Origin of the sequence: Nocardioides sp., assembly GCF_044226305.1 — a bacterium.
Lineage (GTDB): Bacteria > Actinomycetota > Actinomycetes > Propionibacteriales > Nocardioidaceae > Nocardioides.
Map to the genome: position 1 here is coordinate 55,845 of NZ_JBGAHF010000015.1, position 53,018 is coordinate 108,862.

A 53,018-nucleotide genomic window follows, 5' to 3' on the forward strand; every position below is an offset into this window, starting at 1 on the left:
ACCGAGAGCCTGGTGCTGGCCCTGGTGCGCGCCTGCCGCTGACGCCGGCCTCCGCCCTAGAACAGCAGCGCCGAGGCCGGGTCGTTGAGGATGCCGGCGACGTCGGCGAGGAAGCGCGAGCCCTTCTCGCCGTCGATGTGCCGGTGGTCGAAGGAGAGCGCGAGCGTGGTGACGTCGCGCGCCACGATCTCGCCGGTCTCCTCGTCGACCCACGGCTGCTTGCGGATGGCGCCGAAGCAGAGGATCGCCGACTCGCCCGGGTTGATGATCGGCGTGCCGGAGTCGACGCCGAAGACGCCGACGTTGGTGATCGTGAAGGTGCCGCCGCTCATCTCCGCCGGCTGGGTCTTCCCGTCCCGCGCCGTCGCGGTCAGGGCCGTGAGCGCCCGGGCCAGGTCGGGGAGCGACAGGTCCTGCGCGTCCTTGACGTTCGGCACGACCAGGCCTCGCGGGGTGGCCGCGGCGATGCCGAGGTTGACGTAGCCCTTGTAGACGACCTCCTGGGCGGCGTCGTCCCACCAGGAGTTGATCTCCGGCGTGCGCCGCATCGCGAGGATGACCGCGCGGGAGAGCACCAGCAGCGGCGAGACCCGGACGTCGCGGAGCTCGCGCCGGGCCTTGAGCCGCTCGACGAGCTCCATCGTGCGGGTGACGTCGACGGTGACCCACTCGGTGACGTGCGGGGCGGTGAAGGCGCTGGCGACCATCGCCGAGGCCATCATCTTGCGCACGCCCTTGACCGGCTCGCGCGTCTCGGCGCCGTGGTAGCCGATGACGTTCGTGCTCGGCGGCGGGGCGCTGCCCGCTCCGCTCGCGGCCGACTGGACGTCCTCGCGGGACACCGTGCCGTCGGGGCCGGTCGGGGTGAGCGCGGTGATGTCGACGCCGAGGTCCTTGGCCAGCTTGCGCACCGGCGGCTTGGCGAGGACGCGGACCGCCGCGGCGGGGGCAGCGGCGGCAGGCGCCGGGGCCGCGACCGCGGGCACCGCGGGCTCGGCCTCCTCGTCGGCCTCCACCATCGGGGCCGCGCCGGACTCGAAGGCGGCCTGCGCCTGCATGTGCGCGGCGGCCGCGCCGGAGGAGACCTTGCGGGCCCGCCGGACCGGACCGCGGTCGGCCTTGTTGCGGCCCACCAGCGACTCGCCCTCGCCGCCGCCGGAGGCGGCCGGGTTGGACAGGTCGATCTCGCCCATCGGGGCGGCCGGCGCCGCGGGCGCCGGCCGGCGCCGCGGGGGCCGACGGGGCCGCGTCCGCGCCGATCGCGATGATCGGCGTGCCGACGGCGACGGTCTCGCCCACCTCGACGAGCAGGCCGGTCACCTCGCCGGCGTACGGCGAGGGGAGCTCGACGATCGACTTGGCGGTCTCGATCTCGACGACGATGTCGTTGATCGCGACCACGTCGCCGACCTTGACGTGCCAGGCGACGATCTCGGCCTCGGTGAGGCCCTCGCCCACGTCGGGCAGCTTGTACTCAGGCATGTGCGGAAACCCCTAGAACTCGAGCGAACGGTCGACGGCGTCCAGCACCCGGTCGAGGTCGGGGAGGTAGTCCTCCTCGATCCGCGACGGCGGGTAGGGCGTGTCGAACGCGCCCACGCGCAGCACCGGCGCCTCGAGCGAGTAGAAGCAGTGCTCGGTGATCCGCGCCGACAGCTCGGCGCCCATGCCGAGGTTGACGTGGGCCTCGTGCGCGACGACGGCACGACCGGTGCGGCGCACCGACTCGTAGACCGGGGTGAGGTCCAGCGGCGAGAGCGTGCGCAGGTCGATGACCTCCAGCGACTTGCCCTCGGTCGCCGCTGCCTCGGCGGCGGCCATCGCGGTCTTCACCGTCGGGCCGTAGGCCAGCACGGTCGCGTCGGTGCCGCGCCGCACGACCCGCGAGGAGAACAGCGGGTCGGGCGTGGCGGTCTCGTCGAGCTCGGCCTTGTCGGCGTGGTACTGCCGCTTCGGCTCGAGGAAGATCACCGGGTCGTCGCACGCGATCGCCTGCTGGATCATCCAGTAGCCGTCGACCGGGTTGGAGCAGGCCACGACCTTGAGGCCGGGGGTGTGCGCGAACTGCGCCTCCGGGCTCTCGCTGTGGTGCTCGACCGCGCCGATGCCGCCGCCGAACGGGATCCGGATGACCATCGGCATCTTCGTGCGGCCCTGGCTGCGGAAGGTCATCTTCGCGACCTGGCAGACGATCTGGTCGTAGGCCGGGTAGACGAACCCGTCGAACTGGATCTCGACGACCGGGCGGTAGCCGCGGAGCGCGAGGCCGACCGCGGTACCGACGATGCCGGACTCGGCCAGCGGGGAGTCGATGACGCGGTCCTCGCCGAAGTCCTTCTGCAGGCCGTCGGTGATGCGGAAGACGCCGCCGAGCTTGCCGACGTCCTCGCCCATGAGCAGGACCTTCGGGTCGTCCTCCATCGCCTTGCGCAGCCCCATGTTGAGGCCCTTGGCGAGCGTGATCTTCGTGGTCTCAGCCATCAGTGCGCCCCCTCGAAGCTCTCGAGGTACGCCGCGAAGCCGTCGCGCTGCTGCTCGAGCTCCTCGGTGATCTCGGTGTAGACGTGGTCGAAGATGCTCAGCGGCTTCGGGTCGGGCAGCGCCTTGCAGCCCTCGCGCAGCCGGTGCCCGAGGTCGTCGGCCTCCTGCTGGAGCCCGGCGAAGAAGTCGTCGTCGGCGACGCCGTTGCGGCGCAGGTAGGCCTCCACCCGCGCGATCGGGTCCTTGAGCTTCCAGCGCTCGAGGTCGTCGGAGAGCCGGTAGCGGGTCGGGTCGTCGGTCGTCGTGTGCGCACCCATCCGGTAGGTGTAGGCCTCGACGAGCGTGGGGCCCTGCCCGTCACGGGCGCGCTGGAGCGCGGCCTGCGTGACGGCGTACGTCGCCAGCACGTCGTTGCCGTCGACGCGGACGCCCGGGAAGCCGAAGCCGAGGGCCCGCTGGTAGAGCGGGATCCGGGTCTGCCGCTCGATCGGCTCCGAGATCGCCCACTGGTTGTTCTGGCAGAAGAAGACAACGGGCGCGTTGTAGGACGCCGCGAAGATGAACGACTCGTTGACGTCGCCCTGCGAGGACGCGCCGTCACCGAAGTGCGCGATGACCGCCGTGTCGCGGTCAGGGTCACCGGTGCCGACCATGCCGTCGCGCTGCACCCCCATCGCGTAGCCGGTCGCGTGCAGGGTCTGGGCGCCGATGACGATCGTGTAGAGGCCGAAGTTGTTGTCGGCGGGGTCCCAGGAGCCCTGGTCGACGCCGCGGAACAGGCCGAGCAGGTCCAGGGGGTCGACGCCCTTGCACCAGGCAACGCCGTGCTCGCGGTAGGTCGGGAAGACGTGGTCCTGCGGGCGGAGCGCGCGGCCGGCGCCGATCTGCGCGGCCTCCTGGCCGAGCAGCTGCGCCCAGATGCCGAGCTCGCCGTGCCGCTGGAGGGCGGTGGCCTCGGTGTCGATGCGCCGGGTCAGCACCATGTCGCGGTAGAAGCCGAGGATGGCGTCGTCGCCGAGGTCGAAGGAGAACTCCGGGTGCTCGACGCGCTCGCCCTCCGGCGTCAGCAGCTGGACGAGCTCGGGGCCGCCGTCGAGCTGCGAGGGGCCGAAGACCTCGACGAGGTCCGGGCCGAACTGGCCCGACTCAGGGGGAGGTGTCTCACCCGTGGGCTGCGTGGTCACGTGCGCTCCTTCGATGTCGTCGGCCGTCCGGGGTCTCCGCGTGCCGATGGCTGTCGCTCCGGACGCGGGACGCGGGGGTGGTGCGCCCTGTGACCCGGAACACAATCGTGCACCGCCAACGTACTAAACCGTTCGTCGCCCCCGCCAATCGCCCGGGGCGTCGGTGGTCGCGCGGTATGAACCAGGCGCCGTCCGCCTCCGCACCCCGCGACCCCGCAGCGCGCCGGCCCGACGCGCCTGCCTAGGTTGGGGACATGTCCTCCAGCAAGTCGGCGCGCACCACGATCGCCGCACCGCCCGCCACCGTCTTCGCGATCCTCGCCGACCCGCGCCAGCACCCGCGCATCGACGGGTCGGGCACCGTGCGCGGCTCGCTGACCGGCCCGGAGCGGCTGGAGCTGGGCTCGGAGTTCGGCATGGAGATGAAGATGGGCGCGCCGTACCGGATCCGGAACCGCGTCGTCGAGCTCGAGGAGGACCGGCTCATCGCCTGGCGCCACCAGGGCCTGCACCGCTGGCGCTACGAGCTGACGCCGACCGCAGACGGCGGCACCGAGGTCGTCGAGACCTGGGACCTCTCGCGCTACCCCGGCCCGGTCGCCAAGGCCTTCGACCTGGCCCTCGGCCGCAAGACCCAGGCGGCCATCGAGGCGACCCTCGTCAAGCTCAAGGCCGCCGCCGAGGCCGACGCCGCCGTGACCTCCTGACGCCGCGGACCTACCCTGGGCCGGTGCAGCTGGAGTTCAGCGGCGACGTCTGGGAGTGGCGCGACGTCTGAGGAGCTAGACCCGCTCGCGCCCGTGCGGCGTCAGCCAGCCCGCGACGTCCGGGCCCTTCGGGACCACCTGCGAGGGGTTGATGTCCTTCTGGACGACGTAGTAGTGCCGCTTGATCTGCTCGAAGTCGGTGTTGTCGCCGAAACCGGGGGTCTGGAACAGGTCGCGGGCGTAGCCCCACAGCGCCGGCATCTCGACGAGCTGGTTGCGGTTGCACTTGAAGTGCCCGTGGTAGACCGCGTCGACGCGGGCCAAGGTGGTGAACAGCCGGACGTCGGCCTCGGTGATCGTGTCGCCCATCAGGTAGCGGCGGTCGGTGAGCCGCTCCTCGAGCCAGTCCAGCGCGGTGAACAGCCGGTCGTACGCCGTCTCGTAGGCCTCCTGCGAACCGGCGAAGCCCGCGCGGTAGACGCCGTTGTTGACCTCGGTGAAGACCCGCTCCATCACGTCGTCCATCTCCTCGCGGACGGCGTCGGGCCACAGGTCCGGGGCGTCCGGGCGGTGGTGGTCGCGCCACTCGAAGTAGAGGTCGTGGGTGATCCACGGGAAGTCGTTGGTGACGACCTCGCCCGACGGCACGTCGACGACCGCGGGCACCGTGATGCCGCGCGGGTAGTCGGGGACCCGCGCGAAGTAGGCCTCCTGGAGGCGCTCGATCCCGAGGACCGGGTCCCGGCCACCTGGGTCGAGGTCGAAGGTCCAGCTCCGCTCGTCGTGCACCGGGCCGCAGAGCCCCAGCGAGATGACGTCCTCGAGGCCGAGCAGCTGGCGCACGATGATCGACCGGGTCGCCCACGGGCAGGCCTTCGCGGCGACCAGGCGGTAGCGCCCCGGCTCGACCGGCCACAGGTCGCCCTCGACCGGCCCGTGCTCGGGCTTGCGCCCGCCGCGGGTGATCCGGTCGGGGAGGTAGTCCATGTCGCGGTCGTACTCGCCGTCGGTGAGGTAGCTGCCGTGGTCGTCCCCGGTGTGACCCATGGCCCCACTGTAGGAACCACGTGGTCAGCCCCCCGCGGCGCTACGGGCCGTGCGGGAGCAGCCCCTGCCGGTCCTTGGCCTCGAGGACCCGGAGCACAGCGGCATCGACCTTCGCCCGGAACGCCGCACTCCGCCGCGCCCGCTCGAGCAGGGCGTGGTACATCGCCGGCACCGGCGCCGGGTCGACGCTGAGCACCAGGTCACCGCCGGCGCCGACGAACCGCAGCGCGCGGCCGCCCGGCGACCACGACGCCACCTGGCGCGCTCGCGCCAGGTCGTCGGACACCACCACGCCGTCGAAGCCGAGGTCGCCGCGCAGCATCGTCTCGATCACGAACGGCGAGAAGGCCGCCGGACGGTGCGGGTCGAGCCGGGCGTAGTACGCCGTCGACATCATCACCAGCGGCACCCCGGCGTCGACCGCGGCAGCGAACGGCCGCAGGTACGGGTCGTGCCGCCGGGTCACCCGGTCGGTCACACCGGCGTCCGTGTCGGTGTTCGCGTGCACCCGGCCCAGGCCCGGGAAGTGCTTCGCGACGGGGACGACACCGCCGTCGTCCATCCCGCGCAGGAAGGCCACCCCGTGGCGGGCCACCCGGGTCGTCGTGTAGCCGAACTCCCGGTCGTAGCGCCCGATCGGTGGGTTGTGCCGGGCCGCCCGGAGCCCGGGGACGGTGTCCACCACCGGCGCCAGGTCCATGTTGACGCCGGCTGCGCGCAGCTCGCGCGCCCAGGACGCCGCGGCGCCGCGGAGCCGGGCCGGCGCCCAGGTCCCCTGCACCAGCGCCGTCGGGATGTCGGAGAAGCCGGGGCCCTGGAGCACCCGCACCTGGCCGCCCTCCTGGTCGGTCGAGACGAGCAGACCGACCCCGCCGGTCGCCGCCGGCGACACCTGGGCCCGCATCGCGCGGGAGACGCGGGCCGGTGCAGCCCGGCCGCCGTAGCTGCGACCGGTCAGCATCACGCTGCCGACGTGCAGCCGGCGGACCTGCGCCCAGGTCCGGCGGTCCACGTGGTCGGCCGGCGTGCCGACCATGAGCAGCTGGCCGACCCGCTGCGGCAGGGTCAGGTCGGCGAGCACGGAGGCCGGGGTGGGCCGGACGACCACGGTGCGCGGGCGCAGCTCCGTGGCGTGGTGGACGGCCTGGGCCGGGAGCAGGGCGGTGGCGGCGGCGACGAGGAGGGCGAGGGGGGAGCTGGGGGACATCGCCGGCGACCGTACCCGACCCCGATTGCAAAGAAATGTTTGCAAATGTTCCTGTGCAGTTCTACGGTGGCGCCATGGACGTCACCTCCATCACCCCCAGCCCGGACGCGCTGAAGGCCCTCACCCACCCGCTGCGCCTGCGGATGCTCGGCACCCTGCGCATCGACGGGCCGGCGACGGCGACCACCCTGGCGACCAAGCTCGGCCTCAACACCGGCGCGACGTCGTACCACCTGCGCCAGCTAGAGCGGCACGGCTTCGTCGTGGAGGACACCGAGCGCGGCAACGCCCGGGACCGCTGGTGGCGCGCGGCCCACCAGGCCACGATGACCGACACCGTCCGTCCGGCGGACCCGGGCGAGAAGGAGACCCTGGAGGCGTACCTCCAGTCGGTGGTCGTCGTGATGACCCAGACCCTGCAGCGCTCGGTCGAGGAGCTCGGGCTGCTGACGCCGGAGTGGTCGGACGCCGTCACCTACAGCGACTGGGTCACCCGGCTGAGCCCGGCGCGCGCCAAGGACCTGATCCAGCGGGTCGCCGAAATGCTGAGCGCCGAGCCGGAGGAGGAGGGCGAGGACGCCGTCCAGTACGTCGTCCAGCTCAACGGGTTCCCCTACCCCGGACGTGTCGGTGGGAGCGAGGAGTGATGGCCGCCGCGACGCACCTGCGGCGGCCGCTCTACGGCTGGCTGACCGCCGACGCGATCTCGCTGGTCGGCACCCGGGTGTCGATGATCGCCCTGCCCTGGTTCGTCCTGGTGACGACCGGCAGCCCCACCCGCACCGGCCTGGTCGCGCTGGCCGAGATGCTGCCGATGGTCGTCCTCAAGGTGCTGGGCGGCCCGATCATCGACCGGCTCGGTGCGCGCCGGGTCACGGTCGCCTGCGACCTCGGCTCGACCGTGGTCGTCGGCGCGATCCCGCTCCTGCACCACACCGGCCACCTGACGTTCGGGCTCTTCCTCGGGCTGGTCGCGCTCGCCGGCGCACTGCGCGGACCGGGGGACGCGGCCAAGAACGCGCTGATCCCCGCGATCGCGGCCCACGCGGCCGTGCCGATGGAGCGGGCGACCGGGCTCAGCGGCGCCGTCGAGCGCTCGTCCTCGATGCTCGGCGCGGCCGGGGCGGGCCTGCTGATCGCCGCGGTCGGGCCGACCAGCGCGCTGGTCATCGACGCCGGCAGCTTCCTGGTCTCGGCGCTCGTCATGCTGTGGGCGACCGCGGGACTCCCCCGCACCCGGCCGTCGGCGCGGACCGAGACGGAGCCCGAGACCGACGAGCCCTACCGCAAGCAGCTCCGTGAGGGCTGGGACTTCCTGCGTCACGACCCCGTGCTGCTCGGCATCGCGGTGATGGTCGCGCTGACCAATCTGCTCGACCTGGCCTGGGCCTCGGTGCTGGTCCCGGTGTGGGCCCGCGACACCGGCGGCGGGGCCGCGGCGATCGGCCTGGTCTTCGCCTTCTGGGCGGGCGCGTCGGCGGTCGGCGCGCTGTGCGCCGCGGCGTGGGCGGACAAGATGTCGCGCTACCGCACCTACCTGGTCGCGTTCCTCGTCACCGGGCTCCCCCGGTTCGTGCTCTTCGCCCTCGGGGTCCCGCTGTGGGTGATCCTCGGCTTCTGCCTGATCGGCGGCTTCGCCTCGGGGTTCCTCAACCCCGTGCTCGGCGCGGTCATCTTCGAGCGGATCCCCGAACCCCTCGTCGGCCGGGTCACCTCCCTCACCACCGCGATGTGCTTCGCGCTGATGCCGCTCGGCGGCCTGCTCGGCGGCGTCCTCGTGACCGGTCTCGGGCTGTCCTGGGCGATGCTCGCCGTCGGCCTCGCCTACTTCGCGGTGACGATGCTGCCGGCCGTCGACCCGCGCTGGCGCGAGATGGACCGCCGGCGGGCACCGGCGGAGGTCGCCGGGGTCAGCGCCTGAACGCGGCGGCGACCGCGACCAGCCGGTCGTTCGCCTCGGTCTCGCCGATCGACGCCCGACAGCCCTCGCCGGCGAACGGGCGCACCACGATCCCGGCCTCGTCGGCGGCGGCCGCGAACTCCAGCATCCGCTCGCCGAGGTCGAACCACACGAAGTTGCCCTGCGCCTCCGGGACGTCCCACCCGACCTCGCGCAGGCCCGAGACGACCCGGGACCGCTCGGCCACCAGCGCCTCGACCCGCTCGAAGAGCTCCGCCTCCCGCTCGAGCGAGGCGATCGCGGCCGCCTGCGCCACGGTCGAGACGCCGAACGGCAGCGACACCGCCCGCAGGGCTGCGGCGATCGGGGCCGGCGCGACGGCGTACCCGACCCGGAACCCGGCCAGCCCGTAGGCCTTGGAGAAGGTGCGGGTCAGCACGACGTTCTGGTGGGCGCGGTAGGTCGCGAGGCCGTCGACCGGGTCGGCCATCCGCACGAACTCGAGGTAGGCCTCGTCGACGACCACCAGGACGTGCGACGGGACGCGCGCGAGGAACGCGTCCAGCTCCGCCTGCGAGACGGCCGGGCCGGTGGGGTTGTTGGGCGTGCAGACCAGGACCACCTTGGTGCGGTCGGTGATCGCTGCGGCCATCGCGTCGAGGTCGTGGCGGCCGTCGGCCCCGACCGGGACCTTCACCGCTGTGGCGGCCGCGGCCGTGACCGCGATCGGGTAGGCCTCGAAGGAGCGCCAGGCGAAGACGACCTCGTCCCCGGGGTCGCAGAAGGCCTGGACCAGCTGGTAGATCAGGCCGACCGACCCGGTCGCGACCGAGAGGTGGTCGACCGGCACGTCGAGCTTCTGCGCGAGCGCCTCGTAGAGCGCGACGCTGCCCATGTCCGGGTAGCGGTTCATCGCGGCGACACCGGCCTGCACGGCCTCGACGACGCCGGGCAGCGGCGGGTAGGGGTTCTCGTTCGACGACAGCTTGTAGGAGGTCATCCCGGGGCGCGCCGTCGGCGGCTTGCCGGCGACGTACGGCGGGATCTCCGCGACGTTCGGCCGGGGCTGGGGCGTGGTCATGCGGCTCACCCTAGGCGCTGCGGGGAGCGGTGCCGCCAGGGCCGCAGCAAGAGCGCGAGCAGCACGCCGACCCCGATCCCGACCACCGCACCGGTGACGTTGTCGACGACGTCGGTGACGTCGCAGGCGCGGTCGATGCGGGCCAGCGCGAGCTGGGTCGCCTCGATCCCGACCGAGTACGCCGCCAGCAGCGCCAGCCCCAGCGGCAGCCCCAGCCACATCGCCCGTGGCCATCGCGCCAGGGCGAGCACCAGCAGGGCACCGGCGGGGACGAACACGACGGCGTTGAGCGCCCGCTGGGTGCCGGAGAAGATCCAGAACCCCTCCGGTGCCGGCCCGCCGATGTCCCACGAGCACGTGGTCAGCCTGCCCTCCGCGGGGACGATCCCGGGGGCGCCGTTCGCCGGGATCAGCGTGATGGAGCCGATGACGGCCAGCCACCACAGGAACCCGGCGATCGCACCGGCGGTGACCCAGCCGAGCCGACGCCGCAGGGCCAGCGCCAGCAGCGCGCACACGGCCGCCGCTGCCAGGATCAGGAGCAGCATCACCCGTACGCCACCGACCGGGAACACGGTCCAGACCGTAGCGGGCGACGGGGAGCGCCGACCGGCGTGGTGGCCGTATCGTCGCGAGATGAACCGCTACCTGCTCGACGGCTTCGCGCCGGTGCACGAGGAGCTCACCGTGTTCGACCTCCCGGTCACCGGGTCCGTCCCGGAGCACCTCGACGGCCGCTACCTCCGGATCGGGCCCAACCCGGCCACCGACCCCGGCGAGGGCTACCACTGGTTCCTCGGCGAGGGCATGGTGCACGGCGTCCGGCTCGAGGGCGGCCGCGCCCAGTGGTACCGCAACCGCTACGTGCGCCCACGGGGCGACGACTTCGCCCCCAACACCCACGTCTTCGAGCACGCCGGCCGCACGCTGGCCGTCGTCGAGGCCGGCGCGACGCCCTACGAGCTGACCGACGAGCTCGACACGGTCGGACCGTGCGACCTCGGGACCGTCACCGGCGGCTACACCGCACACCCGCACGAGGACCCGGCCACCGGTGAGCTGCACGCGATCTCCTACAGCTGGACCCGCGGCAACCTCGTCGACTACTCCGTGGTCGGCACCGACGGCCGGGTGCGCCACCAGGTCGAGATCGAGGTGACCGGCAGCCCGATGATCCACGACTGCGCGCTCACCGAGAACTACGTCGTCGTCTACGACCTGCCCGTCACCTTCGACCTCGGCATGGCCGCCGGCGAGGTACCCCGTCCCCTGCAGGCCACCGACCGGCTGATCGACCAGACCCTGCGGACCGGGGCGCCCAGCCGGCTGCCGTACTCCTGGGACGCCGACTACCCCGCGCGCATCGGCCTGCTCCCCCGCGACGGGGGCAACGCCGACGTGCGCTGGTTCGAGATCGACCAGTGCTACGTCTTCCACACGCTCAACGCCTACGAGCAGGGCACCGAGGTGATCGTCGACGTGGTCCGTCACGACCGGATGTTCGCCACCGACTTCACCGGCCCCAACGAGGGCCCGGCCTACCTCACCCGGTTCACGATCGACACCGCCGCCGGCAAGGTCCACGAGCACCGCTTCGACGAGCACAGCCAGGAGTTCCCCCGCTTCGACGAGCGCCTCACGGGCCGCCGGCACCGCTACGGGTACGCCGCCGGGGTGGTCGCGGCCGGCGTGCGGACCGGTGACGCCGTCCTCAAGCACGACCTCGTCGCGGGCACCAGCACCGAGCGCCACCTCGGCCCCGGGCGGGAGGTCAGCGAGTTCTGCTTCGTCCCGTCGTCGGCGGACGCGCCCGAGGACTCCGGGGTGCTGATGGGCTACGTGTTCGACCCGGCGGCGGGGACCAGCGACCTGGTGCTGCTCGACGCCGAGACCCTCGAGGACGTCGCGGCCGTCCACCTGCCCGGCCGGGTGCCGGCCGGGTTCCACGGCAGCTGGGCACCGCGGCCGTAGGACCTCCGGACCCGGGAGTGTGGCCGGTCGGGTGAGACCTTTGGCCCGGGACCAGCGGCCCCCGTCGGGACCTTCGCACCTAGCGGGACCGGGACACCGTTGCTGGGATGGCGGGGACACCACCTCCCCGGACGGAAGTCGACCCGATGCGCAAGATCCTCGCCCCAGTCCTGATCGGTCTCGGTTGCTTCCTGGTCACCATCGGAGCGGTCGCCTGGTTCTGGGCGCCCGCCCAGGTCGAGCGGACCCCGCTGGACACCGACAACACGACCCACCTCTCGGGCGAGGCTCAGGTCGCCGGCGGCGCCGACCTGAGCCTGCAGGCGACCCCGGTGCTCGCGTGGAGCGTGAACCAGGTCGACAGCGACGCCTCCACCGACGACGTGGCCGTGTGGGACACCTCCCTCTGCGTGGTGCGTGACAAGGGTGGGATCGACGGCTGTGTCGACGCCGACGACCCGGAGGGCCGGCTGATCAGCGCGGAGACCGACGTCTTCGCGACCGACCGACACACCGCCCTGACGGTCCCGAACGGCGACTACGTGCCGGCCGGGACGCCGCAGCAGGAGGGCCTGCAGAACAAGTGGCCCTTCGGCGCGGAGCAGAAGACCTACCCGGTCTGGGACGGCATGATCGGCGGCGCGGTCGACGCGACCTACCAGCGCACCGAGGACATCGACGGGCTGGAGACCTACGTCTACCGCGCGGACGCCAGCGCAACCGGCGTGAACGTGATCGGCGACGTCCCGGGCGACTACCAGCAGACGGCCGAGTACTACATCGAGCCGCGGACCGGCGCGATCATCAAGCAGGTGGTGCACCAGGAGCGCACCGCCGACGGCATCGGCAAGATCCTCGTGATGGACCTCGCCTTCACCGACGACCAGGTGCAGACCAACGTCGACGACGCCCGCACGAACATCCAGACCCTGCGGCTGATCGAGGACATCGTGCCGCTCGTCGGGTTCGTCGGCGGCGGGCTCGTGCTGCTGGCCGGCGTCATCCTCCTCCTGACGGGCCGGCGCCGCACGCCGACGCCGGCCGAGGAGCCGACCGAGGCGGTGCCGGTGGCCTGACGGCGGGCCGGCGCCGCACGACCCCGCGGGACCTGGCCCTAGGCTGGAGCCGTGGGTTTCCTCAAGTTCCTGGGGTGGCTGGCGACCAACGCGGTCGCCCTGGCCGCAGCGGTGCTGATCTTCGACGGCATCGGGTTCGGCGACTCGACCGGGTGGGACCAGGTGTCCGACAACGTCGGGGCGCTGCTCTTCGTCGCGCTGATCCTCGGCATCGTGAACTCGTTCGTCAGCCCGATCATCAAGGTCCTGTCGATCCCGTTCATCATCATCACCCTCGGGCTGTTCCTGCTGCTGATCAACGCGCTCATGCTGCTGTTCACGGAGTGGTTGGTGAACCTGTTCGACATCGACTTCTACGTCGACGGGTTCTGGAACGCCGTCGGTGGTTCGATCGTGATCACGATCGTGACGTGGGTGGTCGGCCTGCTCTTCGGCGACGCCCAGGAGGTCTGACCCCCGCGTGCCGCCCGCCCTGCCGTCTGCTCTGCCGCCCGCCCGCACCCCCGGCGAGTACCGGGTGACGATGGTCTGCCTCGGCAACATCTGCCGCTCGCCGATGGCGCACGTCGTGCTGGCCGAGCGGCTCGTCGACGCCGGGCTCGACGACGTGGTCGAGGTGACCAGCTCCGGCACCGGCGGCTGGCACGTCGGCGACCCGATGGACCGGCGCGCGGCCGCGACCCTCACCGCGTCGGGGTACGACGCCACCCGGCACCGCGCCCGCCAGTGGGACGGCGACCGCGAGGGCGACCACGGCGACGACCGGGCCGACCTGGTGCTCGCGATGGACCGCCAGAACCTCGCCGACGTCGGCGGACCGTCCGACCGGGTGCGGCTGTTCCGGGACTTCGACCCGCGGGATCCGGGGAGCGAGGTGCCCGACCCGTACTACGGTGGGGACTCCGGTTTCGAGGAGGTCCTCGCCATGGTCGAGCGGACGGCGGCAGCGCTGGTCTCGGCACTGGAGCGCGACCGTCCCTGGGCGGGGCCGGCCGGCCGGCGCCGGGAGGGACCGGCGTCGTGACCCGCCAGCCGCTGGTCGCCCGCCGGGCCGAGGAGCTCCTCGGCTCCTCCGTCGTCGCCACGGCCCCGGTCGCCGGCGGCGACATCTCGACCGCGACGAGGTTGCGGCTCAGCGACGGCACGACCGCGCTCATGAAGACCCTGCCGCACGCCCCGGCCGGCTTCTTCGGGGCCGAGGCGGCCGGGCTGCGGTGGCTCGGCGAGGCCACGTCCGCCGGCGGAGCGGCCGTGCCCGAGGTCCTCGGCGCCGACGAGGAGTGCGTCATCATCCGGTGGGTCGAGCCCGGCAAGAGCTCGGTCGACGTCGCCGCGACGCTGGGCCGCGAGCTGGCCGCGACGCACGCGGCCGGAGCGCCGACGTTCGGTCTCGACCGGGACGGCTTCGTCGGTCGGCTGCCGATGCCCAACCGGCCGACCGACACCTGGGCGGAGTTCTACGCCGTGCGCCGGCTGCTGCCCTACCTCAAGCTCGCCCGCGACCGGGGTGCCGCCGACGCGGCCCAGACGGCCGCCGTCGAGGCGGTCGTGCCGCGGCTGGCCGAGCTCCTCCCCGAGGAGCCGCCGGCCCGGCTGCACGGCGACCTGTGGAACGGCAACGTCCTGTGGGGGCTCGACGGCCGGGCCTGGCTGATCGACCCGGCGGCGTACGGCGGCCACCGTGAGATCGACCTGGCGATGCTCGCCCTGTTCGGTCTGCCCCACCTGCCCCGGGTGATCGACGCGTACGCCGAGGTCGCGCCGCTCGCCGACGGCTGGGAGGACCGGGTCGGCCTGCACCAGCTGTTCCCGCTGCTCGTCCACGCCTGCCACTTCGGCGGCGGCTACGCCGGCCGGGCCGCCCAGGTCGCGGCCCGCTACACCTGACGGACCCGTGACCCGCCCGGCCGCGGCGTTCTCAGTACCGACTCAGCCTCGGCTGGCAGAGTGAGCGCGTGACCAGCTCCTCGGTGCCGAAGCCCCGCGTGCTCGTCGTCGACGACGACAAGGCCGTCCGCGAGTCGTTGCGTCGCTCGCTCGAGTTCAACGGCTACGACGTCTCCCTCGCGGCCGACGGCGCCGACGCCCTGGCCGGCATCGCGTCCTCGGCCCCGGACGTCGTCGTGATGGACGTGATGATGCCCCGGCTCGACGGCATCGAGACCACCAAGGCGCTGCGCACGGCCGGCAACGACGTCCCGATCCTGGTGCTCACCGCCCGCGACGCGGTCGGGGACCGGGTCGAGGGGCTCGACGCCGGCGCCGACGACTACCTCACCAAGCCGTTCGCCCTCCAGGAGCTGCTGGCCCGGCTGCGCGCGCTCCTGCGCCGCGTCGCGCCGCGCGACGACGACGAGGAGGAGCTGCTCGCCTTCTCCGACCTGACCATGGACGTCGCGACCCGCGAGGTGCACCGCGGCAGCCGGTCCATCGAGCTGACCCGCACCGAGTTCGCGCTGCTGGAGATGTTCCTGCGCCGGCCGCGACGGGTGCTCGAGCGGTCGTTCATCCTCGAGGAGGTCTGGGGCTACGACTTCCCCACGACCGCGAACTCCCTCGAGGTCTACGTCGGCTACCTGCGTCGCAAGACCGAGGCGGAGGACGAGCCGCGCCTGATCCACACCGTGCGCGGCGTGGGTTACGTGCTGAAGGAAACGTGACGGTCCTGCACCCCGACACCGACGGCTGGTGGCACTACCGCCGGTCGCTGGCGAGTCGGGTCACGCTCCTCACGACCATCGCCGTGGGCGTCGCGGTCGCGTTCGTCGCCGCCGGCGCCTACCTGACCGTCCGGATGCAGCTCCAGACGACCCTCGACGACTCGCTCTCCGAGCGTGCCGCCGCCGCGTCGCCGGAGCTGTGCTCGATGCGACAGGACGTCCCGCCGGAGTACCTCGGCACCACGGACACCTGGGTCGCGTGCATCCGCGGCTCGTTCGGCTTCGCCCGCGGCACGATGCCCTTCGACATCGGCAACGCCGAGGTCGCGGTGCTCCGCGGCGACACCCACAAGTCGATCCGCACCGTCGTCGGCAACGACGGCACCCGCTGGCGGGTGATCGCCCTGCACCGCGACGGCGACGACGGCGAGACCTTCATCATCGCCCAGTCGTTGACCCCGACCGAGCGGGTGCTCCAGAAGCTCGGCCTGGTGATGCTCCTCTTCGGGATCGCGGGGATGATCGCCGCCGGGATGGCCGGCTGGGGCGTCGCGCGCAACGGCCTGCGACCGGTGCGCCGGCTCACGTCGGCGGTCGAGGAGGCCGCCCGCACCGAGGACCTGCGACCGCTCCCGGTCGAGGGCGACGACGAGGTCGCGCGGCTCGCGACCGCGTTCAACCAGATGCTGGCCGCGATCGCGGCCTCCCGGGACCGCCAGCGCCAGCTGGTGGCCGACGCCGGCCACGAGCTGCGCACCCCGCTCACCTCGCTGCGCACGAACCTCGACCTGCTCAGCCAGGCCGACAGCGCGGGCGGCCTGCCCGCCGAGGCGCGCGAGGAGCTGCTCGCCGACGTGCGGGCCCAGATCGAGGAGATGACGACCCTCATCGGGGACCTGATGGAGCTCTCCCGCGACGAGCCGCTCACCCACGTGGTCGAGGAGATCGACCTGGTCGAGATCGTCGAGCGGACCGTCGCCCGGGTCCGGCGCCGGGCGCCGGGCGTGACCTTCGACGTCAGCACCGAGCCCTGGTACGTCGTCGGCGAGGAGGCCGGCGTCGAGCGCGCGATCACCAACCTGCTCGACAACGCCGCGAAGTGGAGCCCACCCCAGGGCACCGTCACCGTGCGGCTGGAGGACGGCGTCCTGGTGGTCGACGACGAGGGCACCGGCATCGCCGAGGCCGACCGGCCGCACGTCTTCGACCGGTTCTACCGGTCCCAGGAGTCGCGGTCGATGCCGGGCTCCGGCCTCGGCCTGTCGATCGTCCGCCAGGTCGCCGAGCGGCACTCCGGCACCGTCGAGGTCGGCGTCTCGCCGGCGGGCGGCGCCCGGATGACCCTCTGGCTGCCCGGGTCCACGGCGCCCGTCCCCGACTGGACGCCCGCGCCGTGAGGCGCCGCACCGCCGCCGCGCTGGCCGCGGTGGGGGCGTCCCTGCTCGCCTCCTGCTCGTCGGGGAGCGACGCCCCGGAGCCGACCGCCCGGGAGTCGAAGGCGGTCGACGTCGCGTGGAGCCCGTGCGACGGGCTCACCGCGGCCGGTGTCAGCCGGCTGGCCGGGGACCCGGTCACCGAGCGGACCGGCACCGCCGACCAGCCGCGCTGCACGTTCGTGCCGGTGCACGAGGGCGGGCCGGCGTACGACGTCTCCTACCTCTACTTCGACGGCGGCCTCGACGCCGCGCTCGACTCGATGGGCGCGATCTCCCGGCAGCTCCGGCCGGTCGACGTGGCCGGCGCCGACGCCGCGCGGCTCGCGGTGAAGCGGCGCAGCACCGGGGTCCTGGTCACCGGGCTCGTGCAGACCGACGGCCTGGTGCAGAGCGTCAACGCCGTCCAGGTCGCGCCGTACGACGAGCAGCGGCTGGTCCGGTCCACGACCGCCCTGATGGCCGAGCTCGCCCGGGCCGCTCCGCAGGGGTAGTCCCCTGACCGCGAGAATACGACGGTGACCGACCCGATCTCGTTCTTCACCCGTGCCGGCGACGACCTGCTGCCCGCCCCGCTCGCCTGCAGCATGTGGAGCGACGACCAGATGCACGGCGTCGCGCTGAGCGGCGCGCTCGCCTGGGCCGCGGAGCGCCGGCTGACCGCCGCGGGTCGCACCGACCTGCGGCCGGCCCGCTGGGCGGTCGACCTGTTCCGGCCGGCCCGGATGCTGCCGTGCACGCTGAGCGCCGAGGTCGAGCGCGAGGGGAAGCGGATCTGCCTCGTGGACGTGATCCTCACCCAGGAGGGCAAGCGGGTCGCGCGCGGCACCGCCACCTTCCTCAAGCCCTCGACCTCGGCCGAGGGCGAGGTCTGGGCGCCGACCGAGCGGCCGGCACCGCCCCCGCTCGAGGTGGTGCCGCCGGCGACCGAGCCGCGGGCGCCGTACGTCCGGTCCTCGGCGCCGTGGTCGCAGAACTTCCTGGAGCACCAGAACGCCGACCGCAAGACGTCGTGGAGCACCGCGGTCCCCGTGGTGCCGGACGAGCCGCTCACCGGCTTCCAGGCGGCGGCCTCGACCGCGGACGGCGCCAGCATGGTGAGCAACTGGGGCAGCCGCGGGGTGGAGTACATCAACACCGACATCACCCTCACCCTGGCCCGCGAGCCGGACGGGATCGAGATCGGGCTGCTCGCGACCGACCGCGTCGAGCACGACGGCATCGCGGTCGGCACGGCGACCGTGTTCGACCGCACCGGCCCGCTCGGCACGGTGATGGTCGCGGCCCTGGCCAACGCCCGGCGCACCGTCGACCTCGGCTCGGTCAGCTACACCGACGACGGGCGACGGCAGCGCAGCTGACCGCAGCTCGTGCGCTGGGTGAGGGACAGCTTCACCTGGGGTAGGAACTCGGCATGGAAACAGCCGCCCTCCTGCTCCTGCTCGTCGCGATCCTCGCACTCGTCCTGTGGTCCGTCCGGACCAACCGGGCCGTCGCGGCGGATCTCGCGGGCCGCCCCGAGCGGGAGTTCCAGGTCGCCGGGCTCGACAAGTCCGAGGTGGTGGGAAGCCATGCCGTGTGGGGCACCACCCCGTGGCGGAACCGCCGCTTGCGCCGCCGGCTCGACGACGCGGCCGCGAAGATCGCGCGCTTCGAGGGCGAGCCCCCGGCCAGCCGCGCTGATCGGCGTCCGCGCGAGTAGCCACGGCTCCGCACCGGGCACCATCGCAGCATGTCCCTGCCCACGCTAACGCTGGAGACCGCTGGCCTGCACCTGCGTCAGTTCGCCGACGCAGACGCCGACGCGCGCTCGTCGGCGTCACCGGATGGCCGCGGTAGACACTGCTCCTGCGACGGAGCGTCCGGTTGAGGAGTGCCCCAGCGAGAGTCCCGAGGAGGTGACACCGAGTGTCACCGATGTTCTGACTGGGTGTGTCCCATTTGGCTGGGACTGCGCTGGCGGGCGTCGGCGGCACCGTGGGCGGCATGACGTACACAAGTGACCTGACCGACGAGCAGTGGGAACTGCTGGAACCGGTGTTCAACACGCCCGGCAAGCGCGGCCCCAAGCACGCACCGGACCTGCGGCGCGTGGTGGACGCGATGCTGTACGTCTCCCACACCGGTTGTCAGTGGCGGTTCCTGCCCGAGTCGTTCGGGCCCTGGACGCGGGTGTGGTCGCAGTTCCGCCGGTGGTCACGCAACGGCACCTGGGCGCGAGCGCTGACGGTGCTGCACGTAGCAGCGCGGGAGGCTGACGGTCGCGCTGAGGCGACGCCGTCGATGGTGGTCATCGACACCCACCTGGCCCGGGGGGGCCAACGGTGGGGTCAGTTTCCATGACCGCGGTGGCCCCTACGGCCGGACCAAGGGGGCCAAGCGCGTCGTGGCGGTCGACGTCACCGGCCTGCCGTTGGGAGCCCTCGTCGTGCCGGCATCCACTCATGAAAACCGGACCACGGAGCTGATGCTGGAGCACCTCACCAGTCAGGGCGTCACCGCGCGGCTCGAGCTGGTTCTGGTGGACCGCGGAGTCACCGCGGCCGCGGCTCGCGAGCTCGGGCGGGACTACGACCTCGAGCTGCGCCGGGTCGGCTGGGACGACAAGCAGCCGGTCTTCCGCCCCATCCGTCACGCGTGGCGAGTCGAGGTCGCCCACGGGCGACTCGGACGTGCCCGCCGGCTGGCGAAGTCGTTCGAGAACACCACCGCCTCGGCGACCGGCTGGCTGCAGGTCGCCTGCATCGCGACCACACTGCGCCATCTGTCCCGCGCGCATACCCACCGGTCGGCGCAGCGGCTCGCAGCCTGAGTGCCGTTCGGTCTGTTGAGCAATGCGGCAGCATCAGTGCTTGGACAAGGGCGCGACTGCTCGCCGCCAATCATGAGCATGTTCGTTGATGAACTTCGTCGTCCCGAGCCAAAGCTGCCCATGGCCCGCGTCGTACATCGATCCCCACGGCTCACCGCCGCTCTCGTGCGATCGCTTCAGCAGTTCGTGCATAGCTGAGGCTCGCTGCGACATGGCCGTCGGTAGCGCGGACCGCAAGCCGGGATCTGCCCGGTATCCGTCCACGAAGGCAGCGAGACGGGCCGCCGCGGCCTCGGCATCTGCGTCGGGGAACAGGTGACCGAACGAGATTGCCGCGTAGGCGAGGTCCCACAGACGCGAAGAAGGCCCTGCGCCGTCCCAGTCGATGAAGACGAGCCGGTCGCCGTCGATGACGAGGTTCCAGGTCGCCAGGTCGTTGTGACACAGGAGGTCCGGTTCGTTGGCTGGGAGCAGCACGTCCCAGTTGTCCGGAACTGGTAGGCCGACGCTGGCGTCATGGATAGAGCGCACCAGCGCCCCTACGGCATGGATCACCTCAGTGTCCAAGGGAGCCTCAGACATCGCGAGCCTACCGGGGACGAACTCGAGGATCAGCCGGCCTTGATCGTCGCGCCCGCGGGGCTCTGGGACGTCGATCCCTCGTTGCCGTAGCGCGAGCATGTAGGCCACCGTGCGCTCCGTCGTCACCAGCCACGGCTTCCGCACTGTGTTGCCAACCCGCACGACGGCGGCCGACGCATTGCCCCCGGTCAGGTGTTCCTCTGCGCCCCCGTCACCGTCCATGGTCCTCACCGTACGGGCGCGACTGCGCGCGTCCTTCATGTCCGGCAGACATCAGGTTCAGGGTTGGCCCCAAATAGGACACACCCAGTGAGGCATCACGGTTGACTCCTCGCGAACTGCGAGTATAATCGAAGATATGTTCGACTCGGCGGACCAGCTCGACCTGGTGGACCTGGAGGTCCTGGTCGCGCTGCTCGCCGAGACCACGGTCCCCGGGGACGAGGCGGCGCGGGTCGAGTGGCTCGAGGCCCTGGAACGGGTGAAGTCGGCGGCCTGTGCGGTCCAGGCCCGGATCACCGGTGCGGTGGTGGGCGACGGGGAGCCGACCCGCAGCGTGGGGGCGCAGGTCGGGCTGGCCCGGCACGAGAGCCCGCACCGGGGCCGGCGGCTCACGGGGCTGGCGGTGGCGCTGGTCGACGACCTGCCCCACACGCTGGCCGCGTTGGAGCGCGGCGACATCAACGAGCACCGTGCCCAGCTGGTCGCCGACGGCACCCGCGACCTCTCCGAGGCCGACCGCCGGGTCGTGGACGCCGCGCTCGCCGACCGGCTCCCCGTCCTGGGTGACCGTGAGGCTCGGGCTGGCCACCGCCCGCGCGGCGATGCGGGTCGACCCCGCCGGTGCCACCCGGCGCCGTGACGCCGCGGTGTCCCGCCGCCACGTGTCCAGCCGCCGGCTCGCCGACGGCACCGGCCTGATCGCCGGGGTCGTCTCCGAGGTCGACCACGCCGCGATCATGACCTCCCTGCACCGTGCGGCGGCCACCGACCGGGCCCGCGGGGACGACCGGTCGACCGCCCAGCTGGTCGCCGACCACTTCGTGGCCCGGCTCACCGGCCAGGTCACCGCCCAACGCACCCCGGTCACCATCAACCTCGTGGTCTCCGCCGAGACCCTGCTCGGCGGCGACGACGAACCCGCCGACCTCCACGGACCCGGCGGCACCCTCGGCCCGGTCCCGGCCGCGATCGCCCGCCGCCTGGTCCACGCCTCCCCCGAGCACGCCACCCGGGTCCGGCGCCTGTTCCGCGTCGAGGAGACCGACCACCTCGTCGCGATGGAGACCACCACCCGGACCTTCGACGGCCTGCTACGCGACTTCATCACCCTGCGCGACCAGAGCTGCCGCACCCCCTGGTGCGGCGCCCCGCTGCGCACCACCGACCACATCACCCGCGCCGCCGACGGCGGACCCACCACCGCCCACAACGGCCAAGGCCTCTGCGAGAAAGGCAACCTCACCAAAGAGACCCCCGGCTGGCGACACCACACCACCACCGGCCCCCTCGAGCCCCACACCGTCCAGATCACCACCCCCACCGGACACACCCACCACTCCCGCGCCCCCGACCCACCCCCCCCCCCCCGAGCCCAAAACGACTGGACCGAGATCGAGACCGGCCGCTGGATCCTCGCCGCGTGAACGCGACCACCGGGATCCGCGCGGTCTAGGCAGACGCGGAGCGCGTCCCGAACGCGACCCGACGTACCTCACCCGTCGAGCTGCGGGCCACGGCACCGAAGCCGTGCGGCCGGCCGGCGTCGGCGTTGGTCCCGAGCTCGCTCCTGGGGACGCGGGCGACCCCGTCGTGGCAGACGAAGCCACCCGAACCGCTCCCCAGCGCGGAGCCGTCGTCGTAGTGGTAGTGGCTCGTGACGCGCCACCGGCTGCCCTCCACGCAGTCCACCACGATCATCCGCTCGGTCAGGTGGCCGGGCCGGGGGTACCGGACGACCACGACCAGCTTGCTGTTGCTGACCACCGTCCGCTTCGCGCGGTCGGCGAAGGCGGCGACGCACGGATGTCCACCCTGAGTCCGCATCAGGACGCCGGCCGAGCTGGTGTCGCCGTCGACGTCGAAGGAGGTCGTGAACGCATGGTCGGTCGCGGTCACCCGCAGGGGCCGGTCGGTCTCGTCGGCCGTGCCGAGGATCGGGTGGTCGTACTCGCCCCGCCACCGTCCGTCGCGAACGTCCTGGGCGCTGAGGCCGACGCGGGTCGAGCCACTGTCGAGGATCCGCTGACGCAGCCGGAAGGTGCCCTCGCCGTCCACGCAGGTGGTCCGCACCGTGGTGACGGTCCCGGCCACCGGGGCGGTCCGGGCTTCCGCGCCGGCGGGGACGGCGGCGAGCAGGCCGCCGACGAGGGCAGCGAGGACGGCCGGACGGACGAGCGGTCGCATGGGTTCTCCCGAGATGTCGACGCGACGGACGGCCGCATCCTGTCACGACGGTCGCCTACGCCGCCGTCGTCGTCGACCGGACCCGCCGCGGGTCCACCGCGAACGAGTAGCTGACGGTCGCCCCGTCCCGCTCCGGATCGGCGTCGGGTGCCGCCCGCGACATCATCCGGGCGACCGCACGGTTGCCGGCACCCGCGTAGACCTCGACCCGTTCGATGCCACGCGCGGCGAGATCGTCGAGGAGCGCGGCGGCGAGCGCGGAGCCGACCCCCTCCCGCTGCCGGTCGTCCGCGACGACCAAGGCGATCTCGGCGGCGCGACACGGCCCGATCCGGACCCAGAGGCCGTGCGCCACCAGGTCGTCGCCGACGAACCCCAGCAGGGCTCGCCCGCTCACCCCCTCGGGCAGCAGAGCCCGCACGAGCGCCGGCATCGGCCGCGGTCCGATCGCGGTCTGGAAGCGGAGGTACGCCGAGTCCGGGGAGAGCCCCGCGAGCAGGTCGGTCACGGCGCCGGCGTCGGCGGCCGTCGCGGGGCGGAACGTCAGGGCGCTCATCGGGCACCTCCTCGGGGTGGAAAAAGAATACGACCGATCGTACTATTTGTTTCCCGGACCACGGCACCCCGCCGACCTAGGATGTGACCGAGATGCAGGCCACCACCGACGACCCCGGGCGGGAAGCGACCGACGGACGGATCCGCCGGGGCGACCGGACCCGCCGCGAGGTGCTGCGCGTCGCCGTGGACGTCGCATCGGTCGAGGGCCTCGACGGCCTGTCGATCGGGCGGCTCGCCACGGCGCTCGGCATCAGCAAGAGCGGCCTGATCGGGCACTTCGGCACCAAGGAGGAGCTCCAGCTCGCCACGATCCGGGCCGCTCGGGCGATCTTCGCGCGGAGCGTCATCGAGCCCGCGCTCCGGAAGCCGCCCGGCCGCGCGCAGGTGCAGGCGCTGCTCGACGGCTGGCTGGAGTACTCCAGCGACCGCCGCTTCCCCGGCGGCTGCTTCTTCGCCCGCGCGTCGCACGAGCACGCCGCCCGGCCCGGCGCCGTCCGGGACGCGCTCGCCGTCGTCGACGAGGAGTGGCTCGGGCTGCTCGCGGAGTCGATCCGTGGCGCCCAGGCGGTCGGTGAGGTCGCCGCCGACGTCGACGCCGCGCAGCTCGCCTACGAGCTCGACGCCTACCTGGACTCCGCCAACCTGCGCTCGCTCCTCGGCCGTCCCGGTGTGTACGAGCAGGCCGCCCGTGCGGTCCGGGACCGGCTCGACGCCGCGGCCGGCGTACCGGACGTCCGGCGACCCTCCTGATCCGGAACTTCCCGGCCGACCGATGTCGAGAACGGCTGGCCGGCTCCGTCCCTGGGGTGTGCCGACCACAATGGCGGCACCGGAGACGAGGAGAGATCGCGATGGCGAAGTACCTGCTGCTCAAGCACTACCGCGGTGGCCCGACCCCCACCGAGGCGAGCTGCATCCCCATGGACCGGTGGACGCCGCAGGAGGTGTCGGACCACATGGCGTTCATGCAGCACGTCGCCGACCAGCTCAGCGAGCGCGGCGAGTTCGTCGACGCCCAGGCCCTCTCCCCCGAGGGCACGTTCGTCCGCTACGACGGCGAGGGGCGGCCGCCGGTGACCGACGGTCCGTTCGTCGAGACCAAGGACCTGATCGCCGGGTGGATGGCGATCGACGTCGAGTCGGTCGGGCGCGCCCACGAGGTGGCGGCCTACCTCTCCTCCGCACCGGGGGCAGGCGGCCGGCCGCTCGGGGAGTGGATCGAGGTGCGGCCGTTCCTGGAGGAGCTGCCCACCATCACCGAGTGAGCACCGAGCCGGGGATGGACGAGCTGGTCCGGGAGCTGGCGCCCCGGGTCCTCGGCGTCCTCGTCCGCCGCGGAGGAGACTTCGCAGCGGCCGAGGACGCCGTTCAGGAGGCCCTGGTCGAGGCAGTACGCCGGTGGCCGGACGACGTGCCCGACGACCCGCTGGGCTGGCTGATCACCGTGGCCTGGCGCAAGCTCGTCGACGCGGGCCGCTCCGAGAGCACCCGCCGGGCCCGCGAGGAGCGGTTCGCGGACGACCCCGGGCCGGGCGCGACCGAGGAGCACGACGACACGCTGCTGCTGCTGTTCCTGTGCTGCCACCCGGCGCTCACCCCGGCGTCCGCGGTCGCGCTCACCCTGCGCGCGGTCGGGGGCCTCACCACGCGACAGATCGCCGACGCCTACCTGGTGCCCGAGGCGACGATGGCGCAGCGGATCAGCCGCGCCAAGCGCACGGTCGCCGACGCCGGGGTCGGCACACCGGGCGACCTCGGACGGGTGCTCAAGGTCCTCTACCTGGTGTTCAACGAGGGCTACTCCGGCGACGTGGACCTGGCCGCCGAGGCGATCCGGCTGACCCGCGCGCTGGCCGCTGCCAGCGACGAGCCCGAGGTCGGCGGGCTCCTCGCGCTGATGCTGCTCCACCACGCGCGCCGCACGGCCCGCTGGGCGCCGGACGGCGCCCTGGTGCCGCTGGCCGACCAGGACCGCACCCAGTGGGACACCACGCTGGTCGCCGAGGGCGTCGACGTGCTGCAGACGGCGCTGGCGCGTGACCGGCTCGGTGAGTACCAGGCGCAGGCCGCGATCGCCGCCCTGCACTGCGACGCCCGGTCGGCGGACGAGACGGACTGGCCGCAGGTCCTGGAGTGGTACGACGAGCTGCTGGCGCTCACGGGATCGCCCGTGGTCGCGCTCAACCGGGCCGTGGCGGTCGGCGAGGTGGACGGCCCGCTCGCGGGGCTGGCCGCGCTCCGCGGCGTACCGGAGGACGTGCCCCGCCGGACCGCTGCCGAGGCCTGGCTGACCGAGCGTTCCGGTGACCTCACGGCCGCGCGGGACCTCTACGTGCTCGCCGCCGCCCGGGCGGGCAACCTCGCCGAGCGCGACCACCTGACCCGGCAGGCCGCCCGCCTCCCGTCGACCTGAGGAGCCCGGCTACTGGCCGAAGTCGTTGTGCTCGCGCCAGGACCGCTCGAACGGCAGCCGCCACGCGTGCGGGGCGACGAGCTGGTGGATGGCGTTGGGGCCCCAGCTGCCCACGGGGTAGATCCGCACCGGCGGCGGGCTGACCAGGAGCGGGGTCGAGCGCTCCCACAGCGTCTCGATGCCGGCCGCGGTCGTGAACAGCGTGTGGTCGCCGCGCAGCGCGTCGTGGATCAGCCGCTCGTACGCCTCGAGCACCGCGAGCGAGGACGACGTCTCGTGGGTGGCGAACTGCATCGAGAGCTTCTCGAGCTTCATGCCCGGGCCCGGACGCTTGCCGTAGAACGAGAGCGACATCCGGGACTGGTCGGCGAGGTCGAAGGTGAGGTGGTCCGGCCCCTGGGTGCCGGCGTTCGAGCCGCGCGGGAACATCGTCAGCGGCGGCTCCTTGAACGCGATCGAGATGATCCGCGCGCCCTCGGCGAGCTTCTTGCCGGTGCGCAGGTAGAACGGCACCCCGGCCCAGCGCCAGTTGTCGATCTCGACCTTGAGCGCCACGAACGTCTCGGTGTCGGAGTCGTCGGCGGCGTCGTGGTGGTCCCGGTAGCCGGCGTACTGCCCGCGGACCACGTTGTGCGGCTCGATCGGGCGCATCGAGCGGAACACCTTGAGCTTCTCGTCGCTGATCGGGCCGGGGGCCAGCGAGGTGGGCGGCTCCATCGCCATGAAGGCGAGCACCTGCATCAGGTGGGTCACGACCATGTCGCGGTAGGCGCCGGTGGCCTCGTAGAACGAGGTCCGCACCTCGAGGCCGAGCGTCTCGGGGACGTCGATCTGGACGTGGTCGATGAAGTTGCGGTTCCAGATCGGCTCGAAGAGGCCGTTCGCGAAGCGGAAGGCCAGGATGTTCTGCGCGGCCTCCTTGCCGAGGAAGTGGTCGATGCGGAAGATCTGGCTCTCGTCGAAGACCTGGTGGAGGCGCTCGTTGAGCCGGCGCGCGGACTCGAGGTCGGTGCCGAACGGCTTCTCCATGATGATCCGCGACTGCTTGACCAGGCCCGCCTCGTCGAGCTGGCGGACCACGTCGAGGGCCGCCTTCGGCGGGACGCTGAGGTAGTGCAGGAAGTCGACCGGCCGGCCGCCGCGGGCCAGGTCGGTCTCCGCGGAGCGCACGGTCTCGGCGAGCGCGGCCGGACCCTGGCCCTGCGGCACGTAGCTGAGCAGCCCGGCGAACCGCTCCCACTCCTCCTCGGTCATGCCGTGCTTCTTGAACTCGCTGCACGACTGGTGGGCGATCCGCACGAACTCCGCGGTGTCGATGTCCTCCAGCGACGTGCCGACGATGCGGGAGTCCTCCAGGAGCCCGGCCTGCCACAGGTGCATCAGGCCCGGCAGCAGCTTGCGCTTCGACAGGTCACCGGCTGCGCCGAAGAGCACGATGACGTGGGCGTTGTCCATGCCCTCCACGGTAGCCAGATCCGGTTGCGCCCACATCACGCCGACGTGAACGACCTCTCGACGCGGGCGTGGGCCCAGAGCGCCGCGAGCACCCCGGCGGCGAGCAGCCACACGGTCCCCTCCGCGGCGAGCCCCGTCGCCACGGCGACCACCGCGGCCACGACCACCATCGGGACGGCGACGCACGCCGCACGTCTCAGGTCGCGCCGGAGGAGGTGCACGCCAGCGGAGAGGACCGCGTAGCCGGCGTACGCGGCCGCCAGGATCCAGCGGACCCGGTCGTCGAGGTGCGCGTGCGGGTCCGCCACCAGCCCGCCCAGGACCGCGGCGACGGTCGCCAGGGCGAGGGTCGCGACCAGGTGGACCGGCCACGACAGCCGGGCGCTGATGCCGCGGTCGGGCACGAGCGCGGCGCCGGCGTACCCGAACCGGACGGCGGCCGCCCAGAGCGCGAACATCAGCGCGAATGCGCCCGCTCCGGTGAGCGCGAGCGCCCGGTTCCAGGTGGCCTCGCTGGCGGCGTCGGTGATCTGCACCAGGCCCTCGCCCAGCACGATGATGACGAACAGGCCGAGCCGCTCGCCCAGGTGCGGGACGTCGGCACCGACCGCCTCGACCGTCTCCGGCAGCTGCTCGTGGCGCTCGGCGCTGCGTCGCCGCGAGCGCCGCACCCGGTCCAGGCGCTCCTGGGTGCTCGCGAGCAGCCGGTCGTGGTTGACGGAGACGATGAACCACAGGTCGATGGCGAGGCCGAGCGCCCAGAGCGCGTACTGGACGGTGCCCTCGAACCAGAAGGACACCACCCAGGGCACGATCCCGCCGCCGGTCTGGACGATCGGCAGGTCCGTGACGACGGTCGAGCGCTGCCACGGCCGCGCGGCGAGGAACCGGCCGACGACGTACGCGACCGCGAACCCGGTGGCGTGCTCGTCGTGGATCTCGGGGACCGCGGCGGCCATCACGCCGAGCACGAACATCGCGCTCAGGATCACCGAGACGTGCGTCTCCTGGCCGGCCACGTTGCTGTAGAGGGTGAAGCAGGCCCAGATCATCCAGATCGCCGTGTAGGCGATGACGTAGACGCTGATGCCGCCGCCGCTGGTGTCGTCGACGAGCAGCCGGGCCAGCATGCCGATGCCGGCCACCGCGACGAGGTCGAAGAACAGCTCCAGCCAGCTGGCGTGCCGGTCCTCGGTGGCGCTCTGGTCGCTCGTGCTCATCGCTCCCCCAGGGTCCGCAGCAGGCGCTCGGCCTTCCACCGCGACTCGGCCCACTCCTCGGTCAGGTCGGAGCGGACGGTGATGCCGCCGCCGGTGCCGAGCCGGTAGCGCCCGTCCCCCGACGTGGTGAGGCTGCGGATCACGACGCCGAGGTCGGCGCGTCCGTCGGCGGCGATCCAGCCGAACGCGCCGGAGTAGGCCCCGCGCGGGGTCGCCTCGACGTCCTCGATCACCTGCATGGTGCGCAGCTTGGGCGCACCGGTCATCGAGCCGGCCGGGAAGAGGGCGCGCAGGGCGCCGACGGTCGTGACGTCGTCGCGAAGCCGGCCCCGCACGGTGCTGACCAGCTGGTGCACGCTCTCGTAGGACTCGACCGACATCAGGCCGGGGACCACGACCGTGCCCGGCTCGCAGACCATCGACAGGTCGTTGCGCAGCAGGTCGACGATCATCAGGTTCTCCGCGCGGAACTTCGGGTCCTCGGCCAGCCGGTGCCGGTGCTCCTCGTCCTCCTCGGGGGTCGCGCCCCGCGGGGTGGTGCCCTTGATCGGCCGGGTCTCCAGGGTGCGGTCGGCGGTGACCACCGCGTAGCGCTCCGGGCTGCTGCTCAGCAGCCAGGCCCGGGCACCGGGCACGTCGTGCTGGAGGAACCCGGCGTACGGCGCCGGGTTGAGCTCCCGCAGCCGCAGGTACGCCGCCACGGGGTCGACCTCCGCGGGCACCTCGAGCCGGTAGGTCAGGTTCACCTCATAGGTGTTGCCCGCGTGCAGCTGCTCCTGGACCCGGTCGAAGGCGGCGGCGTAGGCGGCGTCCGGAGGTCGAGGTGCGGGGGCGCCCTGCGCCTGAGTCTCGACACCACCCGCTGACGGGGCGGCGACCGCGTGCTCGAAGAAGCGGATCTCCCGCGGCCGCATCCAGACCGCGTCCGGGACCTCCCCGGCACCGGGTGCGGGGACGGCGGCGGGGAGGTCGGCGCGGCAGGCGTAGCCGAGGTAGCCCACCCAGTGGTCGGTCGGTGACCCGGCCGCGAGCTCGGCCTCGAGCGCCGCGAACACGTCGTCGCCCACGACCTCGGCGCGACCGCCGATGTGCCGGGTGACCTCGCGGGACGCGGCGGAGTAGGTGAGCGACACGTCGTCGTCGTCGAGCCACCCCACCATCGAGCGGCGGCCCGACCAGTCCCGGGCGCCCCCGCCGTCGAGCCAGAAGCACCGCGGGTGGGCGGCGGCGACCGAGGCGAAGGCCCCGGCCGGATCGGTCGTCGGCCGACTCACGGCCGCCCCAGGAAGTTCGCCACCAGCCGGGCGCCGTGCTCGGACAGCACCGACTCCGGGTGGAACTGCACGCCCTCCAGCGGCAGGGTCCGGTGCCGGACGCCCATCACCACGTCGCCCGTGCCGGCGGTCACCTCGAGGCAGTCGGGGACGACCAGGGCCGCGAGCGAGTGGTAGCGGACCACCGTGAACGGGTCGGGGATCCCGGCGAGGACCCCCCGCCCGTCGTGGCTCACCGGCGCGGTCTCGCCGTGGGCCGGTGCGACCCGGCCGACGGTGCCGCCGTACGTCGTCACGATGCCCTGCATGCCGAGACAGACCCCGAGCACGGGGCGGGTGGCGCGACGCAGCACCTCGCCCCCGACCGCGAAGTCGGCCGGGTCAGCCGGGTGGCCCGGACCGGGCGAGAGCACGACGTGCGAGTGCGCGAGGACCTCGTCGGCCGACACCTCGTCGTGCTGCACGACGGCCGGGAGCGCCCCGGTCACGGACGCGACCAGGTGGACCAGGTTCCACGTGTAGGAGTCGTGGTGGTCGACCACGACCACGTCGGGCGTGGTCACGGCGACAACCTACCGAGAACGGGGCGGTCCGGAGACGGCGAAGGGCCCGATGAAGCTGGGGGGCAGTCTTCACCGGGCCCACGAGCGGTCGCCCGCCGTTGTTGCCACGAAGAGCCTAGCCCTTCGCGCCTCCGATGGGTGCACGATCCAGCAGAAGGTCCGCAACGATTCGGTGAAGCAGGTCGTAGCCGTGCTCGGTGAGGATCGACTCGGCGTGGAACTGGATGCCGCGGTAGTGGGGGCCGGCGACCAGGTGGATGTCGCCGCTCGCGGGGTCGGTCTCGACCTGGACCCCGTCCGGAACCCCCGCGTCGCCGACCCGGCCGACGAAGGTGTTGTAGAACCCCACGCGCTCGGTGCGACCGTCGATGGTCACCGGGGACTGGGTCCCCTGGAACACGATGTCCTTGTAGGCCAGCGGCAGCCCCAGGTGGTGGCAGAGGGTCTGGTGGCCCAGGCAGACGGCGAGGAACGGCCGCTCGGTCGCCATCAGCTCCGCGACCGCCGCACGGAGCTGCGCCATCTTGGGGTCGTCGCCGTCGCGCGGGTCGCCCGGCCCCGGCCCGACGATCACCAGGTCGAAGCCGTCCAGACAGCCCGGCACCCAGTCCTCGTGCCGGACGACGGTGGAGGTCATGCCGAGGACGCCGAGGACGTGGCGCAGCATGTTGACGAAGTCGTCCTCCCCGTCGAGGACCACGACGCTCATCCCGGCCAGGCGCGGGTCCGGCGGCGAGCCGCCCTGGTCGGTGAGCCAGAACGACGACAGCCGCCGGTTGCGCGCGTTGAGCGCCAGCAGCACGTCCTCGTCGTTCACCAGCTCGGCGACGTTGACGCTCGGCGTCGGGGCGGGCTCGACCAGCCCGAACGCGCTGAGGATGCCTCCGGCCTTGGCGTGCGTCTCCGCGACCTCCGAGGCCGGGTCGGAGTCGCGCACGAGAGTCGCGCCGGCCGTGACCGTGAGCCGGCCGTCGAGGTCGACGTCGGCGGTGCGGATGACGATCGGGCTGTCCACGACCGGCCCGCCCTGCGCGTCGCGGCCGAGGATGGCCAGCGCCGCGCCGTAGTAGCCCCGGCCCTCGGTCTCGTACTGCTTGATCAGCCGGCAGGCGTTCTCCACCGGCGACCCGGTCACCGTGGCGGCGTACATCGTGTCGCGCAGCACCTCGCGCGGGTCGCGGGCGGTGCGGCCGGCGAGGAGGTACTCGGTGTGGATCAGGCGGCTCATCGGCTTGAGGAACGGTCCGAGCACCTGGCCACCCTCGTGGCAGATGTCGCACATCATCTTCAGCTCCTCGTCGACGACCATGAAGAGCTCGTAGATCTCCTTCTCGTCGCGCAGGAACTCCAGCAGCCGGTCCCGCAGGTCGCCGTCGTCCTCACGGGGCAGCCGGAAGGTGCCGCTGATCGGGTTCATCCGGACGTCGCCGTCGTGGATCGTCACGTGCCGCTCGGGGCTCGCGCCGATGAGGTAGCGGTCGCCGGTGAAGAACAGGAAGGTCCAGTAGGCGCCGCGCTCGCGCTCGAGCAGCCGGCGCAGGACGGCGAGCGCCCGGTCGGCGCCCCAGTCCGCGACCCGGGCCCGGTAGTGCCGGCCGACGACGAGGTTGGCACCCTCGCCCTGGCCGATCTCCTCGCCGATGATCTCGCCGACGAGCTTGGCGTACTCCTCGTCGTCGGTGTCGAACCCGCCGCGGTCGGCGAACTCGATCGGCACCTCGTCGATCGCCTCGACGACCTCGGCGACGGTGAACTCCAGCTCGGTCTCCACGTCGACCACGACGAGCGGGGTGCCGTCGTCGTGGGCCTCGAACCCGCGCTCGCGGACCTGCCGGAACGGGACCGCCAGCAGCCGGTCGGCGATGTGCCCGTCCTCCGGCACGCCCTCGGCCAGCGGTACGTCGAGCAGGGACTCGACCACGCTCCGGCGGCCGCCGACGATGCCGACCGTGTCCCGGTCGCCGGCACGGGTGGACCGGCGGATGATCGCCCACGCCTCGTGCCCCTGGACGGCCGCGATGGCTTCCCGGGCTGAGGGGGTCGTGGACGCGTCAGTCATGCGCCGAGCCTAAGGCTCAGCCCAGCCGCAGCCGGAAGGTGTCCGCGACGCAGCCGCGCAGCACGGTGTTGCCGAGGGTGTGGGTCCGGCGCAGGTGGCTGATGCCAGTGGCGCGCACCCGCTCGTCGGCGAACCGGGCGGGCACCCACACCCGCAGGGCGCAGCGCTGCGCGCCCGGGGTGTGCCGGCCGGCGAGCTCGAAGGCGCCGGTGCGTCCGTCCGAGGTCAGCCTCGTGGTCCGACCGGGCACCGCTCGCGGCACCGTCCGGCCGAGCACGTCTCCGAACGCCGGGTCGACCGGCTGCGCGACCTGGTCGGGGCAGGTGTAGCGGACCAGGCTGGGCGACACCGCCGCCGGCTGGCCGCCGGGCTGACCGGTCATGTGCGGGTCGCCGCAGGCCTGCTTCCAGTCCCACCACGCGCCGCCGTACCCGTAACGGTCCTCGGCACGGGCGTAGCGCTCGACCTGGTCGGCGCTCTCGGACGGCTCGCTCGGGAAGAAGCCCCACTCGCCGGACCAGACGGTGACGCCGTAGGACGCCGCCGCCTTCTGCGCGTTCGCGAACCCCTGGGCGATGGTGTTCGGGGAGAGCGACTCGGCGTAGATGTGGGGCGCGAAGACCAGGTTGCGGTCCTTCGTGAACCGGTCCGGCGTGGTCCAGTTGCCGAAGGCCGACCACAGCACGTTGGGCTCGAAGAAGACGATGTGCGAGAAGCCGCCGCCCTTCCGCTCGCCGCGGCGGATCGCGTCGATCGCCCGTCCGTAGAAGGCGCCGAGGTCGGCATCGTTGCCGGCCGCTGTCCCGAAGCCCGGCTCGTTGAGCAGGTCGAAGCCCGCGACCGTGCTGTCGCCGGCGAAGTCCTGCGCGAGCCGGCCCCACGTCGTGACGAGCTCGGTCTGGATGCCGTCGGTGTCGTCGTAGAAGTTCTGCCACGCACGCTTGACCGCGGGCGCGGTCTCGCGCTCCCCCGGGCGGCAGGTCGAGGCGCCGTCGGTGATCGTCGCCCACGCCGGGGCCCCGTCCCAGCCGTTGCTCGGCGAGGTGCCGGCGGGGCAGGTGACGTCCTGCGGGGTGTCGACCGCGATCCCCCAGGCGTCCTGGTGCATGTCGAGCACCACGTAGAGGCCGTACGACGCCGCCCAGTCGACCGCCTGGCGGACCTGGGCGACGTACTCCGTGTCGTAGGCGCCGCGGGTGGGCTCCAGGCGCGACCAGCTGATGATCAGCCGGACGCTGTTGAAGCCGAGCCGCGCGATCTCGCGGAAGTCGGTGCGGGTCAGCGGGATGGTCGTCTCGAAGTCGGGGTTGGCCTGGAAGTACTCGCCCAGCCCGTTGACGTTGACGCCGCGGAGCAGGACCGTCGCGCCCCGGGCGTCGACGACCGCCGCGTGCGCCCCGGTGGTGGCGTGCAGGCGGGGCAGCGGTCGCGGCTCGGGCGCGGCGCCGGCGGTGGCGGGCGCCGGGGCGGCGACGAGGCCCGCGGCGAGCGCGGCGCAGGAGGTGACGAGGGCGGTGAGGAGGCGGAGCACCCCCGGATCCTAGGGTGCGCTCCCGTCTCCCGCGGCCGCTTCAGCCGATCCTCAGGGCACCCGCGGCCGCCGTTCAGGAGACGGTCGTCAGCAGCTGGGTCGCGCGGGTGAGCACGACGTAGAGCGTCGCCCGTCCCGTCGCCGACTCGTCCTCGATCTCCTGCGGGCGCACGACCACGATGCCGTCGAACTCCAGTCCCTTGGTGTCCAGACCGGTCAGCACCACGACCCGGTCCTCCCCGGACGGGCTGACCGACGAGTCGATCGCCGCGCGGGCGCTCGGAGCGTGGTCGGCGAGCTCGGGCCAGGACGCCAGCCAGGCGTTGACCTCCGAGCGCCGGGCGACCGGGACCACGATGCCGACCGTGCCCTCGACCTGGCCGGCGACGGCGTTGACCGCCTCGCGGGTCGCGGCCTCGAGGTCGGCGACGTCGCGGACGACCTGCGGCTCGACGCCGGTCGACCGGACCGCGGTCGGCAGGTCGGCGTCGAGGCCGACCCGCTCCGCGTACGCCGCGGCGAAGGCGTAGATCTCCGAGGAGTTGCGGTAGTTCGTCGAGAGGTGGAAGGCGTGGACCTCCTTGCCCTCGAGCGCGGCGGCCCGCGCGGCGTCGGCCTCGGCGGGCACCGGCCAGGACGACTGGGCCGGGTCACCGACGATCGTCCACGACGCCGTACGACCGCGGCGGCCGACCATCCGCCACTGCATCGGCGTCAGGTCCTGGGCCTCGTCGACCAGCACGTGGGCGTAGGTGTCGTCCTCGATCCGGTGCGTCGGCGGGGCCCACGCCCGGCCGGTCGGGGCGTACTCCCGGTCGGCCGCGGTGAAGAGCTCCTGCATGTCGATGCCGCCCTCGAGCAGGCCGGTCTCGTCCAGGTCGCGCTCGTCGTCGGTGCGGGCGGGCACGTCGCCGATCGCGTAGCGCAGCTCGTCGAGCAGCGGCACGTCCTCGACCGAGAGGTCGCCGCCGGTCCAGGACTTCGACAGCAGCCGCTGCTCCTCGGGCCCCAGCACGCCGTCGGCGACCCGCGAGAGCATCTCGGGGTCGCGCAGCCAGTCGAACACCTCGGTCGCCGACAGCGGCGGCCACCAGGCCGCGGCGAAGTCGACGAACCCCTGGTGCGACAGCATCTCGTCGTCGAAGGCCTCGCGCCCGCGCTCGCGGCCCCGCTCGCCGCGGACCTGGCGCCACATCGCGTCGAGCAGCGTGTGCGGGACCCGCGGCAGCTGCCGGTTGCGGCGGCCCTGGGACATCAGCTGGCGGCGCAGGCGGCCGAGCAGCTGCCGGTCGAGGACGAGCGTGTCGTCGCGCCAGAAGATGCGGAACTCGCGCGGCGCGCCCGGGGCCTGCTGGCGGGCGACCCGGCGCAGCAGTTCGGCCATCCGCGCCGAGCCCTTGACGTCGGCGACCGCCGGCTCGTCGTGGCGGATCGCCCGGACCCCCTCGACGACCTCGCCGAGGGACCGCAGCGCGACCGCCGTCTCGCCGAGGCTCGGCAGCACCCGCTCGATGTAGCGCATGAAGACCCCGCTGGGGCCGACGATGAGCACGCCGCCGCTCTCGTAGCGGCGCCGGTCGGTGTAGAGGAGGTACGCCGCACGGTGCAGCGCGACGACGGTCTTGCCGGTGCCCGGGCCGCCGGAGATGGAGACGACGCCCTTGCCGGGGGCCCGGATCGCCTGGTCCTGCTCGGCCTGGATGGTGGCGACGATCGAGTGCATCGAGCGGTCGCGGGCGCGGGAGAGCTGGGCCATCAGCGCGCCCTCGCCGACGATCGGCAGCGACGTCTCGGCGTCGGCGTCGAGCAGCTCGTCCTCGACCCCGACCACGGTGCTGCCGGCGCACCGCAGCACCCGGCGCCGGACGACGTCGTGCGGCTCGGCGGCGGTCGCCTGGTAGAACACCGCGGCGGCGGGGGCGCGCCAGTCGATCAGCAGGGAGTCGCGGTTGGCGTCGCGCAGGCCGATCCGGCCGACGTAGCGGGGCTCGCTGTCGACCTCCTCGCGCAGGTCGAGGCGCCCGAACACGAGGCCCTCGTGGGCCGCGTCGAGCTGCGCGATCCGGCGCGCGGCCTGGTAGACCATCGCGTCGCGCTCGACCAGCCCGCCCTCGTGTCCCAGCCGCCCGCGGCTGTGCCCCTCCTTGGCGAGCGCCTCCGCGGCCCGGGCGGACTCTCCCAGCTGGACGTACACCCGATCCACGAACGCCTGCTCGGCAGCGATCTCTCGCTCCACCAGCTCTTCGGACAACGCTTGTCTTCCCCTCCGACCCGCAACCTTGCGAGTCGACAAGCGTACCCGGCGGCTACTTCTTCCGCGTCAGGAACGCCGTCATCGCGGCCTTCGCCTCCTCCGAGGCGAACAGGCGGGCCGAGATCTCGGCCATCTCGGCACCGTGGGCGTCGATCCGGGCGACCAGGTCGCGGTTGAGGATCCGCTTGGACTCCCGCAGCCCCTGCGCCGCCCCGGTGGCGAGGGACGCGCACACCCGCGCCACCTCGGCGTCGAGGTCGGCGGCGGGCACCGCGGTCGTCACCAGGCCGTACGACGCCGCGTCGGTGCCGCTGAACACCTCGCCGCCGAGCGTGGTCAGCGCCGCGCCCCGCGGCGTCATCCGGGCGTGGACGGTCAGCGAGATGATGGCGGCGGCCAGACCCAGCTTGACCTCGGTGAGCGCGAAGGTGGCGTCCTCGGCGGCGAGCGCGATGTCGGAGGCGGCGACGATGCCGATCCCGCCGGCCCGGACGGCACCGTGCACGCGGGTCACCACCGGCTTGTCCAGGGTGGCGATCAGCCGCTGCAGCTCGACGATCCGCCGAGCACCCTCCTCCATGCCCTCGGTCGACGCCTCGGAGAGGTCGGCGCCGGAGCAGAAGACCCGGCCCTCCGCAGCGACCAGCACGACCTTGACCTCGTCGTCGGCGGCGGCCCGCTCGATCCCCTCGAACAGCTCGGTGACGAGCTGGCGGGAGAGAGCGTTCCTGTTGTGCGGCGAGTCGAGGGTCACGGTGGCGACGTGGTCGGCCACGTCGTAGTGCACGAGCTCGGACATGCGGTCATCCTGCCGCATGTCCGAGCCCGTCGGGCGGCCGGTCAGTGCCTGAGCCGGACCGTCCTGGTCTCGCCGCCGATCCGCAGCTGGGCCTTCGTCAGCGCCCGGGAGCCCAGCGCCTTCCTGCCGACCGCGGTCTGGTGGAGGCGCACGGTGGCCTTCGTCCCGGACCGGATCTTGTACGACCCCCTCGCGAGCACGCTGCCGGCCTTCACGACGTGGCCGCCGATCCGCACGGTCGACGCCGCCATCAGCGTGGCCTGTCCCTGGCAGGCCCCGCCGCCGGAGCCGCAGCGGACCAGCGCCGAGACCGTCCGGGCCTCGACGGTGAGCGGTGCGACCGGCACGACGACCGGTGAGTCGTCGACCTGGATCGTGGCGCTGTCGCTGTTGTCGCCGGTCGACGTCTCCGGCGTCGAGGTGGTGACGGTCGCGGTGTTCACGATGTTGCCGCCCTGGTCGGCACCGCGCTCCGTGCGGTTCGAGAGGCAGAGCAGGTACAGGTCGGCGCCGAGCGGCGCGTTCGTCGGGTTGAGGAGCTTGAACACCCGCACGATCGGCCGCGGGTCGTTGCCGAGCACGATCAGGCCCTCGTCCACGTCGTACCCCGCGACGATGCCCTTGGCGTCCGCCGCACAGCTGAGCGTGACCTCGGCCTCCTGGCCCGGCTGCACGGTCACGTGCTGACGGACCTCGTCGAGGCCGAGCTGGTGGGTGTGCCCGTTCGCCACGCTGACCAGGTCGTCCAGGCAGCGCATCGTGAAGGTGCCGGTCGTCGCACCCCCGCCGTTGACGACCCCCCAGGTCCAGCCGTTGTCGCCGGCGGGGTATGTCGTCACGACCGGTGCCTCGCCGTCGAGCTCGTAGCCCGGGACGACCGGCGTCTGGCCGGGCGCGCAGGTCATGGTGACGTCGGTGCGCCCGTGCGGCAGGGGCTCGGTGTCGGTCATCAGGTCCCCGACCACGACGTGGTGGCTGTGGCCGTTGACGACCTCGATCTCGGTCTTCACGCAGACCGCGAACACCTTGGCCTGGGCGCGCCCGGTGGCGTCGTTGACGAAGTGCGCGCGCCAGCCGTCGGTCCCGACGGAGTGGTTCTCCGTCATGTGGAGGTCGGCGAGGGTCCCGGTGCCCTGGTCGACGTGGTCGACGCGGCCCGAGCCGTCGGTCACGACGTACCCGGAGGGACAGACCACCGTGCCGGTGGCCTCGTCGCCCGGCTCGACGTCCACCTGGACCTCGGCCTTCTGGACGTCGAACAGGTGCTGGTGGTCGGCGCCCATCGAGGGCAGCGGGTCCACCTTGACCTGCACGTCGAGGCTGCGGACCGACCCGGCCGGGACGGTGCCCAGCTCGCAGCGGACCGTGGACCCCGAGCGGGTGCACGGCGCGTCGGCCGCGACGAACGTCACGCCGCTGGGCAGCGCGTCGACCACGACCACGTCGCGGGCGTCGGCGGCGCCGGCGTTGGTGACGGTCAGCGTGTAGGTCACGACGTCACCGACCCGAGGGGTGGCGTCGTCGACGGTCTTCTCGACCTTGACGTTGGTCACCGTCGGCTGCACCGGCGTGTGCGTCGAGTCCGTGTCCTGCACGCTCCCGCCGGTGGGCGTCCTGCCGGTCGCGGTGGCCGTGTTGTCCACCGCACCGGCCGTCACGTCCGCCGGGGTGATCGTGTAGACGACGTCGGTGCAGTCGAAGGACGCGTCGGGGTCGAGCCCGCCCGACGGGCAGGTGACCGGGCCGACCTTCGGGTCGCTCACCGTCACCGGGTCGAGCTTCACGTTGCCGGTGTTCGTCACCCGGAACGAGTAGGTGACGGTGTCGCCCGCGTCCGGTCCGTTGCCGTCCACGTCGTCGATCGAGCCGGCCGTCTTGGACAGCTGGATCGAGCCGGTGGCCGGCAGGTCCACGGTCCGCGAGTCGTCGTCGGTGACGGTGCCGCCGGTCGGCGTGGTGCCGGTGACCGTGGCGGTGTTGTCCACCGAGCCGTGGTCGACGTCCGCCTGGGTCAGCGTGTAGGTCCGGGGGTCGCAGTCGACCGAGGCACCGGGCGCCAGGGCCGTGCTCGGGCAGGTCACCGGGCCGACCTTGGGGTCGGCGACGGTGATGTGGGTGAGCGTCACGTTCCCGGTGTTGGTGACCTTGAACGTGTAGGTGATGTTGTCACCGTCGTCGATGCCGTTGCCGTTGACGTCGTGCACCGCGCTGGCCGACTTCACCAGGTTGATCGAGGCGCTCGGCGCGACCGGTGTGCTGGTCGAGTCGGTGTCCGTCACGTTCGACCCGGCCGGCGGCGCACCGGTCGCGGTGGCGGTGTTGTCCACCGTGCCGTTGTTCACGTCGGCCTGCGTCAGCGAGTACGTCTTGCTGGTGCAGGTGACGTTCGCTCCGGGCGCGAGCGGGCCCGACGGGCAGGTGATCGCGCCACCGAGCCTCGGGTCGTTGACGGTCACCGGGTCCAGCGTGACGTTGCCGGTGTTCGTCACCTTGAACGAGTAGGTGATCGTGTCCCCCGCGTCGGGACCGTTGCCGTCGACGTCGTGGATCGCGCTCGCGGTCTTGTCCAGGTGGATCGACGGGCTCGCCGGGACCGGGACCGTGACCGAGTCGCCGGCGGTGACGTTCGGGCCCGACGGCGGCGTGCCGGTCGCGGTCGCGGTGTTGTCGATCCTGCCGGCGTCCACGTCGGCCCGGGTCAGCGTGGCGGTCCTCAGCGTGCAGGTGACCGAGTCGCCGGGGGCCAGGGCGCCGGCCGGGCAGGTGACCGGGCCGACCTTCGGGTCGCTCACCGTGACCGGGTTCAGCGTCACGTTGCCCGTGTTGGTCACCGTGAAGCCGTAGGTGACCGTGTCGCCGGCGTCCGGACCGTTGGCGTCGCCGTCGACGATCGGGCCCGCGGTCTTGTCGAGCAGCAGGGCCGGGTACGCCGGGACCGGCGTGGTCGTCGAGTCCGTGTCGGTCACCTCGGGGCCGCTGGGCGGGGTGCCGTGGGCCGTGGCGGTGTTCTCGACCTTGCCGGCGTCGACGTCGGCCTGGGTCAGCGTGTACTGCACGGCGGTGCAGGTGACGCTGGCGCCGGGGGCGAGCGCGCCGGCCGGGCAGGTGACCGGACCGACCTTCGGGTCCGTGACGGTCACCGGGTTGAGGGTCACGGTGCCGATGTTGGTGACCTTGAACCCGTAGGTGATCCGGTCGCCCTTGTCCGGGCCGTTCGCGTCGAGGTCGCTGATCGCGCTCGCGGTCTTGTCGAGCTCGACGGCGGCGGTGCCCTGGAGGACCTTGGTGGCCGTGTCGTCGTCGGTCACGTTGCCGCCCGTCGGCGGCTTGCCGGTGGCGGTCGCGGTGTTGTCGATCCGGCCGTTGTTCACGTCGGCCTGGGTCAGCGTGTAGGTCTTGTCCGGACAGGTCATCGACGCCCCGGGGGCGAGCGAGGTGCTCGGGCACGGGATCGAGCCGCCCAGCCTCGGGTCGTTGACGGCGATCAGGGTCAGCGCGACGTTGCCGGTGTTCGTGACCTTGAAGGAGTACGTGATCGTGTCGCCGGCGTCCGGGCCGTTGCCGTCGACGTCGGTGATCGAGCCGGCGGTCTTCTTGATCTCGATCGACGGCAGCGCCGGGACCGGGACCGTGACCGAGTCGGTCGACGTGACCGCCGAGCCGGTCGGCGGCGTGCCGCTGGCGGTCGCGGTGTTGTCGACCTTGCCGGCGTCCACGTCGGCCTGGGCCAGCGTGTAGGTCTTGTTCGTGCAGGTCACGTTGGCGCCCGGCGCGAGGGCGCCGCTGGGGCAGGTGATCGCTCCGAGCTTCGGGTCGCTCACGGTGACCGGGTTGAGCGGCACGTTGCCGGTGTTGGTCACCTTGAACGAGTAGGTGACCGTGTCACCGGCGTCCGGCCCGTTGCCGTCGACGTCGGTGATCGAGCCGGCGGTCTTGTCGAGCAGGATCGCCGGGTTGGCCGGCACGGTGGTCGAGACGGTGTCGTCGTCGCTCACCGACACCCCGTTCGGGCCCTTGCCGGTCACCGTCGCCGTGTTGTCGACCTTGCCTGCGGTGACGTCGGCCTGGGTCAGCGTGTAGGTCTTCGGGGTGCAGGTCATGCTCGCACCCACGGCCAGCGTGGTCTGCGGGCAGGTCACGGCGCCGACCTTGGCGTCCGACACGGCCAGGTTCGTGAGCGCCGTGTTGCCGGTGTTGGTCACCTTGAACGAGTAGGTGACGGTGTCTCCGGCGTCGGGCCCGTTGCTGTCGACGTCGGTGATCGTCCCTGCTGTCTTGGTGATCTGGACGGCCGGGAGCAGCGGCAGGTTGGTGAACGTGCAGACCGCGGTCTCACCGGAGGTCGACGGCATCGTGAACGTCCCCGAGCTGCCGGTGCCGGACGAGATCGTCGAGCCGTCGGAGCTCCTCACGCACTTCCACGTCGTCGTGTAGTCGCCGAGGTCGGTGCCGCCGGCGGCCGTCTGCGTGATCGTGTACGTCGTGCTCGGCAGCACCACGACCGGGCCGGCCACCTCGGCGGCGTCCGTCTGCAGGCCGGTGTCGGTGCCCGTCGTCGTGCCGGTGTTGCCGCTGGACACGCCGCCGCCGGTGATCGTCACCGTGAACTGGTCGGCGTTGTCGTGGCGCCCCTGGGGCAGGTCCACCCGGGCGGACGCGGTGCTCGGTGCCGAGCAGGACGCCATGTCGGAGAGGCTCAGGGAGACCGTCTTGGTCGAGACCAGCGCACCGCTGGACGGGTTGACCTTCAGCACCTTGCCCGTGCCGGTGCCGATGACGAGCACACCGGAGCCGTCGAACGCCATCGAGGCGTACTGGCCGGAGTTCTCCGGCAACGAGGCGAGCACCGTCGCGGTGAGCGCGGTCGACCCCGCGGTCGTCGGGAGCGGGCCGTTGACCCGGGCCAGCGTCCCGGCCGCGGTGGCACTGGCGTTGCTGACGACGTAGAGGTTGCCGACCGCGTCGAAGGCCATGTCGCCGTTGTTCGACAGGCCGCCGATGGTGCCGACCTGGCCGATCGAGGTGTTCGTGCTGGTGTTGAACGCGTAGAGCTTCCAGGTCGAGCCGCCGGCGGCGTAGTAGTAGATGCCGTTCGCGGGGTTGATCGCCCCCGCGATCACGCTGCTGGCGTTGGCGTTCGCCGGTGCGTTGTAGGTGTCCGCGTCGTTCGTGCTCGCGTCGAACCGGATGATCGCGTTGTCGGCCCGGTCGAACGCGTAGATGTACCGGCCGCCGCCGTTCGGCAGCGCGAGCGCGTTGATGTCGTTGTCGTTGCCGGCCGGGATGGCGCCGTTCGCCGTGAAGGTGCCGGCGGTCGGGTTCACCTTGCTCAGCTCGTGGCTGCTGCCGTCGACGCTGTACACGACGTCGGTCGCGCACACGAAGCTCGGGGAGGACGACGACCCGCCGGGCGTCGCCCCGGCCGGTGCCGCCGGGACGGTCACCAGCGCCAGGGCGCCGAGCGCCATGGCGAGCAGCACGACGCCCCAGCGCCGTGCGTGTCCGTGCGTGTACGTCGAACCGATTGCGCGCGTCAGCGACTCCATCGCCTGGCCCCCCAGCCTCAGCCCGTCCACGGGCGTGTTCAGATGCGACGCGACGAACGTAGTGCTGCCCCGGTGCCCCGCGAGCGCTCTTGAGGAAATCCTGAGGCAGGGTCCGCTCCGAACAACGTCCATGAGGAATCGCCTCGCCTACGCCGTCTTCGGCGTCCTGTCCACCCTGGTCGGCGTCGCCGCCGGCCACCTCGTGGCGGCGGCGCTGGAACCGGCATCGTCGCCGGTCCTGGTCGTCGGCTCGACCGTCATCGACCTGACCCCGACCCCGCTCAAGGAGTGGGCGATCGCGCACTTCGGCACCCACGACAAGGACGTCCTCGTCGGCTCGGTCCTGGCCGGCGTGCTGGTCCTCGCAGCCGTGGCCGGCCTGCTGGCGCGTCGCCGGTTCGTGTACGGCGCCGCACTGCTCGTCCTCCTCACCGCGATCCCCGCCGGCGCCGCCCTGACCCGACCCGGCGCCGCGGCCGGCGACGTGCTGCCGAGCGTGGTCGCCGCCGTGCTCGGTGTCGCCTCGCTCGCCTGGTTGGTCCGCGCGTCCGAGTCGCGGACCGAGGAGTCCGGCGGCGGGCGCCGGGCGGTGCTGCTCGCCGGCGGCGGGCTCGCCCTCGGCGCGGTCGCCATGGCCGGCGCGGGGAGGTGGCTGACGTCGTACCGGACCCGGTCCGTGCTCGTCGACCTCCCGGCCGCCGCCGACCCCGCTCCGGCGTTCCCGGCCGGCCTCGAGGGCCGGGTGCCGGGCATCACGCCGTTCCGGACCCCGACGAACGACTTCTACCGCGTCGACACCCGCCTGACCCTCCCCCTCGTCGACGCCGACGGCTGGACCCTGACGATCGACGGTGACGTCGAGCGGAAGGTCACCCTCACCTTCGACGACCTGCTCGCCATGCCGCTGATCGAGCGGGACATCACGCTCACGTGCGTGTCGAACGAGGTCGGCGGGAAGTACATCGGCGCCGCCCGCTGGACCGGCGTGCGGCTCACCGACCTGCTGGACAAGGCCGGCATCGCCGGCACCTCCGCCGACCAGATCCTCAGCACCGACGTCGACGGGATGACGATCAGCACTCCGCTGGACCTCGCCACCGACGGCCGCGACGCGATGATCGCGGTCGGCATGAACGGCCGGTCGCTGCCCCGGGAGCACGGGTTCCCCGCGCGGATGGTCGTGCCCGGCCTGTACGGCTTCGTCAGCGCCTGCAAGTGGATCACCAAGATGACGCTGACCACGTACGCCGCGCAGGACGCCTACTGGACCCAGCGCGACTGGGCGACGGACGCCCCGATCAAGATCTCCAGCCGGATCGACACCCCGAAGGGGCTCTCGACCGTCGACCCCGGCCGCACCGTCATCGGCGGGATCGCCTGGGCGCAGCACCAGGGCGGCATCGCGAAGGTCGAGGTGCGGGTCGACGGCGGGCCCTGGCAGCAGGCCCGGCTCGGGCCGACCGCCGGCAACGACTACTGGCGGCAGTGGTACCTGCCCTGGACCGCCGAGAAGGGGCAGCACACGCTCTCCGTCCGCGCGATGGACGGCCAGGGGGACGTCCAGACGGCCGCCCGGGCGACGCCGTTCCCCGCCGGCTCCAGCGGCATCCAGCAGATCGTCGTCAACGTCGGTTGATCCGCGATCGGACCAATCCGTTCGCGGCGCCGCACCGAAGCACGAGTGTCCACACCACCATGGAAGGCAAGACCATGAATCGCTCCCTCCGTCGTACCAGCGGCCTCGCCGCTCTCGCCCTCACCGCCACCATCGGCCTCGCCGCCTGTGGCAGCAGTGACTCCGACGGCGGCTCGGCCGCCGACACCTCGTCGTCCTCCCCGTCGACGGACTCCATGAGCTCCTCGCCGTCCGACGACGCGATGGACGCCCAGGCGCAGACCTTCGGCGCCGGCTGCGCGTCGATCCCCACGAGCGGTGACGGCTCGTTCAACGGCATGGCGACCGAGCCGGTCGCCACGGCTGCCAGCGCGAACCCGCTCCTCAAGACCCTGGTCGCCGCCGTCGGCGCGGCCGGTCTCGGCGACACCCTGAACTCCGCCGAGGGGATCACGGTGTTCGCGCCGACCGACGACGCGTTCGCCGCGATCCCGAAGAAGACGCTCGACTCCGTCCTGGCGGACAAGAAGACGCTCACCAAGATCCTCACCTACCACGTGGTCCCGGGCCAGCTCACGCCCGAGCAGCTCGCCGGCACCCACAAGACGCTCGAGGGCGAGGACCTGGTCGTCAAGGGCTCCGGTGAGGACTTCACGGTCGGCAACGACAGCGCCACGGTCCTGTGCGGGAACATCCCCACGGCCAACGCGACCGTCTACGTCATCGACTCGGTCCTGATGCCCTGATCTGGTTAGTACCAGACACTCATAGGCAAGGATCACAGGCGTGGACCACCTCAGGCCCGTCGAGTCGGGCGCCTCGTCCCCGGACGAGTGCGGGCGGGCCGACGAGGCCGCGTTCGCCCGGCTCTACGACGCCACCGCGCCACGGGTCCTCGGACTCGCGGTGCGGGTCGTCCGGGACCGCGCCCAGGCCGAGGAGGTCGCCCAGGAGGCGTTCCTCGAGATCTGGCGCACGGCGGGCCGGTTCGACCCGCAGCGCGGCAGCCCGCTCGCCTGGCTCCTGACCATCACCCACCGCAAGGCGGTCGACCGGGTCCGGGCCGCCGAGGCCGCCACCCGGCGGGACCTCACCTACCAGCAGCGCAACCAACCGGTCGAGCACGACTCGACCGCCGAGGCCGCCCAGGCCTCCCTCGAAGCACGTCGCGTCCGCGGCGCGCTGGCTCACCTGACCGAGGTGCAGCGCGAGGCCGTCAGCCTCGCCTACCTCGGCGGCTACACCCACACGGAGGTGGCGACCATGCTCGACCTACCGGTCGGCACCGCGAAGACCCGGATCCGGGACGGACTGATCCGGCTCCGCGACGCCATGGGAGTCGGATCGTGAACGACGTCCACGCCCTGTCCGGCGCCTACGCCGTCGACGCGCTCGACGACCTCGAGCGGGCCGCGTTCGAGCGGCACCTCACCCAGTGCGCGGAGTGCCGCGACGAGGTGGCCAGCCTGCGCGAGGCCGCCAGCATGATCGCCGAGACCACCACCGTCACGCCGCCGCCCGAGCTGCGCGACCGCGTGCTCGCCGGCATCTCGAACGTGCGGCCGCTCCCTCCGGAGGTCCCGGTCGTCGGCTCCGAGCCGGCCCGCCGGCACCGCCGGGGGCTCGGGCTCCTGGTCGCCGCGGCGGCCGCGGTGGTCCTGGTCGGCGGCGGCGTCGTCGCCTGGCAGCAGCCGTGGTCCGACGAGAGCAGCCAGACCGTGCTGTCCGCCACCGACCGCGTGCTCCGGGCGGACGACGCCAAGAGCACCTCGCTGGACTTCCCCGGCGGCGCCTCCGCGACGGTCACGCACTCCGACTCCCTGCACGAGGCGGTGCTCGTCACGAAGGACATGCCGCCCCCGCCGGCCGGCCGGGTGTACCAGCTCTGGCTCAACCAGCCCGGCGAGGGCATGGTGTCCGCCGGCCTGATGCCGGTGGAGAGCGACCAGGTGGTGCTGCTGACCGGCGACGCCGCGACCGCCACCGAGGCCGGGATCACGGTCGAGCCCGCCGGCGGGTCGACCTCCCCGACCAGCCCGCCGATCGCGCTGTTCGACTTCGGGCGGGGCCAGGCGTGAGGGGCGGCCACCGCTCGGTCGCGGTGGTCGGGTCCGGCGTCGCCGGCCTGACGGCGGCGTACGTCGCGTCCCGGTCCGCCCGGGTCACCCTCTTCGAGGCCGACGACCGCCTCGGCGGGCACGCCGACACCCACCTGGTCCGCGAGCCCGACGGCTCCGAGCTGGCGATCGACACCGGGTTCATCGTCCACAACGAGCGGACCTACCCGACGCTGCTCCGGCTGTTCGGCGAGCTCGGGGTGGCGACCCAGGAGTCCGAGATGTCGATGTCGGTGCGCGACGACGCCACCGGCCTCGAGTACGCCGGCGCGCTCGGGGCGCGGGGACTCTTCCCGCGGCGCCGCAACCTCCGCGACCCGGCCTACCTGCGGATGCTCGCCGAGGTCCCCCGGTTCCATCGGCGCGCCCGCGAGCTCCTGGCCCGACCGGGCGACGACGTCACCCTGGGCGCGTTCCTGCGGGCGCACCGGTTCACCGCGTACTTCCAGCGGCAGTTCATGGAGCCGCTGGTCGCCGCGGTCTGGTCGTGCGACCCGGCGGTGGCCCTGGACTACCCGGCCCGCTACCTGTTCACCTTCCTCCAGCACCACGGGATGCTGTCGGTCACCGGGTCGCCCACGTGGCGCACGGTGACCGGCGGCTCGCACGAGTACGTCGCCCGCGTGGCCGCCGACCTCGACGAGGTGCGCACCGGCACCAAGGTCACCTCGGTCCTCGAGACCTCCGACGGTGTCGAGGTCACCGACGGCAACGGCCAGGTGTCGACGTACGACGCCGTGGTGGTCGCCACCCACAGCGGGCAGGCGCTCGCGATGCTGGCCGACCCGACCGCCGCGCAGCGCGAGGTGCTCGGCGCGATCGGCTACTCCGCCAACGTCGCGCTGCTGCACACCGACACCTCGCTGCTGCCGGCGGCGCCGGCGGCCCGCGCCTCCTGGAACTTCCGGCGCCCGGTCGAGGAGCGCGGGCACGTCACGGTCACCTACGACCTGACCCGCCTGCAACGGCTGCCCACCGCGACGCACTACCTGGTCACGCTCGGCGGGGAGCACCTCGTCGACCCCGCGACCGTGGTCGACCGGATGGAGTACGAGCACCCGCTCTACACGCCGGAGTCGGTCGCCGCCCAGCGGCGGCTGCCCGAGATCGACTCCGACCGGGTCGCCTTCGCCGGGGCGTACCACGGTTGGGGCTTCCACGAGGACGGCGCCCGCTCCGGGCTCGCCGCCGTCGAGCGGCTGGGGTTCGCGTGGGGCGGTCTCGAGGCTCAGGCGACCGGCGTCTACGAGACCACCATCCGGCACACCCGCCGGGCGCCGTTCCGGCGGTCGTTCACGCACCGCTCGCACACCTGGGTCGTCGATCTCGACGAGCTGCCCGACCACGGCCGGCTGAGCCCGTTGCTGGGCCGCTTCGAGGCGCGCGACCACCTCGGCGACCCGGACCGCACGATCCGCGACAACCTCGTGGCGTTCCTGCGGCTCCACGGCATCGAGCTCGGGCGCGGCCGGGTCCTGATGGCCGCCCACCCGCGCGCGCTCGGCTACTGCTTCAACCCGATCAGCGTGTTCTGGGCCTTCCCCGAGCAGGACGAGCCGTGCGTCGTGCTCGAGGTGCACAACACCTACGGCGACCGGCACGCCTATCTCGTCCACCCCGACGAGCGCGGCCGGGCGAGCACCGACAAGCAGATGTACGTCTCGCCGTTCCACGGCACCGACGGCCGCTACGACCTGGTCGCCCCCGTGCCGGACGGCCGGCTGCAGGTGGCCGTCACCTTGACCACCGACGACGAGAACCGGTTCAGCGCCTCGCTGACCGGGCGTCGTACCTCTCGGGGGCCGCTGCGGGCGGCGCCGGCCGCACTGCGCGGCGCGGTGCTGATCCGCCTGCACGGCATCGCACTCTGGCTGCGCCGCCTCCCGGTGCGGCCCCGCCCCCACCACCACCAGGACGGTGTCCAGTGACCATCACGACCACCTCGACCGGGTCGGCGTGGCCCGGCCTCGACCGCGTGCCGGGAGGACCGCGCACGGCCGTCTCCGCCGCCGTTGCCCGGCGGCTGTTCCTCGCCGCGGTCGACCGGCTCCCGGTGAGCGTCCAGCTCCCGACCGCCTCGACCACCGAACGGCACGGCCAGGGCGGCCCCCTGATGGTCGTGCACCGGCCCGACGAGCTCTTCGCCCGGCTCGGCCGCGACGGCCTGATCGGCTTCGGCGAGGCCTACCTCACCGGCGCCTGGGACGCCGAGGACCTGACCGGGTTCCTGACGGTGCTGGCCGCGAACGTCGCCGACCTGGTGCCCGAGCCGCTGCAGCGGATGCGCCGCCTGGTCCTGCGCGGGCGACCGCGCGCGCACCGCACCACGCGGCACCGCACGCGTGACCTCATCGCCCACCACTACGACCTGTCGAACGACCTGTTCCGCCTGTTCCTGGACGAGTCGTTGACCTACTCCTCGGCCTGGTTCGACGGCGACCACCACGGCGACCTGCACCAGGCCCAGCGACGCAAGATCGACCGGCTGCTCGACCAGGCCGGGGTCGGTCCAGGCTCGCGGGTCCTCGAGATCGGCACCGGCTGGGGCGAGCTCGCGATCCGAGCCGCGGCCCGCGGTGCCACGGTCCGCTCGGTGACCCTCTCGGTCGAGCAGCAGGCGCTGGCCCGCGAGCGGATCGCCGCCGCCGGCCACGCCGACCGGGTCGAGGTCGACCTGTGCGACTACCGCGAGGTCCAGGGCACCTACGACGCGGTGCTGTCGGTCGAGATGATCGAGGCGGTCGGGTACGAGTACTGGCCGACGTACTTCCGCACCCTCGACCGGGTGCTCGCCCCGGGCGGCCGGGCCGCCGTCCAGGCGATCCTCATGCCCCACGACCGGATGCTCGCGACGCGCGGGAGCTACACCTGGATCAACAAGTACATCTTCCCCGGCGGGTTCCTGCCGTCGGCACAGGTCATCGACGAGGTCACCGCCCGGCACACCACGCTGCGGGTCGTCGACCGGCTGGCCTTCGGCCCCGACTACGCCGAGACGCTGCGCCGCTGGGACGAGGCGTTCCTGGCCCGCTCCGCGGACGTGCGGGGACTGGGCTTCGACGAGACGTTCCTCCGGATGTGGCACTTCTACCTCTGCTACTCCCGGGCCGGGTTCGCCGCCGGTTACCTCGATGTGCAGCAGCTGACGCTCGCCCGGGAGGCATGATGGGAGCCGTGACGGGGGTCGCCACCACACTCGCCGAGGCGGTCGAGCCGTTCGTGGGCGGCGAGCTGCCGGTCCGCCTTGTCGCCTGGGACGGCTCGGAGGCCGGCCCCGCCGACGCACCGGTCGTCGAGCTGCGCTCCCCCGACGCCGTGCGCCGGCTGCTGTGGCGCCCGGGCGAGCTCGGCGCGGCCCAGGCCTACGTCACCGGCGAGCTCGAGGTCCACGGCGACCTGGACACCGCACTGACGCACGCCTTCGACGTCGCGCGCGAGCGCGGCCTCACCGCCCGCCGGCCGAGCATCCCGGACCTGGTGCGGGCGGTCGCGGCCGCCCTGGGCACCGGCGCGCTCGGGACGCCGCCGCCGGCACCGGCCTCGCAGGCCCGGGTCCGCGGTCGGCTGCACTCGTTGGTGCGGGACCGACGGGCGATCAGCCACCACTACGACCTGTCGAACGAGTTCTACGAGCTCGTGCTCGACCCCTCGATGGCCTACTCCTGCGCCTTCTTCGCCGACGAGGCGACGACGCTCGAGGAGGCGCAGGCGGCCAAGCTCGACCTGGTCTGCACCAAGCTCGGTCTCGAGCCGGGCATGCGGATGCTCGACGTCGGGTGCGGCTGGGGGTCGCTGTCGCTGCACGCGGCCGAGCACTACGGCGCCCAGGTGGTCGGCTTGACGATCTCGGCGCAGCAGCAGGCGTTCATCGAGAAGCGGGTCGCCGACCGCGGTCTCACCGACCGCGTGGAGGTCCGGCTCCAGGACTACCGCGAGGTGCCCGGCGCCGCCGACGACGGGGCCGGCTTCGACGCCGTGGGCTCGCTCGAGATGGGGGAGCACGTGGGCGAGCGCAACTACCCGACGTACGCCTCGGTGCTGCGTAGGGCGGTGCGGCCCGGCGGACGGGTGCTCGTCCAGCAGATGTCGCGACCGGGCAAGCACCCGGGCGGCGGGCCGTTCATCGAGTCGTTCATCGCGCCGGACATGCACATGCGGCCGCTGGGCGACACGGTCGCGCTCCTCGAGCGCGGGGGCCTCGAGGTGCGCGGCGTGCAGGCGATGCGCGAGCACTACGTGCAGACCGTCGCGGGTTGGCTCGAGAACTTCGAGTCGAATGTCGACCGGCTGACCGAGCTCGTCGGCGAGGAGGTCGTGCGGGTCTGGCGGCTCTACCTCGTCGGCGGGTCGATGGCCTTCCGGGACGGCCGGATGGGGGTCGACCAGATCCTCATGGAACGGCCCGCGTGAGCGACCTGGCGCTCGTCGCCGGCGTCTCGCTGGCGGTCGCGGTCGTCGTCATGGTCGCCACCGCCGTCGTGGCGGCGCGGGTCGGTCGGGTCTCGGTCGTCGACGTCGCCTGGGGGCTGGCCCTGGTCGGCGTCGCCGTCGCGTGCGCGATCATCGCGAGCGACTGGCGGGGCTGGCTGCTGGTCGCGCTGGTCGGCGTGTGGGGAGCCCGGCTGTCCTCGCACATCTTCTCGCGCTCCCGGGGCCACGGCGAGGACCCGCGCTACGCGGAGATCCTCGGCGGCTCGCTGCCCGAGGTCGGCATGAAGGTGGCCGTGCGCAAGGTCTTCCTCGTGCAGGGCGCCGCCGTCTGGCTGGTCTCCCTGCCGCTCCAGGCCGCCGCGCTCTCGGACGTCGACCTGCCCTGGGTCGTCTGGCTCGGCGTCGCTGTCTGGGCCGTGGGCGTGTTCTTCGAGACCGTCGGCGACGCCCAGCTCACGGCCTACAAGGGCGACCCGGACCGAGGACCGGTCATGGACCGCGGCCTGTGGGGCTGGACCAGACACCCCAACTACTTCGGCGACTCCTGCGTGTGGTGGGGGATCTGGCTGGTCGGTAGCCTCGCCTCCGGCTGGCTGCCGGGCGTCCTCACGGTCGTGGCGCCGGTCGCGATGACGGTCTTCCTCGTCTGGGTGACCGGCGCGAAGCTGCTCGAGCGCACCATGATGCAGCGGCCCGGCTACCCCGAGTACGCCGCCCGCACGTCGATGTTCGTCCCGCTGCCACCGCGGCGGGGGACACGGTCCCCCGCCGGGTAGCGACGTTGCCGTCGGGTCGGACCTCAGGAGGCGTAGGCGTGGGCCGTCCAGCCGATCCAGTGGCTCGAGTCGTGGCGGCGCCAGCTGCCGGCCACGGTGTAGTCGTCCTGCCAGTGGCCCTGCACGCAGATCCCGTGCTGGCAACCGGAGAACCGGCCGCCGCTGACGCCGAAGTTGCCGTAGGACGTGTGGCCCACCTCGAACGTGGTGACGTGCGACCCGCTGAAGCGGAAGTGGATCCGCGTCCCGTGGTTGTCATTACCCATGTAGGGGCCGTGGTACGCGGTCGGTGCCTGGTGCCCGGCCGTCCAGTGCACCCAGTGCCCGGACCCGTGCCGCCAGTAGCCGCTGACGTGTCCGTCGCTCGTCCAGCTGCCCTTGGTGCAGTAGCCGTTGTGACAGGTCTCGTGCCACATGCCGTTGGAGACGTGCGCGCCGCCGATGGTGTAGCCGCCCACCGTGAAGTGCGTCATCTGGTTGCCGGCGAACGTGAAGCTCACGGCCCGACCAGCGTGGTCGACACCGTGGTACGGCCCCTGCTTCGGGATGACCGACGCCTCGGCCGCCGGCGCGCTCAGCGCCAGGCTCGCCGTGACGGCGCCGAGCGCCGCGAGCACGGCCAGCGCGCGCCGTGCTCTCTGACGGGTCCCGGTCCGGGCCCCCACTGTCCTACGAAACATGATGGATTCCCCTTTTCTGCGCGGCCGGGTGTGGCCGCGCGTTCCCCAACTGCCGACGCTATGGATCTGACCGGTGGGACGCCATGGTCAGGTCAGACCACCCGGGCCTGGGGTCTGGACATGGGTGTGACCCCGCCGGCCGTGGTCGGCGGGGTGCGGGTCAGCAGATATGTCGCGCGGCCGGCTCGGGCGGTGGTTCGGTGACGAACGGGCTGAGGTAGGTGCGGCCCATCGGGGTGGTCCACACGAACCCGACCCCAGCGACCCTCTGGTAGTCCCAGCAGGCGTGGGTCTTGAGGCGGTGGTGGGTCCGACACGCGGGCGCGAGGTTCGAGGACGCGGTGGGGCCTTCGGGCCAGGGGACCTGGTGCTCGGCGTCGCACCTGCGGACGGGTCGGGTGCAGCCGGGAAAGCAGCACTGCCGGTCCCGCAGCCCGATCTGTTCCTTCATGAGCTCGGTCGGCCGGTAGGTCTCGGTGGTCAGCTCGGCGTTCAGGTCGATCACGGGCCGGATGGTGACCTTGGTGCCGGCCTGTTGGCACCAGTCCTTCAGGTGCTCGGGGGTGATGGAGGACCTCGTGTTGTCGACGTCGACGGTCGACTGCCCGGGACGGATGTGGGCGTAGACCACCACCTCGGTGGTGTCCTCATCACCGGCGCCGAGCCGGCCGGCAGCCATCGACCGGCGCACGTCCAACGGCAGCTGCAGGTCCAGGGTCGCGGCCTTCGCCCGGATCTGCTCCTCCAGCGCGACCGCGTCCGCCAGGTCGAGCTCACCCTCCACGTGCACCAGCCCGTCGGGGGTGGCGTGGTCGAGGTCGATGTCGAACCGGCGCTTCTCCAACGCCGCGACCCGGCGCTCCTCGGCGGCGTCGGGGTCGTGCTCGAGGCGGGCCTTCTCGACCTGCCGCTCGATCTCGGCGAACGAGCACCGGTGCGCACACCACGCCAACCGGACATCGACGGTCGCCGCAGCATCCGCCGGCAGCGACGTGGTGGCCTGAGCGACCTTCCTCGCCTTCCACACCGCCACCTCACCGGCCACCACCCGAGCCCACAGCCGCGGGAGCCGGTACCGCAGCTCCACCGCGTCCCCCAGCAGGTGCCGGCCCGAGTCCGTCGTCCGGCCGACCGCGAGGGCAAACTCCGCCACCGCCGCCTCGTCGACGGTCGGGGCACC

General features: G+C 72.8%; 50 protein-coding genes and 1 pseudogene (1 of these 51 only partly in view). 29 read left to right on the forward strand and 22 right to left on the reverse strand.

Going from position 1 to position 53,018, the window contains the following annotated elements; all coding sequences use genetic code 11:
• A protein-coding gene (locus ACILQ5_RS15630) for an ArgE/DapE family deacylase (protein ID WP_395658945.1) crosses the window boundary here: on the forward strand, nt 1–42 show its final stretch. The gene continues 1,227 nt to the left of window position 1, outside the view; 42 of the gene's 1,269 nt are visible here — the last part of the coding sequence; its start codon lies off the left edge, out of view; the stop codon is at nt 40–42.
• A 14-nt stretch (nt 43–56) separates the two neighbouring features.
• Here ACILQ5_RS15630 and ACILQ5_RS15635 read toward each other — a convergent pair whose 3' ends face one another.
• From ACILQ5_RS15635 to pdhA, 4 genes and pseudogenes are all read right to left on the reverse strand, one after another.
• Nucleotides 57–1,193, reverse strand: coding sequence for a dihydrolipoamide acetyltransferase family protein (locus ACILQ5_RS15635; protein ID WP_395658946.1), 1,137 nt, complete (start codon nt 1,191–1,193; stop codon nt 57–59).
• Between the two features lie 124 nt (nt 1,194–1,317).
• Nucleotides 1,318–1,482: pseudogene (locus tag ACILQ5_RS15640) on the reverse strand (biotin/lipoyl-containing protein); the annotation flags it as partial.
• A gap of 12 nt (nt 1,483–1,494) precedes the next feature.
• Entirely contained in the window at nt 1,495–2,481 is a 987-nt protein-coding gene (locus tag ACILQ5_RS15645) for an alpha-ketoacid dehydrogenase subunit beta (RefSeq protein WP_395658947.1), read from the reverse strand.
• The gene (gene pdhA / locus ACILQ5_RS15650) at nt 2,481–3,680 is read right to left on the reverse strand and encodes a pyruvate dehydrogenase (acetyl-transferring) E1 component subunit alpha (RefSeq protein WP_395658993.1); all 1,200 of its coding nucleotides are present in this window, start codon (nt 3,678–3,680) and stop codon (nt 2,481–2,483) included. Before pdhA ends, ACILQ5_RS15645 begins: the two co-directional genes overlap by 1 nt.
• A 239-nt stretch (nt 3,681–3,919) precedes the next feature.
• Between pdhA and ACILQ5_RS15655 the strand changes: the two genes are divergently transcribed.
• Entirely contained in the window at nt 3,920–4,372 is a 453-nt protein-coding gene (locus tag ACILQ5_RS15655) for an SRPBCC family protein (RefSeq protein WP_395658948.1), read from the forward strand.
• Nucleotides 4,373–4,447: 75 nt separating this feature from the next.
• Here the strand turns inward: ACILQ5_RS15655 and ACILQ5_RS15660 are convergent, their stop codons facing one another.
• Both ACILQ5_RS15660 and ACILQ5_RS15665 read right to left on the reverse strand, forming a co-directional pair.
• Complete coding sequence (locus ACILQ5_RS15660) at nt 4,448–5,419, reverse strand: glutathione S-transferase family protein (protein ID WP_395658949.1); 972 nt, start codon at nt 5,417–5,419, stop codon at nt 4,448–4,450.
• A 40-nt stretch (nt 5,420–5,459) separates the two neighbouring features.
• A complete protein-coding gene (locus ACILQ5_RS15665) occupies nt 5,460–6,626 on the reverse strand; it encodes a glycoside hydrolase family 3 N-terminal domain-containing protein (RefSeq protein ID WP_395658950.1) in 1,167 nt (388 codons plus the stop codon).
• A 74-nt stretch (nt 6,627–6,700) separates the two neighbouring features.
• On the opposite strand from ACILQ5_RS15665, the gene ACILQ5_RS15670 reads away from it, so the two are divergent.
• Both ACILQ5_RS15670 and ACILQ5_RS15675 read left to right on the forward strand, forming a co-directional pair.
• The gene (locus ACILQ5_RS15670) at nt 6,701–7,273 is read left to right on the forward strand and encodes a helix-turn-helix domain-containing protein (RefSeq protein ID WP_395658951.1); all 573 of its coding nucleotides are present in this window, start codon (nt 6,701–6,703) and stop codon (nt 7,271–7,273) included.
• Nucleotides 7,273–8,547 (forward strand): MFS transporter, encoded by a 1,275-nt coding sequence (locus ACILQ5_RS15675; protein WP_395658952.1) that lies wholly within the window; start codon nt 7,273–7,275, stop codon nt 8,545–8,547. The genes ACILQ5_RS15670 and ACILQ5_RS15675 overlap by 1 nt, the downstream gene beginning before the upstream one ends.
• On the opposite strand, the gene hisC is transcribed toward ACILQ5_RS15675, so the two are convergent.
• A complete protein-coding gene (hisC, locus tag ACILQ5_RS15680; RefSeq protein ID WP_395658953.1) occupies nt 8,537–9,607 on the reverse strand; it encodes a histidinol-phosphate transaminase in 1,071 nt (356 codons plus the stop codon). The genes ACILQ5_RS15675 and hisC overlap by 11 nt on opposite strands.
• Before the next feature lie 5 nt (nt 9,608–9,612).
• On the reverse strand, nt 9,613–10,182 hold the full coding sequence (locus tag ACILQ5_RS15685; RefSeq protein WP_395658954.1) for a VanZ family protein: 570 nt from the start codon (nt 10,180–10,182) through the stop codon (nt 9,613–9,615).
• 61 nt (nt 10,183–10,243) lie between these two features.
• Here ACILQ5_RS15685 and ACILQ5_RS15690 point away from each other — a divergent pair, with 61 nt between their 5' ends.
• The 12 genes from ACILQ5_RS15690 to ACILQ5_RS15745 all read left to right on the forward strand — a co-directional run bounded on the left by ACILQ5_RS15690 (nt 10,244) and on the right by ACILQ5_RS15745 (nt 19,559).
• Nucleotides 10,244–11,578, forward strand: coding sequence for a carotenoid oxygenase family protein (locus ACILQ5_RS15690; protein ID WP_395658955.1), 1,335 nt, complete (start codon nt 10,244–10,246; stop codon nt 11,576–11,578).
• Nucleotides 11,579–11,724: 146 nt separating this feature from the next.
• Nucleotides 11,725–12,654, forward strand: a complete 930-nt coding sequence (locus ACILQ5_RS15695; protein ID WP_395658956.1) for a DUF3068 domain-containing protein — start codon at nt 11,725–11,727, stop codon at nt 12,652–12,654.
• A gap of 51 nt (nt 12,655–12,705) precedes the next feature.
• A complete protein-coding gene (locus ACILQ5_RS15700) occupies nt 12,706–13,107 on the forward strand; it encodes a phage holin family protein (RefSeq protein WP_395658957.1) in 402 nt (133 codons plus the stop codon).
• Between the two features lie 70 nt (nt 13,108–13,177).
• Nucleotides 13,178–13,678: a low molecular weight protein-tyrosine-phosphatase gene (locus ACILQ5_RS15705; RefSeq protein WP_395658994.1), complete on the forward strand. Its 501-nt coding sequence runs from the start codon at nt 13,178–13,180 to the stop codon at nt 13,676–13,678.
• Complete coding sequence (locus ACILQ5_RS15710; RefSeq protein WP_395658958.1) at nt 13,675–14,541, forward strand: fructosamine kinase family protein; 867 nt, start codon at nt 13,675–13,677, stop codon at nt 14,539–14,541. The genes ACILQ5_RS15705 and ACILQ5_RS15710 overlap by 4 nt, the downstream gene beginning before the upstream one ends.
• Before the next feature lie 68 nt (nt 14,542–14,609).
• Nucleotides 14,610–15,314, forward strand: a complete 705-nt coding sequence (locus ACILQ5_RS15715) for a response regulator transcription factor (RefSeq protein ID WP_395658959.1) — start codon at nt 14,610–14,612, stop codon at nt 15,312–15,314.
• Complete coding sequence (locus ACILQ5_RS15720; protein WP_395658960.1) at nt 15,311–16,711, forward strand: ATP-binding protein; 1,401 nt, start codon at nt 15,311–15,313, stop codon at nt 16,709–16,711. Before ACILQ5_RS15715 ends, ACILQ5_RS15720 begins: the two co-directional genes overlap by 4 nt.
• Nucleotides 16,708–17,241, forward strand: coding sequence for a hypothetical protein (locus ACILQ5_RS15725; RefSeq protein WP_395658961.1), 534 nt, complete (start codon nt 16,708–16,710; stop codon nt 17,239–17,241). The genes ACILQ5_RS15720 and ACILQ5_RS15725 overlap by 4 nt, the downstream gene beginning before the upstream one ends.
• Nucleotides 17,242–17,265: 24 nt before the next feature.
• Nucleotides 17,266–18,108, forward strand: a complete 843-nt coding sequence (locus ACILQ5_RS15730; protein WP_395658962.1) for an acyl-CoA thioesterase domain-containing protein — start codon at nt 17,266–17,268, stop codon at nt 18,106–18,108.
• 53 nt (nt 18,109–18,161) lie between these two features.
• On the forward strand, nt 18,162–18,449 hold the full coding sequence (locus ACILQ5_RS15735; protein WP_395658963.1) for a hypothetical protein: 288 nt from the start codon (nt 18,162–18,164) through the stop codon (nt 18,447–18,449).
• Nucleotides 18,450–18,733: 284 nt separating this feature from the next.
• Nucleotides 18,734–19,090, forward strand: a complete 357-nt coding sequence (locus ACILQ5_RS15740; protein WP_395658964.1) for a transposase — start codon at nt 18,734–18,736, stop codon at nt 19,088–19,090.
• Complete coding sequence (locus ACILQ5_RS15745; RefSeq protein WP_395658995.1) at nt 19,014–19,559, forward strand: transposase; 546 nt, start codon at nt 19,014–19,016, stop codon at nt 19,557–19,559. The genes ACILQ5_RS15740 and ACILQ5_RS15745 overlap by 77 nt, the downstream gene beginning before the upstream one ends.
• Before the next feature lie 33 nt (nt 19,560–19,592).
• Here the strand turns inward: ACILQ5_RS15745 and ACILQ5_RS15750 are convergent, their stop codons facing one another.
• Nucleotides 19,593–20,363 carry a phosphotransferase gene (locus ACILQ5_RS15750; protein WP_395658965.1) on the reverse strand — a complete coding sequence of 257 codons (771 nt, stop codon included), beginning with the start codon at nt 20,361–20,363 and terminating at the stop codon, nt 19,593–19,595.
• 136 nt (nt 20,364–20,499) lie between these two features.
• Here ACILQ5_RS15750 and ACILQ5_RS15755 point away from each other — a divergent pair, with 136 nt between their 5' ends.
• On the forward strand, nt 20,500–21,003 hold the full coding sequence (locus ACILQ5_RS15755; RefSeq protein WP_395658966.1) for a hypothetical protein: 504 nt from the start codon (nt 20,500–20,502) through the stop codon (nt 21,001–21,003).
• A complete protein-coding gene (locus ACILQ5_RS15760; protein WP_395658967.1) occupies nt 20,927–21,787 on the forward strand; it encodes a hypothetical protein in 861 nt (286 codons plus the stop codon). Before ACILQ5_RS15755 ends, ACILQ5_RS15760 begins: the two co-directional genes overlap by 77 nt.
• 25 nt (nt 21,788–21,812) lie before the next feature.
• On the opposite strand, the gene ACILQ5_RS15765 is transcribed toward ACILQ5_RS15760, so the two are convergent.
• Both ACILQ5_RS15765 and ACILQ5_RS15770 read right to left on the reverse strand, forming a co-directional pair.
• A complete protein-coding gene (locus ACILQ5_RS15765; RefSeq protein ID WP_395658968.1) occupies nt 21,813–22,547 on the reverse strand; it encodes a hypothetical protein in 735 nt (244 codons plus the stop codon).
• A gap of 55 nt (nt 22,548–22,602) precedes the next feature.
• Nucleotides 22,603–23,103 (reverse strand): GNAT family N-acetyltransferase, encoded by a 501-nt coding sequence (locus ACILQ5_RS15770; RefSeq protein WP_395658969.1) that lies wholly within the window; start codon nt 23,101–23,103, stop codon nt 22,603–22,605.
• A gap of 92 nt (nt 23,104–23,195) precedes the next feature.
• Between ACILQ5_RS15770 and ACILQ5_RS15775 the strand changes: the two genes are divergently transcribed.
• The 3 genes from ACILQ5_RS15775 to ACILQ5_RS15785 all read left to right on the forward strand — a co-directional run bounded on the left by ACILQ5_RS15775 (nt 23,196) and on the right by ACILQ5_RS15785 (nt 25,518).
• Nucleotides 23,196–23,855 carry a TetR/AcrR family transcriptional regulator gene (locus ACILQ5_RS15775; RefSeq protein ID WP_395658970.1) on the forward strand — a complete coding sequence of 220 codons (660 nt, stop codon included), beginning with the start codon at nt 23,196–23,198 and terminating at the stop codon, nt 23,853–23,855.
• 101 nt (nt 23,856–23,956) lie between these two features.
• Nucleotides 23,957–24,370, forward strand: a complete 414-nt coding sequence (locus ACILQ5_RS15780; protein ID WP_395658971.1) for a YciI family protein — start codon at nt 23,957–23,959, stop codon at nt 24,368–24,370.
• Between the two features lie 14 nt (nt 24,371–24,384).
• Complete coding sequence (locus ACILQ5_RS15785; protein ID WP_395658996.1) at nt 24,385–25,518, forward strand: RNA polymerase sigma factor; 1,134 nt, start codon at nt 24,385–24,387, stop codon at nt 25,516–25,518.
• A 9-nt stretch (nt 25,519–25,527) separates the two neighbouring features.
• On the opposite strand, the gene zwf is transcribed toward ACILQ5_RS15785, so the two are convergent.
• The 9 genes from zwf to ACILQ5_RS15830 form a co-directional block, all read right to left on the reverse strand.
• Nucleotides 25,528–26,973 (reverse strand): glucose-6-phosphate dehydrogenase, encoded by a 1,446-nt coding sequence (gene zwf, locus ACILQ5_RS15790; RefSeq protein ID WP_395658972.1) that lies wholly within the window; start codon nt 26,971–26,973, stop codon nt 25,528–25,530.
• Nucleotides 26,974–27,008: 35 nt separating this feature from the next.
• Complete coding sequence (locus ACILQ5_RS15795) at nt 27,009–28,193, reverse strand: low temperature requirement protein A (protein WP_395658973.1); 1,185 nt, start codon at nt 28,191–28,193, stop codon at nt 27,009–27,011.
• A complete protein-coding gene (locus ACILQ5_RS15800; RefSeq protein WP_395658974.1) occupies nt 28,190–29,467 on the reverse strand; it encodes an anthranilate synthase component I family protein in 1,278 nt (425 codons plus the stop codon). The genes ACILQ5_RS15795 and ACILQ5_RS15800 overlap by 4 nt, the downstream gene beginning before the upstream one ends.
• Nucleotides 29,464–30,030 (reverse strand): anthranilate synthase component II, encoded by a 567-nt coding sequence (locus tag ACILQ5_RS15805; protein ID WP_395658975.1) that lies wholly within the window; start codon nt 30,028–30,030, stop codon nt 29,464–29,466. Before ACILQ5_RS15805 ends, ACILQ5_RS15800 begins: the two co-directional genes overlap by 4 nt.
• Before the next feature lie 115 nt (nt 30,031–30,145).
• Nucleotides 30,146–32,089 (reverse strand): anthranilate synthase family protein, encoded by a 1,944-nt coding sequence (locus ACILQ5_RS15810; RefSeq protein ID WP_395658976.1) that lies wholly within the window; start codon nt 32,087–32,089, stop codon nt 30,146–30,148.
• Between the two features lie 16 nt (nt 32,090–32,105).
• On the reverse strand, nt 32,106–33,620 hold the full coding sequence (locus ACILQ5_RS15815; protein WP_395658977.1) for a glycoside hydrolase family 5 protein: 1,515 nt from the start codon (nt 33,618–33,620) through the stop codon (nt 32,106–32,108).
• Between the two features lie 73 nt (nt 33,621–33,693).
• The gene (locus tag ACILQ5_RS15820) at nt 33,694–35,871 is read right to left on the reverse strand and encodes a HelD family protein (RefSeq protein WP_395658978.1); all 2,178 of its coding nucleotides are present in this window, start codon (nt 35,869–35,871) and stop codon (nt 33,694–33,696) included.
• A 55-nt stretch (nt 35,872–35,926) separates the two neighbouring features.
• Nucleotides 35,927–36,673 (reverse strand): enoyl-CoA hydratase-related protein, encoded by a 747-nt coding sequence (locus tag ACILQ5_RS15825; RefSeq protein WP_395658979.1) that lies wholly within the window; start codon nt 36,671–36,673, stop codon nt 35,927–35,929.
• Between the two features lie 41 nt (nt 36,674–36,714).
• Nucleotides 36,715–42,219, reverse strand: a complete 5,505-nt coding sequence (locus tag ACILQ5_RS15830; RefSeq protein WP_395658980.1) for a hypothetical protein — start codon at nt 42,217–42,219, stop codon at nt 36,715–36,717.
• Between the two features lie 130 nt (nt 42,220–42,349).
• Here ACILQ5_RS15830 and ACILQ5_RS15835 point away from each other — a divergent pair, with 130 nt between their 5' ends.
• From ACILQ5_RS15835 to ACILQ5_RS15870, 8 genes are all read left to right on the forward strand, one after another.
• Nucleotides 42,350–43,855: a molybdopterin-dependent oxidoreductase gene (locus ACILQ5_RS15835; RefSeq protein WP_395658981.1), complete on the forward strand. Its 1,506-nt coding sequence runs from the start codon at nt 42,350–42,352 to the stop codon at nt 43,853–43,855.
• A gap of 74 nt (nt 43,856–43,929) precedes the next feature.
• Nucleotides 43,930–44,580 (forward strand): fasciclin domain-containing protein, encoded by a 651-nt coding sequence (locus ACILQ5_RS15840; RefSeq protein WP_395658982.1) that lies wholly within the window; start codon nt 43,930–43,932, stop codon nt 44,578–44,580.
• A gap of 40 nt (nt 44,581–44,620) precedes the next feature.
• Nucleotides 44,621–45,184, forward strand: a complete 564-nt coding sequence (gene sigK, locus ACILQ5_RS15845) for an ECF RNA polymerase sigma factor SigK (protein WP_395658983.1) — start codon at nt 44,621–44,623, stop codon at nt 45,182–45,184.
• Nucleotides 45,181–45,912, forward strand: a complete 732-nt coding sequence (locus ACILQ5_RS15850; RefSeq protein ID WP_395658984.1) for an anti-sigma factor domain-containing protein — start codon at nt 45,181–45,183, stop codon at nt 45,910–45,912. The genes sigK and ACILQ5_RS15850 overlap by 4 nt, the downstream gene beginning before the upstream one ends.
• Nucleotides 45,909–47,879 carry an FAD-dependent oxidoreductase gene (locus tag ACILQ5_RS15855; RefSeq protein ID WP_395658985.1) on the forward strand — a complete coding sequence of 657 codons (1,971 nt, stop codon included), beginning with the start codon at nt 45,909–45,911 and terminating at the stop codon, nt 47,877–47,879. Before ACILQ5_RS15850 ends, ACILQ5_RS15855 begins: the two co-directional genes overlap by 4 nt.
• Nucleotides 47,876–49,117 (forward strand): class I SAM-dependent methyltransferase, encoded by a 1,242-nt coding sequence (locus tag ACILQ5_RS15860; protein WP_395658986.1) that lies wholly within the window; start codon nt 47,876–47,878, stop codon nt 49,115–49,117. The genes ACILQ5_RS15855 and ACILQ5_RS15860 overlap by 4 nt, the downstream gene beginning before the upstream one ends.
• A gap of 8 nt (nt 49,118–49,125) precedes the next feature.
• Complete coding sequence (locus ACILQ5_RS15865; protein WP_395658987.1) at nt 49,126–50,361, forward strand: class I SAM-dependent methyltransferase; 1,236 nt, start codon at nt 49,126–49,128, stop codon at nt 50,359–50,361.
• Nucleotides 50,358–51,158, forward strand: coding sequence for a DUF1295 domain-containing protein (locus tag ACILQ5_RS15870; RefSeq protein ID WP_395658988.1), 801 nt, complete (start codon nt 50,358–50,360; stop codon nt 51,156–51,158). Before ACILQ5_RS15865 ends, ACILQ5_RS15870 begins: the two co-directional genes overlap by 4 nt.
• 23 nt (nt 51,159–51,181) lie before the next feature.
• Here the strand turns inward: ACILQ5_RS15870 and ACILQ5_RS15875 are convergent, their stop codons facing one another.
• Both ACILQ5_RS15875 and ACILQ5_RS15880 read right to left on the reverse strand, forming a co-directional pair.
• On the reverse strand, nt 51,182–51,838 hold the full coding sequence (locus ACILQ5_RS15875) for a hypothetical protein (protein WP_395658989.1): 657 nt from the start codon (nt 51,836–51,838) through the stop codon (nt 51,182–51,184).
• Between the two features lie 160 nt (nt 51,839–51,998).
• A partial coding sequence (locus ACILQ5_RS15880) for a DUF222 domain-containing protein (protein WP_395658990.1) occupies nt 51,999–53,018 on the reverse strand: 1,020 nt, incomplete at its 5' end.

Coding starts and splice junctions, on each gene's coding strand:
- ACILQ5_RS15645 (WP_395658947.1), bottom strand. CDS start 2,481: ATGGCTGAGACCACGAAGATCACGCTCGCCAAGGGCCTCAACATGGGG.
- ACILQ5_RS15785 (WP_395658996.1), top strand. CDS start 24,385: ATGGACGAGCTGGTCCGGGAGCTGGCGCCCCGGGTCCTCGGCGTCCTC.
- ACILQ5_RS15825 (WP_395658979.1), bottom strand. CDS start 36,673: ATGTCCGAGCTCGTGCACTACGACGTGGCCGACCACGTCGCCACCGTG.
- ACILQ5_RS15775 (WP_395658970.1), top strand. CDS start 23,196: ATGCAGGCCACCACCGACGACCCCGGGCGGGAAGCGACCGACGGACGG.
- ACILQ5_RS15765 (WP_395658968.1), bottom strand. CDS start 22,547: ATGCGACCGCTCGTCCGTCCGGCCGTCCTCGCTGCCCTCGTCGGCGGC.
- ACILQ5_RS15705 (WP_395658994.1), top strand. CDS start 13,178: ATGGTCTGCCTCGGCAACATCTGCCGCTCGCCGATGGCGCACGTCGTG.
- ACILQ5_RS15750 (WP_395658965.1), bottom strand. CDS start 20,363: ATGGACGGTGACGGGGGCGCAGAGGAACACCTGACCGGGGGCAATGCG.
- ACILQ5_RS15740 (WP_395658964.1), top strand. CDS start 18,734: ATGACGTACACAAGTGACCTGACCGACGAGCAGTGGGAACTGCTGGAA.
- ACILQ5_RS15770 (WP_395658969.1), bottom strand. CDS start 23,103: ATGAGCGCCCTGACGTTCCGCCCCGCGACGGCCGCCGACGCCGGCGCC.
- ACILQ5_RS15830 (WP_395658980.1), bottom strand. CDS start 42,219: ATGGAGTCGCTGACGCGCGCAATCGGTTCGACGTACACGCACGGACAC.
- ACILQ5_RS15735 (WP_395658963.1), top strand. CDS start 18,162: ATGGAAACAGCCGCCCTCCTGCTCCTGCTCGTCGCGATCCTCGCACTC.
- ACILQ5_RS15795 (WP_395658973.1), bottom strand. CDS start 28,193: ATGAGCACGAGCGACCAGAGCGCCACCGAGGACCGGCACGCCAGCTGG.
- ACILQ5_RS15835 (WP_395658981.1), top strand. CDS start 42,350: ATGAGGAATCGCCTCGCCTACGCCGTCTTCGGCGTCCTGTCCACCCTG.
- ACILQ5_RS15780 (WP_395658971.1), top strand. CDS start 23,957: ATGGCGAAGTACCTGCTGCTCAAGCACTACCGCGGTGGCCCGACCCCC.
- ACILQ5_RS15655 (WP_395658948.1), top strand. CDS start 3,920: ATGTCCTCCAGCAAGTCGGCGCGCACCACGATCGCCGCACCGCCCGCC.
- ACILQ5_RS15695 (WP_395658956.1), top strand. CDS start 11,725: ATGCGCAAGATCCTCGCCCCAGTCCTGATCGGTCTCGGTTGCTTCCTG.
- ACILQ5_RS15675 (WP_395658952.1), top strand. CDS start 7,273: ATGGCCGCCGCGACGCACCTGCGGCGGCCGCTCTACGGCTGGCTGACC.
- zwf (WP_395658972.1), bottom strand. CDS start 26,973: ATGGACAACGCCCACGTCATCGTGCTCTTCGGCGCAGCCGGTGACCTG.
- ACILQ5_RS15665 (WP_395658950.1), bottom strand. CDS start 6,626: ATGTCCCCCAGCTCCCCCCTCGCCCTCCTCGTCGCCGCCGCCACCGCC.
- ACILQ5_RS15810 (WP_395658976.1), bottom strand. CDS start 32,089: ATGACTGACGCGTCCACGACCCCCTCAGCCCGGGAAGCCATCGCGGCC.
- ACILQ5_RS15755 (WP_395658966.1), top strand. CDS start 20,500: ATGTTCGACTCGGCGGACCAGCTCGACCTGGTGGACCTGGAGGTCCTG.
- ACILQ5_RS15670 (WP_395658951.1), top strand. CDS start 6,701: ATGGACGTCACCTCCATCACCCCCAGCCCGGACGCGCTGAAGGCCCTC.
- ACILQ5_RS15840 (WP_395658982.1), top strand. CDS start 43,930: ATGAATCGCTCCCTCCGTCGTACCAGCGGCCTCGCCGCTCTCGCCCTC.
- ACILQ5_RS15690 (WP_395658955.1), top strand. CDS start 10,244: ATGAACCGCTACCTGCTCGACGGCTTCGCGCCGGTGCACGAGGAGCTC.
- ACILQ5_RS15875 (WP_395658989.1), bottom strand. CDS start 51,838: ATGTTTCGTAGGACAGTGGGGGCCCGGACCGGGACCCGTCAGAGAGCA.
- ACILQ5_RS15660 (WP_395658949.1), bottom strand. CDS start 5,419: ATGGGTCACACCGGGGACGACCACGGCAGCTACCTCACCGACGGCGAG.
- hisC (WP_395658953.1), bottom strand. CDS start 9,607: ATGACCACGCCCCAGCCCCGGCCGAACGTCGCGGAGATCCCGCCGTAC.
- ACILQ5_RS15635 (WP_395658946.1), bottom strand. CDS start 1,193: ATGGGCGAGATCGACCTGTCCAACCCGGCCGCCTCCGGCGGCGGCGAG.